Source organism: Mycolicibacterium helvum (assembly GCF_010731895.1).
Classification (GTDB): Bacteria; Actinomycetota; Actinomycetes; order Mycobacteriales; family Mycobacteriaceae; genus Mycobacterium; species Mycobacterium helvum.
Genome location: NZ_AP022596.1, coordinates 3553385 through 3611055 on the forward strand (window position 1 = coordinate 3553385; position 57671 = coordinate 3611055).

Consider the following 57671-nt stretch of genomic DNA (forward strand, 5'->3'; position numbering starts at 1 on the left):
AACAGACGCACGACTCGCTGCGGCGCTATCTCCTTGAGGAAACCTACGAGCTGTTCGACGCGGTGCGTGGCGGCAACCTCAACGAGCTGCGCGACGAGCTCGGAGATGTGTTGCTGCAGGTGCTCTTTCACGCTCGAATCGCTGAGGAAGCATCGCAGCACGCATTCACCATCGATGATGTCGCCGACGCGCTGGTGCGCAAGCTCGGCAATCGGGTGCCCGCGGTGCTGGCCGGCGAATCGATCTCACTGGAGGACCAGCTGGCCCAGTGGGAGGAGCGCAAGGCGGCTGAAAAGATGGGCGACGGCGGCCGCCTTTCCTGCGTCGATGATGTGCCCACCGGTCAGCCGGCGCTGGCGTTGGCGCAGAAGGTGATTGCCCGAGTCCTGACCGCGGGAGTGCCGGCAGCGTTCATCCCGGCGTCGATCGTGACAGTGACGGTGGCGGCCGATAAGGACGCCGAAAACGAGCTGCGTACCGAGGTTCTGGAGTTTATGGACACTGTGCGCGCGGTCGAACGCGCGATCGCGGCGAACCGCCGCGATGCCGATGTGCCCAGCCAGCTCGACGTCGCTGCGCCGCTGGGTGTGGTCAGTGCCGACGAGTGGCGTCAGCACTGGCCGGCGCCGGTCGGCGAGCCGCTGGAAGATCTGCTGGTGCCTGAGGTGGTCTCCGGTGACGACGATCTGCTCGATGATGTCGAGATGGTCCTCGTCGATGGGGGAGACGAGGAATTCGAGGTGCCCGAGATCGCCGTCGAGGATCTCGACCTGGCCGAGCCGGACGAGCACGAGCAACTCGACGTGCCAGAGGCAGATCAGCCGAGCAGCGTCGAACCCCAGTAGTCGCCGTCGCGCAGCCCCGGTGGGATGGCGAAGATCGCGCTGCCGTTGTGGGTGATGTACTCGTTGAGCGCATCGCGGCGGGCCAGTTCCATCTGCATCGGGATGAACTGGGTCACCGGATTCCGTACGAATGCGATGAAGAACAGCCCGGCGTCCAGGTGCCCGAATCCGTCGGAGCCGTCGGTGAAGTTGTAGCCGCGGCGTAGGATCCGGATCCCGTTGAGGTGCTGATGCGATGCCAGCCGCACGTGGGCGTTGACGTCGATCAACGGGGTGTTCTTGTTGTCGACGAGATCGAGGTTGAGCTCCTCGAACTCCTGAGTCAGCCCGTTGGGTGCGCCGCTGCCCTTCTGCCGGCCGATGACCCGCTCCTGCTCGAGAAGCGTTGTGCGGTCCCAAGACTCGATGCGCATCCGGATGCGTCGGCTGATCATGTAGCTGCCGCCGGTCATCCAGTCCGGCCCGTCGCCTTTCTCCACCCATACCTGCTGGTTGAGGGTGTCGGTTTCGTCGGACTTGATGTTGTTGGTTCCGTCTTTGAACCCGAACAGGTTTCGCGGGGTGGCCTGCTCGCGGGTGGTCGACGAGGTGCGGCCGAACCCCAGCTGGGAGTAGCGCACAGCCACCGTGCCGAAGCCGACCCGGGCCAGGTTGCGGATGGCGTGCACCGCCACCTGGGGGTCGTTGGCGCACGCCTGCACGACGATATCGCCGCCGCAGCGGGCCGGGTCCATCGTCTCGTTGGGGAACTTCGGCAGGTTCTCCAGCAGCTGCGGCTTGAGGCCGGCGATTCCGAAACGGTCCTTACCGTCCTTGAGGAAGAACGTCGGGCCGAACCCGATGGTCAGCGTCAGCTGAGACGGCGGCAGGCCCAGCGCCTCGCCGGTATCCGCCGGCGGCGCATAGGGATTGAGCCCGATGGCACCGTCGCGCACGGCTTCTTCACCGGCGGTCATTCGCTCGGCCATGCCAGTCCACTCTTTGAGCATGGCGACGATGTCGGCCTTGGAGTCGGTGGTGACGTCGAACGTGGCGAAGTGCATCCGATCCTGGGCGGGGGTCACGATCCCGGCCTGGTGTTCGCCGCGGAACGGCACCGGCTTGTCCAGCCCACCGGTATGCGAGTCGGCCGCCGACGCCCGCCCGGCCAGCGCCCCGGCGCCGGCCGCGCCGACCACCGCGGCCGTCACACCAGCGGCGCCGAAGAGCTTGCGTCGAGATAAGCCGGGCGATGCGGGCTGAGCCGGCTGGGTCAGCTGCGGATCGCCGTCGGCGTTACTGGGGAGCGATGACACCCTGCACCTGGCTGACGTTCTTGCTGAGGGCATCGATCGCGCGCGAAAGTTCCTGGCGCTGGGGTTCGGTCACCGTGTTGTACAGCACGAACCCATCACCGCTGCGGTACTTGGCCAGCAGTGCCTCGACGTCGGCGAAGCCCTTGTCGACCTGCTTGCCCAGCTCGGCGTTGCGGCTGTCGAGGATCGGGCGAACCGACGCGACCGCGGTCTGCGAACCGTCCACGTTGGCCTGGAAGTCCCACAGGTCGGTGTGGCTGAAGATGTCTTCTTCGCCGCTGATCTTGCTTGCGGCGATCTCGTCGAGCAGACCCTGTGCGCCGCCGGCGATCTGGGTGGAGTCGATGGTCCAACCCGGTGCCTTGACGCCGTCGTTGAGCTCCTTGACGTCAGCCATCAGCTGGTCGGCCAGCGCGTTGGCGTCGGGCTGCAGGCCGGTGACCCACAGCTGCTTCTCCAGCGCGTGGAAACCGGTCCACTTCTGGCCGGGTTCCAGGTCGGCCTCACGAAGGTCGATGCGCGGGTCGAGGTCGTCGGGGAACGACTCGGCCACCGGCTCGATGCGCTCGTAGTAGGTGCGTGCGATCGGGTACTGCGCCTTGGCCGCCGCGACGTCGCCCTTCTTCACGGCGTCGACAAACAGCTGAGTGGCCGGGATCAGGGCGTCGGTCTGGCTGTTGACGTAGCGCTTGTAGCTCTCGGCGGCTTCCTTGAACTCGCCCTTCTCATCGACCGCGACGGCGTTGCCGGTCACGGTGAAGTCGGCGCGAATGCCGTCGCCGATCATGCCCGGTTTGCACGCGGTCTGATACTTGCCCGGCTCGCCGAGCTGTACGACCAGCTTGCGCTGCAGTCCGGGGGAGATGTTCTCGACCTCACCCATGACCCGCTCGCCCTCGCCGTACACGTAGAACTCGGTGACTTTGGTCCCGTTGTTGGTGATCACGAAGGTGCTCGGTCCGGTCCCGGCCTGCGTGCCGGACAGCTTGCACTCGGTGTCGGAGGCGTTGACCGTGATCTCGGAGGGTGCTTTGGTGCTCGAGTCCGCGGACTTGGTCTCTTTGGCCGTGCAGGCTGCCATGGAGACTCCGGCCAGGATCGCCGCGGCAGCGGCAGTACCGGTCTTGATGCCGTGGGTGAGCGTCACTGAGGGGACCTTTCAGAGAGGGGGGAGTCCTCCGAACCTTCGGAGGCTTGGTGATCTTTGGTGGAAACGTCGACGTGGGCTTGTTGCGGCTTCGGGCGGGTGGGCCGCAGGAACAGGGCGAGCACGACGACGATGTAGGTCAGCCAGCAGATGAGCTGCAGCACCGTCGGGGTCGGGGTGACGTTGAAGACGCCCTGGATGATCTCGCCGTACCAGGCCGACCAATTGAATCCCGCGCTGATGTCGAAGGCCTTGGAGCCGAGGCCGGGCAGCCAGCCCACGGTCTGCATCGCGCCGATACCGTAGGACAGGACACCCGCGGCGACCACGATCAAAAAGACGCCGGTGTACTTGAAAAATTTGGCCAGGTTGATCCGCACCGCGCCGGCGTACATGCCCCAGGCGATCGCGCCGGCGGCCAGCACGCCGATCAGCAGGCCCAGCAGCGGCCAGGCGGTCTCCGCCTCGGCGTAGCCGACCATGAACAGCGCCGTCTCGAAGCCCTCCCGGCCCACGGCCAGGAACGCCAGCATGAATACCGCGAGTGCGCCGGTCTCGAGCGCCTTCGACATCCCGGCCCGCAGTTCACCGGACATGCTGGCGGAGGCCTTGCGCATCCACAGCACCATCGAGGTGACGATCGCGACGGCCACCAGCGACGCCACTCCGGCGATGGCCTCGGCGGCGAGGTCCTTCACGGTGTAGGTGCCGTATTGGATCGTGAGGAAGACGCCGACCGTCATCAGAACGGCCGCGCCGACGCCGAGCCACACCCATTTGAGGGCGTCGCGGCGGTCGGATTTCACCAGGAACGCGACGAGGACCATGACGATGATCCCGGCTTCCAGGCCTTCCCGCAGGCCGATCAGCCCGCTACCGAACAGCTGAGCGGTGATGTTGGGGGCGGCCGCACTGAGTGTTGTGTGGATACCGGTCGCAACAGCCGCCACGTCAGTCATTCGGCGAGTCCTAACTAACTTGGATAATCCCAGGTAAGCAAGGCTTACCAAAGCAAGGGTGGGCTCACCTTAACAGACGGGAGGTAACGAAGTTATCGCCTCGTTGGCATCGTCGGTGGGGACCAATGACCCAGAACGCATGGGACGATGAGAAGGTTGATTGGGTTCGAGGAGTGCTGTGTCGTCAACGCGTTGGCTGCGGATTGTCGCCGTCGTTGCGGCGGCTGCCATGCTGATGGCCTCGAGCTGCTCATGGCAGCTCGGCACCCCGATTCCAGACGGTGTACCGCCGCCGCCGGGTGATCCGGTGCCCGCGGTCGATACTCATGCCAAGGGCCGGCCCGCTGACCAGCTGTATGACTGGGCGGCGCAACGGGCGCCTGCGCTCGGCATCCCGATAACCGCGCTGGAGGCCTACGCCTACGCCGCGCGGGTGGCCGAGGTTGAGAACCCGGACTGTCATCTGGCCTGGACGACGCTGGCTGGGATCGGCATGGTCGAGAGCCATCACGGCACCTACCGGGACGCCGTCATCGCGCCCAACGGCGACGTCACCCCGCCGATCCGCGGCGTGCACCTCGACGGCACCAACGGCAACCTGGAGATTATCGACAGCGAACAGTCGCGCGACGGTGATGAGCCGGTCTACGCCCGGGCGATGGGGCCCATGCAGTTCATCCCAGAAACGTGGCGGCTCTACGGCGTCGACGCCAACAACGACGGGGTGATCAGCCCGGACAACATCGACGACGCCGCGCTGTCTGCGGCCGGGTATCTGTGCTTCCGCGGCAAGGACCTGGCCTCGCCGCGGGGCTGGATGAACGCGCTGCACGCCTACAACCACTCCGATCAGTACGCCCGCACCGTCCGGGACTGGGCGACGGCGTATGCCCAAGGTCATGCGCTCTGACTCCGGCGCCAGGAGCGCTTCTGGACTCCTGACCATCTAGGCTATGAGCGGTCATCGGATGGTCAGCCCATTGCCCGACGAGCACGTTCGTCGCACACCACGACGGTAAGGAGAAAGCCAAGTGCCCATCATCGAGCAGGTTGCGGCCCGCGAGATTCTCGACTCCCGCGGCAACCCGACCGTCGAGGTCGAGGTGGCCCTGATTGACGGCACCTTCGCTCGCGCGGCCGTCCCGTCCGGCGCATCGACCGGCGAGCATGAAGCGGTCGAGCTGCGCGACGGCGCCGCCCGCTACGGCGGCAAGGGTGTGGAGAAGGCCGTCGAGGCGGTGCTCGACGAGATTGCCCCGGCGGTCATCGGGCTGTCCGCCGACGATCAACGGCTGATCGATCAGGCGCTGCTCGATCTGGACGGCACCCCCGACAAGTCACGGCTGGGCGCCAACGCGATCCTCGGCGTCTCCCTGGCGGTGGCCAAGGCCGCCGCGGATTCCGCCGGGTTGCCGCTGTTCCGCTACCTGGGTGGCCCGAACGCCCACATCCTGCCGGTGCCGATGATGAACATCATCAACGGTGGCGCGCACGCCGACACCGGTGTCGACGTCCAGGAGTTCATGATTGCCCCGATCGGCGCGCCGAGCTTCAAGGAGGCGCTGCGCTGGGGTGCCGAGGTGTACCACTCGCTGAAGTCGGTGCTCAAGAAGCAGGGCCTGTCCACCGGGTTGGGCGACGAGGGCGGTTTCGCCCCTGACCTGCCTGGCACCAAGGCCGCCTTGGATCTGATCGGCACCGCCATCGAGGGCGCCGGCCTCACGCTTGGCACCGATGTGGCGCTGGCGCTCGATGTCGCAGCCACCGAGTTCTACACGCAGGGAACGGGTTACGCCTTCGAAAAGGAGACCCGCACCGCTGCGCAGATGGCGGAGTTCTACGCCGGTCTGCTGGACTCCTACGCGCTGGTGTCTATCGAGGATCCGCTGTCCGAGGATGACTGGGACGGCTGGGTCGAGCTGACCACCGCGATCGGCGACCGGGTACAACTGGTCGGCGACGACTTGTTCGTCACCAACCCCGAACGGCTCGAGGAAGGTATCGAGCGGGGTGCGGCCAACGCACTTCTGGTGAAGGTCAACCAGATTGGCACGCTGACCGAAACACTCGACGCTGTCGCGCTCGCGCACAACAGCGGCTACCGCACGATGATGAGCCATCGCAGCGGCGAGACCGAGGACACCACCATCGCCGATCTGGCGGTGGCGGTCGGCAGCGGTCAGATCAAGACCGGGGCGCCGGCCCGCAGCGAGCGGGTGGCCAAGTACAACCAGTTGCTGCGCATCGAGGAGGCGCTCGGCGACGCCGCGCGCTACGCGGGCGACCTGGCTTTCCCACGGTTCGTAGCCGGCGAATAGTCCCCGAGGGATCCGAAAGAGACTGTGGCGGAAAGCAAGCGGCCCGACCCGAAGCGACGCTCCCCGGCCTCCCGGCCGGGCGCGTCGGGCCGGGTCCGCTCGCGCGCTTCGCCTGCGGCGAAACGTGAACCACGTCCCACTGAGGCCAAAGCCGCACCGGAACTGGTCGGGCACAGCGTCACCGAACCGATCCGGCGCGCGATCGCGGCCTCGGTTGAGCAACAGAGTGAGCAGCGACTGGGCTTCACCGCGCGCCGCGCGGCGATCTTGGCGGCGCTGGTCTGTGTGCTGACGCTCACCATCGCGGGACCGGTGCGCACCTATTTCGCCCAGCGCACCGAGATGATGCAACTGGCCGCGTCGGAGGCGGCCCTACGCAAGCAGATCTCAGATTTGGAGTCGCAGAAGGCCAAGCTCGGCGATCCGGTGTATATCGCCGCCCAAGCCCGTGAACGGCTGGGCTTCGTGATGCCCGGTGACATTCCCTACCAGGTGCAGTTGCCGCAGGGGGCCGCCGTCGCCCCCGATACCGGCCCACAGGCTGCGCCCGTGCGTAACACCGACCCGTGGTACACGTCGTTGTGGCACACCATCGCTGACACTCCGCACGGACCGCCGTCGGCCCCGGCAAGCGATCCGGCCGACTCGACGTCGCCGCCACCGCCAGAGCCCGTTTCACCACCGTCGGCGCCCGGTGGTTGATCCCGCCGATCTCGACGCGGTGGCCCGGCAGTTGGGGCGGGAACCGCGTGGGGTACTCCAGATCGCATATCGCTGCCCTAACGGCGAGCCGGCGGTGGTCAAGACCGCACCCCGGTTGCCCGACGGCACCCCGTTTCCGACGCTGTACTACCTGACTCATCCGGTGCTGACCGCCGCGGCAAGCCGGTTGGAGTCCGACGGGCTGATGCGGCAGATGACCGAACGGCTGCAACAGGATTCGGACCTGGCCGCTGCCTACCGCCTGGCGCACGAGTCCTATTTGGCTGAGCGGGATGCGATCGAGTCGCTGGGCACGACGTTCACCGGCGGCGGCATGCCTGACCGGATCAAGTGCTTGCACGTGCTGATCGCCCATTCACTCGCAAAAGGCCGCGGCGTCAACCCGTTTGGCGACGAGGCGCTGGCGGTGCTGGCGGCCGAGCCGGGGATGGCGGGCATCCTGGACAAGGGGGAGTGGACATCAACATAGAGACCAACCGGGTCGCCGCCATCGACTGCGGCACCAACTCGATCCGGCTGCTGATCGCCGACATGGCTGCGGGGCGACTGTGCGATGTCCACCGGGAGATGCGCATCGTGCGGCTGGGTCAAGGTGTCGATGCCACCGGCCAATTCGCCCCCGACGCACTGGCCCGCACCCAGTCGGCGCTGACCGACTATGCCGCGCTGCTGAAGCGCTTTGACGTCGGCAAGGTGCGCATGGTGGCGACGTCGGCGACCCGCGATGCGGCCAACCGCGACGTGTTCTTCGCGATGACCGCCGAAGTGCTGGGCTCGGCGGTCCCCGGCGCGGTTGCCGAGGTGATCAGCGGCCAGGAGGAAGCCGAGCTGTCGTTCAACGGTGCGGTGGGTGAACTCGACGGTGCCGCGGCGCCATTCGTCGTGGTTGATCTCGGTGGCGGCTCGACGGAGGTGGTGATCGGCGACGGCAGCGGGGTGCACGCCAGCTTCTCGGCCGACATCGGCTGCGTGCGGCTGACCGAGCGCTGCCTGCACTCCGACCCGCCGACGGCCGCCGAGGTGGCCGCCGCTCGTGAGGTGGTGCGGGAACGCCTCGGCGAGGCGCTGCGCGTAGTGCCGGTGGAGCAGGCCACGACCTGGGTGGGCGTCGCGGGAACCTTCACCACGCTGGCCGCGCTGGCCCAGCACATGACCACCTATGACCCCGACGCGATCCATCTATCCCGGGTCGGCTTCGGAGACCTGCTGGCCGTGTGCGAACAGGTCATCGGGATGACCCGCAAGCAGCGCGCCGCCCTCGGGCCCATGCACGAGGGCCGCGTCGACGTCATCGGCGGGGGCTCGATCGTGGTCGAAGAACTGGCGTATGCGCTGGGGCAGCGGGCCGGCATCGACGAGCTGGTGGTCAGCGAGCACGACATTCTCGACGGGATCGCGCTCTCGATCGCCTGAGCGTCACTCCTCCGGCGGGATCAGCGGCTCTCCGTCGGCGCCCGTGGGAATCCGGCTGCCGGCCAGCGTGATGCCCAGCAGTGTCATCACCACGCCGATCGAGAAGTGCAACCAGAGATCGGCGTTGTTGAGCGGCAGGATGTTTCGCGGACCTGACAGGTCGATGATGAGGCCGTAGATCCACAGTCCGAGGTAGATCAGTCCACCGCCGACCAGGTAGGTGCGGGCCCTGGCAAAGGTGCGGGCGAGCAGCAGGCCGGTCACACCGAACGCCAGATACATCAGGTTGTGCACGACGGACACTTCGAAGACACCGAACAGTGCTGCCTGGGACTCGGGCCCTAACCAGTGCAGCTGATCCAGGTGGGTGGTCACGCCAGGGATGAAGCCGGCGATCCCGACGATCAGGAACGCCGCGGCCACGAGGACGGCGGCTCCCTGTACTGCCAGCAGGCCGACTTGAGGTCGGCGGAGCTTGCCGGAATGGGCGGTTGCCATGCGGTCTGGCATACCCGTCAATTCCAGCGGCCAATCGTTCAGTTGATGGTGGTCTCGTAGCTGACGGATCGGTCGACGCCGCTGCGGACGTCGCCGGGGCCGTGTTCGACCCCGGTGTGGTTGCGGTGCGCGGCGGTATGGAGTTGGTACGGGACGCTGGTCACCATCACGTCAGGTTCGAACAACAGTCGCGCCTTGAGCCGCAGTGAGCTCTGGTTGTGCAGCAAGTTTTCCCACCACCGCCCCACCACAGTTTCCGGAATATAGACACACACAACATCGCGAGGCCCCTGACGTGCCCGCTTCACGTATTGCAGCACCGGCCGGGTTATCTCGCGGTAGGGCGACTCCACCACCTTCAGGGGTACATCGATGTCCAAGCTTTCCCACTCGCGGTGCAGTGCCCGGGTGTCGGCTTCATTGATGTTCACGGTCACGGCGGTCAACGTGTGAGGCCGCGTCGCGCGCGCGTAGAGGACCGCGCGCTGGGTGGCTTTGTTCCACCCGGAAACCAGCACGACGGCGTGCACCCGGCTCGGGAGCGTTTCCTCGTCGTCGGGAGCGATCCGCAATTCGTTTCGTACCGAGGCGTAGTGATGGTGGATAGCCTGCATCAGCACACACAGGATGGGGATCGCGATCACCACAAGGTAAGCGCCGTGGGTGAACTTCGTGATCATGACCACCACGAGGACGAGGCCGGTCAGCAGGGCGCCGAAGGCATTGACGGCCCTGCCGCTATATATCTTTCGGCGGTCGGCCGGTGTGATGGCATGCCGTAGTTCAGAGTTCCAGTAGCGCACCATGCCGGCTTGGCAGAGCGTGAACGACGTGAAGACACCCATGATGTACAGCTGGATGAGTCGCGTCACCGAACCGTCGAATGCGTAGATCAGCCCGCCGGCCACGACGGCGAGCAGGACGATGCCGTTGGAATAGGCCAGCCGGTCACCCCGATTCTGCAGTTGTCGGGGGAGATAGCGATCCTGGGCGAGAATCGATGCCAGCAACGGAAATCCGTTGTAAGCGGTGTTCGCCGCGAGCACGAGGATCAGCGCGGTGGCGGCTTGGATGTAGAAGAACATGATGCTGTTGTTACCGAAGACGGCGGCCGCCAGCTGCGCGATGACGGTTCGCTGCGGTTCGGTTTCACAGTTGCCGTGGAAGCCGATCAGGTCACACGTGTTCTCCACAACGCGGGTTTTGGCGACCAGAGCCAGCACGGTCACACCCGCGAACATGGTGATGGCCAGCAACCCCATCGCCGTCATGGTGCGGGCTGCGTTGAGCGCCTTGGGTTTACGGAATGCGGGAACACCGTTTGAGATGGCCTCGACACCGGTCAATGCGGTGCAGCCCGAGGAGAATGCCCGGAGCACGAGCAAGATCAGCGCTACGGTCGTGAGTCCGACTTGTTCTGCCCGTATGCCGTAGTTGGCGCTTTCCGAGACTGGCGGATGCCCGAGTACAGCACGCAGCAGACCAAGCCCGACCATGAGGTAGACACCCGCGATGAAGGCGTAGGTAGGAATGGCGAAGGTCCGCCCCGACTCTCGTACACCGCGCAGGTTCATCGCGGTCAGCACGAGGACGAAACCGAGATTGATGGCCACCCGGTAGGCATTGAGACCCGGAAACGCCGAGATGATGTTGTCGACGCCGGCGGCCACCGAGACCGCAACGGTCATCACGTAGTCCACCAATAGTGCCGAGGCGACCACCAGCCCGGCCAGCGGGCCGAGATTCTTCGACACGACTTCGTAGGACCCACCCCCACTGGGGTAGGCGCGGACCACCTGGCGGTAGGAGAGCACCACGACGGCAAGCAGGACCACCACGGCGGCGCCCACGTATGGCGTCAGATGGATGAAGGCAAGCCCGCCAAGAGTAAGGATGAGCAGGATTTCCTGCGTGGCGTATGCCACCGACGACAACGGGTCGCTGGCGAAGACGGGCAGCGCGATCCGCTTCGACAGCAGGGTATGCCCCAGGCTGTCGCTGCGAAACGGCCGGCCAAGGACTAAGCGTTTCATCAGCGACGTCGGCGAAGGCACGAGAAGCGAGCCTAGTTTCGGCAGGCTCGTGGGGCAGAGTGCAGCCCGTAGGGATTTCGTAAAGATTGACCGTGGTGCTGTGTGTATTCCGCAAATGCAGCTGTGTTGCGGCTCGCATTTACCCTACGTTGGCGCCCTATGTCTGATTGTGGTCTGGACCGCTGGGGCAGCCGAGAGCACCTGCGCGAGCTCGTCAGTCGGCCCTATCTCGTGGACGTGCTCGACGTGCTGACGGCCGGGCCGATGACCATCGCCCAGATGCAATCTGCGCTTCCCGGAGCGCGACGGGCTGTTGTCCAGGTGCTTCGCGATCTTGTGGTCACCGGGTTGATTGTCGGCGGCACTCCCGGTAGCCGCGACGGGATGGGTTCCTACGACGAGCGATACCAGTGCACGGCCCGCGGTCGATCCGTCGTGGCGCTGCTGTCGAGGTTTTCGATTTGGACTGCGTTGTACGACGAGTAGCGCCGACCGGAACTAAAGCTTGACCTTGCAGCCGCTGCCGATGTTGTGACAGTGATGACCGCCGTCGCAGGCATTACAGCGACATGTACAGCCACCGGTGTGCTTGGGCTCGTTCATGACAGATCATCTCCTTCGCCCGGATGGTTTTCACGATAGTTCGCGGCCGGGGCGAGCGTGGGCGTTTTCTCACGCTCAGTGAGCACTGTGAATATCACTGCTCGAAGCGGTAACCCATGCCCGCCTCTGTCAGCAGGTGGCGTGGATGAGACGGGTCGTCTTCGAGCTTGCGACGCAACTGCGCCAGGTAAACCCGCAAATAATGGGTTTCCTTGGCGTAGGCCGGGCCCCACACCTCTTTGAGCAACTCCTCGCGACCCACCAGTTTGCCGCGGTTCCGGACGAGCATTTCGAGCATGCCCCATTCGGTGGGAGTCAGGTGCACTTCGGCGCCGTTCTTGATCACCTTCTTGGCAGCCAGATCGACTGTGAAAGCGTCGGTTTCGATCACCGGCTCGTCGGTCTCCGAGGCCGCCGCGGCGCGGCGCACCGCCGCGCGTAATCGGGCCAGGAACTCGTCCATCCCGAACGGCTTGGTCACGTAGTCGTCGGCGCCTGCGTCCAGCGCATCGACCTTTTCGGCGGAGTCGGTGCGAGCCGACAACACGATCACCGGCGCGCTGAGCCAGCCGCGCAGCCCGCCGAGCACCTCGATGCCGTCCATATCGGGCAGCCCAAGGTCGAGGACGATCACGTCGGGCCGGTGCTCGGCGGCGGCCTTCAATGCCCCAGCGCCGGTGGCCGCGGTGATCACCTCGTAGCCGCGCACGCTCAGATTGATGCGCAACGCCCGCAGGATCTGCGGCTCGTCATCGATCACCAATACCTTGACCTTGTTCACTCACCGGCCCCCGGGAGGCGCTGCGAGGTCAACGATCACGGTCAAGCCGCCGCCAGGGGTATCGGTGGCCGAGATGGTTCCGCCCATCGCCTCGACGAAGCCGCGGGCCACCGAAAGACCCAGTCCGACACCGTATTTGTTGTTACGGTCGCCAAGGCGCTGGAACGGCTCGAACAGCTGATCCTCGGTGCCGCGCGGCACACCGGGGCCTTCGTCGACCACGTTGATCAGCATCCGATCGCCGACCCGGCCCGCGTTCACCCGCACGATGGACTCCGATGCGTAGCGAAGTGCGTTGTCGATCAGGTTGGCCAGCACCCTCTCCAGCAGGCCGGCGTCGGCCATCGCCACCGCGTCGCCGACGTCGACCTTGATACGGCCCAGCCCCTTGGCGCCAAACCCGGTCGACCCGCGGCTGATGCTCAGCAGCGCGCGTTGGACTACCTCTTCGAGATACACCCGCTTCAGCTCGGGCCGCACCACCCCGGCGGCCAGCCTCGACGAGTCGAGCAGGTTGTCCACCAGCGCGGTCAGCTGGTCGACCGATTCCTCGACGGTGGCCAGCAGTTCGGCGGTGTCCTCCTCGGAGAACCCGATGTCCTCGGAACGCAGGCTCGACACCGCTGCCTTGGCTGCGGCCAGCGGTGTGCGCAGGTCATGGCTGACCGCCGAGAGCAGGGAGCGGCGCAGTTCGTCGGCCTTCTCGATGGCGTCGGCCTTACTGGCCTCTGCCGCCAGTTCCCGCTGGCGGACCAGCCCGGCTGCCTGTTTGGCGACGGCGGTGAGTACCCGCCGGTCGCGAGCGGGCAGGCTGCGACCCGCCATCAGCATCCAGAACTCGTCGTCGCCCACCTCGATGGCGGTGTCGGCGGAATCCACTGTCACACAGGGATCTTTGCCCACACACGCGACGATCCGCTCATCGTGTCCGCGTACCCGCAGCACGCTGACAGCGCGCTGCGAATAAGTCTCCCGGACCCGTTCCAGCAGTGTGTCCAGGTCGGCGCCGCGCAGCACTGAGCCGGCGAACAGGGTCAGCAGCTCGGCTTCCTGGGAGGCGTGCCTGGCCTCGCGTTGCCGGCTGGTCGCCCGGTCGACCAGCACGGCGACGGCGACCGCCAGCATCAGCAGCACGAGCTCGGTGATCGCCGCGTCGGGTTCGGCGATGGTGAAGGTGTAGCGCGGCTCGGTCAGGAAGTAGTTGAGCAGCAGGCCGGACAGCATCGCCGACAGGACCGCAGGTGCGACCCCACCGAGCAGCGCCACCACCAGCACGCCGACGACGAACAGTGCGCTCTCGCCGCCGATGGTGAGGTACCTGTCGAGGAACAACGCGGTCAGCGCGCAGATGACGGATGGCACGATGACGGCGGCCACCCAGGAGATCATCCGGCGCTCGCGTGGGGGCGCCGAGCGCATCGAGAACCCGCGTTTGGACTCCTCATGGGTGACCATGTGGACGTCGATCTTGCCCGAGTTCTGCACGATCGCCGCCCCGATGCCCTCGTCGAAGACGCGGGCCCACCGCGATCGGCGTGACGTGCCGATCACCAACTGGGTGGCATTCATCTCACGCGCGAAGTCGAGCAGTGCGCTGGGCACTTCGTCGCCGACGACGGTGTGTACCGTGGCGCCGAAGCTGGTCGCGAGCTCGCGCACCTTGCCCATCTGTGGTGCCGACACCCCCGAGAGGCCGTCACCGCGGACCACATGCACGACCATCAGCTCCGCGCTGGATTTCGACGCGATCCGGGATGCTCTGCGCACCAACGTCTCCGACTCGGGCCCGCCGGTGACCGCGACGACGACGCGTTCGCGGGCCTCCCAGGTCGCAGTGATCTTGTTGTCGGCCCGGTACTTCGCCAAGGCCGCGTCGACCTGATCGGCCAGCCACAGCAGCGCAAGCTCGCGCAGGGCGGTCAGATTGCCGCGGCGGAAGTAGTTCGACAGCGCGGCGTCAACCTTCTCCGGGGCGTATACATTCCCATGAGAAAGCCTGCGCCGCAGGGCTTCCGGTGTGATGTCCACCAACTCGATCTGGGCCGCGGCTCGGACGATTTCGTCGGGCACCGTCTCCTGCTGCTCGATGCCGGTGATCTGCGCGACGACGTCGTTGAGGCTCTCCAGGTGCTGGACGTTGACCGTGGAGATCACGGTGATACCCGCGTCGAGCAGCTCTTCGACGTCCTGCCAGCGTTTCGGGTTCTTGCTGCCCGGGGTGTTGGTGTGCGCCAGTTCGTCGACCAGGACCACTTGCGGCTTGCGGGCCAGCACAGCGGGCACATCGAGTTCAGGGAACCGGCTGCCGCGGTAGTCGATGTAACGCGGCGGAACGATCTCGATATCCTCGAGCAGCTCGGCGGTCTTCTTGCGGCCGTGGGTCTCGACTACCGCCGCCACCAAGTCGGTGCCGCGTTCGATCCGCCGGTGTGCCTCGCCGAGCATCGCGAACGTCTTGCCTACGCCGGGGGCGGCACCCAAGTAGATGCGCAGCTCGCCTCGTTTCGGCTTGTGGCCTGTCGGGGCGGGCTGCGCATCACTCTCGGATGAGGTGTCCGGCGGCGGTTCGCCGCCGGACGTCACGCGTGGGGGGTGAACGGTGTCCACACGTCCATCATTCACTGCTCATCAACTTTTGTTGGGGTACTTCTGGTCCAGCGCAATGTTGAGCTCGAGCACGTTGACCCGCGGTTCGCCCAGGAAGCCCAGCGTGCGGCCGTCGGTGTGGTCGGCGACCAGCTGCCGGACGTCGTTGGCGCTGACGCCGCGCGTCTTGGCGACGCGGGCGATCTGCAGATCGGCGTAGGCCGGCGAGATGTGCGGGTCCAGACCGCTGCCGCTGGCGGTCACCGCGTCTGCGGGCACCGCCGGGTCGAGCGCAGCACCCTCGATCGGCACGATCTGACCGATCGAGTAGTCCTCGCCGAACTTCGCGCACTCCACCCGGACGCTCTCGTAGGTGTCGAGGAACGGCCGCTGCGTGGTGGTGCAGGGTTCGTTGACGCTCACCACCTTGGTTGGGCTGACCACGTTGCCCCGCGGGTCGCGCGGGCCGATGACCGAGAGCACCGCGCCTACGCCATCGCCGGTGCAGAACGGGCGCTTGCCGTCCACGCCCTCCAGCTCGCCGGCGGCCTTGCTGCGCGAGCACACCAGGGTCAGCAGGCTGGCCTTGTAACCGTTGCTGTCGGCGGGCAGCGACGGGTCGCCGGGGGTGTCGACGATGCTCTCCGGGCCCAGGTTCGACGCGCTGGTGTTCAGCGGGTCGTACCCGGCGCCCGCTGCTGAGGGCCGGCTCTGGAAGTACTGCGGCAGTGCGTTGCCCTTGTCGTCGGTGAACAGCTGCCCGATCAGGCTGGAGCCCACCGGCTTTCCGTTCACGTCGATGATCGAGCCGTCGGCGTTGTCTTTCAGGCCGGGGATCTGCGCCACCAGCCAGATGAAGAGCGGGTACCCGATACCGACGATAACGGTGAGCACCAGCAGCGCGCGCAGCGCTGCCCAGTGTTGGCGAATGAGGTTGGAAAGAAACATGTCACATCCCTGGCAAGAATTGGATGACGAGATCGATGAGCTTGATCCCGATGAACGGAGCGATGATCCCGCCGAGACCGTAGATGTAGAGGTTGCGGCTCAGCAGCTTCGATGCGCTGCTCGGGGTGTAGCGAACGCCCCTGAGTGACAGGGGAATCAGCGCGATGATGACCAGCGCGTTGAAGATGACCGCTGACAGGATCGCTGACTGCGGGCTGTGCAGCCGCATGATGTTCAGTAGATCCAGGCCGGGGAACAGTGCCACGAACATCGCCGGAATGATCGCGAAGTATTTCGCGATGTCGTTGGCAATCGAGAACGTGGTCAGCGCACCGCGGGTGATCAGCAACTGCTTGCCGATCTCGACGATCTCGATGAGCTTGGTCGGGTCGGAGTCGAGGTCGACCATGTTGCCGGCTTCTTTGGCTGCCGAGGTACCGGTATTCATCGCCACGCCCACGTCGGCCTGAGCCAGAGCGGGCGCGTCGTTGGTGCCGTCACCGGTCATCGCTACCAGCTTGCCGCCCTCCTGCTCCCGCTTGATCAGCGCGAGCTTGTCTTCGGGGGTGGCCTCGGCGAGGAAGTCGTCAACTCCGGCCTCGTCGGCAATCGCCTTGGCAGTCAGCGGGTTGTCGCCGGTGATCATCACCGTGCGGATGCCCATCTTGCGCATCTCGTCGAAGCGCTCCCGCATACCCTGCTTGACGACGTCCTTCAGGTGGATGACGCCCAGCACTTCGGCGTTGCCATCGACAACCTGGCCGACCACCAGCGGTGTGCCGCCGCCGGCGGAGATCCCGTCAACGATGACGCCGAGATCCGTTGGCACGGTGCCGCCCTCATTACGGACCCAGTCGGCGACCGAGCTGGCCGCGCCCTTGCGCAGCAGGTGCCCGTTCTCCAAGTTGACACCGGACATCCTGGTGGCGGCGGAGAACTCCACCCAGTGGGCGTTGACCAACTCGCCGGGCGTCCTGGCACGCAAACCGAAGTTCGACTTGGCGAACACCACGATGGAACGTCCCTCGGGTGTTTCGTCGGCCAGGCTGGACAGTTGCGCGGCGTCCGCGAGCTGCTCGGGGGACACCCCAGTCAGCGGGACGAAGTCCGACGCCTGCCGGTTGCCCAGTGTGATGGTGCCGGTCTTGTCCAGCAGGAGGGTGTTGACGTCACCGGCGGCCTCGACGGCGCGGCCCGACATGGCCAGCACGTTGCGCTGCACCAGTCGGTCCATGCCGGCGATGCCGATGGCCGACAGCAGCGCACCGATCGTCGTCGGGATCAGGCAGACCAGCAGCGAGACCATGACGATCCCGCTCACACCATCACCGGTGAGCGCCAACGAGTCCGGTACCCCTGGGTTGTTGGCCTTGGAGAAGATCGCCAGCGGCTGCAGCGTCGCGACGGCGAAGATGAAGATGATCGTCAGCGCGGCGAGCAGGATGTTGAGCGCGATCTCGTTCGGGGTCTTCTGCCGGTTGGCGCCTTCGACAAGAGCGATCATCCGATCGATGAAGCTCTCGCCGGGCTTCTGGGTGATCTTCACGACGATCCGGTCCGACAACACCGTGGTGCCACCGGTGACCGCCGAGCGATCACCACCGGACTCGCGGATGACCGGGGCTGACTCGCCGGTGATGGCCGACTCATCAACGGAGGCAATGCCTTCCAGCACGTCGCCGTCGCCGGGAATCACCTGGCCGGCCTCGACCACCACCATGTCACCCTGGCGCAACAGCGGTGCGGCGACTTCTTCCTCCCTGCCGGGAACGCCGGGTTCCCAGCCGGTCAGCCGACGGGCCATGGTGTCGGCCTTGGTCTTTCGCAGCGATTCGGCCTGCGCCTTGCCGCGGCCTTCGGCCACGGCCTCGGCAAGGTTGGCGAACACCACCGTCAACCACAGCCAGAAGACCGTCAGCCAGGCGAACCAGCTCGGGTTCAGAATGGCCAGGATGGTGCTCCAGACGGCACCGATCTCCACGATGAACATGACCGGGTTGCGCCACAGCGTGCGTGGGTCGAGTTTGACCAGCGCGTCCGGCAGGGCCTTCCACAGCATCTTGGGGTCGAGCAGGCCGCCCTGGACCTGTTTCTTGCCGCTGCTGGGTTGGTGTTTCGACTCTGCGGCAGAGTCGATGGTTGTGGTTGCCATGGGTTAGTGAATTCCTTCAGCGAGGGGCCCGAGCGCGAGCATGGGCAGGAAGGTGAGGGCCACCAGGATGACTGTCACGCCGGCGACCATGCCGACGAACTGGGGGCGATGGGTGGGCAAGGTGCCGATCGATTCGGGGGTGTGGCCCTGTTTGGCCAGCGCACCCGCGAGGGCGAGAACCAGAATGATGGGCAGGAATCGGCCGAAAACCATGGCTAGCCCGAGCGCGGTGTTGTACCAGTCGGTGTTGACCGAGATACCTGCGAACGCCGAACCGTTGTTGTTGGCAGCCGAGGTGAACGCATACAAGACTTCCGACAGCCCGTGCGGTCCGGTGTTGAGCATGCCGGCTCGCTGGCCCGGCATCGCCATCGCGATCGCCGTCCCCATCAGGACGAGAAGTGGCGTGACGAGGAAATAGCTTGCGGCGAGCTTGATTTCACGAGGGGTGATCTTCTTGCCGAGGTACTCCGGGGTTCGGCCGACCATCAGGCCGGCGACGAACACCGTGATGACGGCGAGGATCAGCATGCCGTATAGGCCGGACCCGGTGCCGCCGGGCGCGACCTCACCGAGCTGCATGTTGAACAGCGTCATCATTCCGCCCAGGCTGGTGTAGGAGTCGTGGAACGAGTCGACCGCGCCAGTGGAGGTCAGGGTGGTCGCATCGGCGAACACCGCCGAGTTGGCAACTCCGAACCGCTGCTCGATACCTTCGAACGCCGAACCGATCGCGGTGGGCACCGTGCCGTGGTGCTGTAGCTGGGTCCACATCATGAATGTCACGCTGAGGGTGGCGAGCACACCCATCACCGCGGCGATCGCTAAGCCTTGTCTCTTGCTGTCGACCATGCGCCCGAATGTGCGCGGCAGCGAGAAGCTGATCACCAGCAGCAGGAAGATCTCCACCCAGTTCGTCCACGTGGTGGGGTTCTCGAACGGGTGCGCCGAGTTGGCGTTGTAGAAACCGCCGCCGTTGGTGCCCAGTTCCTTGATCGCTTCCTGGCTGGCCACCGGGCCACCGGTGATGGTCTGCTGGGTGCCGGCCAGGGTGTTGACGACCTGGTCGTGCAGGTGGAAGTTCTGGATCGCCCCGCCGGCGATCAGCACGATCGCGGCGACGACCGAGATCGGCAGCAGGATGCGCAGCGTTCCCCGCACCAGATCGACCCAGAAGTTACCGAGCTCGCTGGTGTGGCGGCGGGCGAACCCGCGCACCAAGGCGATGGCCACCGCCATACCGACCGCCGCGGACACGAAGTTCTGCACGGCAAGACCGGCCATCTGGACCAGGTGGCCCTGGGTGGATTCACCCGAGTAGGCCTGCCAGTTCGTGTTGGTGATGAAGCTGACCGCGGTGTTCCAGGCCAGCGCGGGGGTCATCGGGGTGGCCGGGTCGTTGAGGTGTAGCGGCAGCTTGCCCTGCACCAGCTGGAAGACGAACAGGACCAGGATGCTGATCGCCGAGAAGGCCAGCACGCTGCGTGCGTAGGCGCCCCAGGTCTGCTCCGAGCGGGGGTCGGCCCCGATCAGGCGGTAGATGAACCGTTCGACGCGGTTGTTCTTCTCCGACGAGTAAACCCGGTACATGTAGTCGCCCAACGGCACGTGCACAGCTGCCAGGGCAGCGATCAAGAGGACGAGGAACACGATCCCCGCCGATGTTGTAGTCACTAAAACCTCTCCGGAAACAGCAGTGCGGCGGCAAGGAACAGCGCCAGCAACACGGACAGGATCAGTCCGACGATGTTCTCGTAGCTCACAGCCGCTCGACCAGCTTCTGCACCAGGCCGAGCAGGGCGAAGATCGCCACCGTCAGCACGATGTATATGACGACACCCATGTCTCTCCGTTCACGACAAATCGATGAGGTCCTTGCCATTGCGGCCCGGGCAGCACTGCCGGACCCTCGGCATCGAGGACCATGACGAAAGCTAGATCGCACATCCGAACGTCCCGCGCTCGTTGACGGTTTCTTAACGGCCGACCATCGCGCCTTAACGGAGATCCACCGCCTCCCCTCTGTGCCGGCGCTCGGTCGAGGCGATGGAGCAAATTGTCGGCGCGTCGTGCGGTCGCGGTCAATGGACCAAAGTCACCTGTAAAGCTCACGTCAAGACCTGTCAGTGGCATGTATGGATCGCGTAACTGTGGCCGCCACCGGGAAATCTCTTCCCTAAGTTGGGCCCAGTCAGTACATCGATGAAGGGGTTTGTCATTTTCGGCGGTCCAACCCACTGGGGAACACCGGCTCTACTGCAGGTCATTGTCGCCGTCCTGCTCGTTGTCGCATTACATGTCCCACTCGGTGACTACATGGCCCGGATGTATTCGGACACCGGCCACTGGCGCGTCGAGCAGGTGATCTATCGGCTCATCGGCGCCCAGCCCGACGACCAGCAGCGCTGGACGAGATACGGGTATTCGGTGCTGGCCTTCTCCGCGGTGAGCGTGCTGTTTCTCTATGGGCTGCTGCTGGTGCAAACGCTGCTGCCCGAGCCGTGGGGCCACACGGGGATGACGCCGTCGTTGGCGTTCAACACCGCAATCTCCTTCGTCACCAACACCAGTTGGCAGAGCTATGCCGGCGAGGCCACGCTGGGGCACGTGGGGTTGGTCGCGGGGCTCGGTGTGCAGGCGTTCGCCAGCTGCGCGGTCGGCATGTGTGTTGCCGTCGCGTTGATTCGGGGTCTTGCGCAGTACCAGAACGAGCAGCTCGGCAACTTCTGGACGGACTTGGTGCGGTCGGTTGTGCGAATCCTGCTGCCGCTGTCCGTCGTTATCACGCTGGTGTTGCTGGCCCTGGGCGTGGTCAATAACTTCACTGGTGCGCAGGAGGTTTCAACCCTGGCCGGCGGCAACCAAACCATTCTCGGCGGCCCGGTGGCCACCTGGGAGTCGATCAAGCTGATGTCCGGCGACGGTGGTGGCGCCTTCAACGTCAACAGTGCGCACCCGTTCGAGAACCCGACACCGTTGACGAACGCGGTGGAGATCGTTGCGATGCTGCTGATCCCGGTCGCGTTCCTGCGGATGTTTGGTGTGATGATCGGCGACCGCAAGCAGGGCTGGGCGCTGTTCACTGCCGCCGCAGTGCTTTTCGTGATCGCAACGGTGGCGATCATCGCGGCGACGGCGGTGACGCACGGTACCGTCGTACACGCTGTCGGAAGTCCGGTAGAAGGCACCGAAACCCGGTTCGGCGTACCGGGGAGCGTGTTGTTCGGGCAAGTCGCTACCGGCAGCGCCGATGGCGCGGCGAATTCCTCCTACGACAGCTTCGTCAGTTTCGGCGGCGCGGTGCTGATGCTGAACATGATGCTCGGTGAGGTGGCACCCGGTGGTGCAGGCAGCGGCCTCTACGGCTTGGTGATGATGGTGCTGCTCGCCGTTTTCATCGGCGGTCTGATGGTCGGCAGGACGCCCGAGTACCTCAGACAGCCGCTGCGCGCCCGGCACATGAAGCTCGTCAGCCTCTACATACTGGCACTGCCCGCGGCGGTCCTGATCGCAACCGCAGTGGCGATGGCCCTGCCCGGTCAACGGGCGTCGATGCTCAACGCCGGCCCGCACGGGCTGTCGGAAGTGCTCTACGCATTCACCAGTTCGGCCGCCAACAACGGCAGCGCGTTCGCCGGAATCAGCGCCAACACAACCTGGTACAACACCGCACTCGCGCTCGCGATGATGGTGGGGCGGTTTTTGCCGATCATCGCCGCGCTCGCGATTGCGGGCACGTTCGCCGCCCAGAAGCCCGGTGTCATCACGGCCGGCACGCTGAGGACCCACTCGCCGACGTTCATCGTGCTGATCATTGGCGCCACGCTGCTCGTCGTCGGGCTGGAGTACCTGCCGGCGATGGCGCTCGGTCCACTGGCCGACGGATTGGGCTGAACAAGTCTTCTTAGCGCACGCGATCGCCGCAGCGCGCCGCCGGATCGGTGGGCCGGCAGCGCGTTCGTGTACGCCCGAAACTTGAATAAGACCGAATGGGCGAGCAGCTCCATACATCCGGCGCATCTGGGCTGGGCGGTGACCGTCACCGGCCCGGACCAACTCTGTATCCAGCTCCGCACGGACGACGGGCCCAGCGGCGAAGACGACTAGATAGCTTGTCCGTACGGCCAAGTGTGGACCACGGTCCGATCCGGAGCGTAAGTCAGAAGGACTAGTTGGGTCTCCTTGCTGGCCAACGTCTTTCCTGATCGCCACCTTTGTGGTAGTCCATCGCCACATGCGGAGGTCCTCATCCCGTTGATCGCCACCCATCGCGCGGCACGCCGCATGCCTCAGCGCCCAGGTGACGCGATAGGTCAACGGGGCGTCAATGTTTGTGCGGGGACCGTCAAGAGATCGCAAGGATCGATGAAATTTCTTCTGGACCGGGCCATCGTGAACCATGTCGCCACTGGCAGCAGGCCAGGGCGTTGTCGAAGAAGGTTTCGGTGACACTGTCGACCAGCTTTCGGTCAATCGTTCGGGGACGTCAGATTCCGTCGGCCGAGCAAATGGAGATACGCCGCCTGATCGGCTATCGGGAGTCCTTCGCGCCTGCAGAGGTGTCCTTTCCGGCATCACTGCTGGCCGATGCCGGCGTTGCCCGATGGCTCCGCGACCACCGCCAGGCGATCGACGTTCGAACAATGCCGGAGTTGTACTCAGCGATCTCGGTGGGCATCCATCCGGCCTTCATGACCGTTCACGATGACCGGTTGGCGGCTGTCGACATACGGCGCCTGACCAGGGTGGGAGTGGGTCGGATTGTGTTGAGCTGTGCTGAGCACATTGCGTCGCTGGGCGCAGGCGTCGCTGGGCGCACTCAGAACGTACTGCTGCGTATGACTGACATGGCGGCGACGGGCCGCGATCGTCGCCAATTCACCTTTGACTCGCGCGACGCTGATTGCGCGGTGGAAGCGATCGTCACCCGTCGATCGCTCAATCTGGTCGGATTGCAGTGCGAGATCGGCACGGCTGTGGACGACTTCGTCAGCTATCCGGCCGCTATCGGCAACATGATCGCGCAGATGGAACACATCCGTCGTCAACACGGCGTCGTCCTCACCCGACTCGGCCTGGGCGGGGGCAATATCACCGCAACCGGCGAGGGGGCGGTCATCCGCCATGACCTCGCTGAGGAGATCGACGGATCCGTCGACGACGCGTGCGCCACCCTGCGGTTCCCACGGCCGGCCGTTGTCATCTCTGCCGGCTCGCAGAGCATCGGGCAGCGTGCAGCATGACCGCCTATGTTCCGGACAACATCTGGTCGTTGCCGACCGCCGCCGGGCAGTTGGCGGCGCCGCGTAGCCAGGCAGCGACCGATCGGCACGATCCTCGCCTTGACGAGATCGTGGCGTTGCGCCGCTGCGCACTGTATCGCAAGGCGTTTCGTTGTGCGGCGGTCAGCTATCCAGCCGACGTGCTGCGCCTCGATGCGCCGGCCGAGTGGATCAGACGCCACGGCGTGGCCGTGGATGTCGACGACATCGACGGACTCGGCCTGGCTCTGTCGGCGGGAGTCGTGCCGCAGCGGATTATCATGCATGCCTCGGATCCGGCGGTGGTCGCCATGGTGCGCGCCGCCGAGGCGGGCGCCGGGCGTTTTGTGGTCAATTCCCACGCCCAGGTGGGCATCCTCGCCGGCCCAGCAGCACACCGGCAGCGCGTGCTGGTCGACGTGAGTGCTGACGACACCGATGCGCTGGTTGCCGCCGTCGTCGCCGGTGTCGACCTGGACATGATCGGCGTGCATCGCCGACTGCGCGGCGGGGACGACGGCTGGGCGGCGGTGCGGTCGATGATCGCGACGATGCGCGGTATCTCCCAGCGGTACAAGGTTATTCCGGCCCGTCTCAGCCTGGGTGACGTGGATGCCGCCGACTGGGGTTGCACATCGACGGATCTAGCGGCAATCGCCGCGGCCGTCGACGAGGCGGTCGAGGACGGTTGCATCGCTGGCCGATTCCCCAGTCCCGCGGTGAACATCTCGCCGTCCTGCGGGACGCTGATGCCCGCGTACATCGGTCAGCGCCACGTGTAGCGGGTGCGGGGCGGACCGCTGTCGCCGAGGCGGTTGACGAGCTGTTGACCAGCGCCAGCCCGAGGCCCCGGTAGCCGGAATCGCGCATACTCTCAAGCCCGCCGGGAGCGCGTAGCCAGCGCCTGTCGTCGTTCCGATGGCGTCAACCCGCCCCAAATGCCATAGGGCTCATGCGCGTTCAATGCATAGCGACGGCAAGCTTCGAGCACCGGACACGACCAGCATATCTGCTTGGCGCGTTGCTCGCGTCTGCGCAGCTGTGCGCCTCTTTCGTTAGCGCTGGTCGAGAATGCGCGCGCCCGAAAGCGCTTGGAAAAGCTGAGCACTCGACTTCTCTGCCCCGTGCTGGACTGAAACCGAAGGAACGATGCGATGTCGAAACGAGCCGATAAGAAGCGCGCCCGGCGGGACAAGAAAGCCAACCACGGGAAGCGGCCGGCGGTCGGAAGACGGCGAAGGCGATGAGATCGGTGCATCGTCGTCGTGCTCTGCTTCCGTCGCGCTGGACGCCGTCGTTGATAATGATGGTCCGTTCCCTACAGGCATCCCTGCGATTGAGGTAGCGGACGATCAGTAGGACAGTGGCTGTCGGTGCGATCACGGTGAGGACTGGAAGCAGTTCAGACACAATAGAATCCACCCTTCAAATCGATGGCTGGTGATCCAGGGGTTCGGGACGTCCGGGTCCGAGCCGGTCATAGACCTGCCGCCAGACCGCTTCGTGATCGAGGTCCGACAACTCTCCGCACGCGCGGAGGGCATCAGCTTCGCTGAGCATGTGCACCAGCGATTCGAGTTCGTCGCACGTGGCCCCAGACCGCGGATCGGGGCGACGGTCAACGACAGACACTGACAGTGTGCGAACCTGCGACCGCAGCCCCCGGACCGGAGCCAGTGCGCCGGCGCCACTGGCGGCGTATACCGCTGTCGCGATTCCGATCGCCGTCCAGTTCGAGACGATGCTGCTGAGATAGATCTCCGACGCCACCCACAGGAGAACCCCCCACGTCGGCCACGCCCGCCACAGCCGCAGCCAGAGCCGTTGAGCCCGACTGATACCCAGGGGGAAGACCACCAGACGATATCGGCTGACGCCGTACCGAGAGGTCCTGTGCCGGCTCGTCGGGATGTCAAACGAGCCCCACACGCGGTCGCCGTCGAGTAGTCGCGTCCAGCGAGCATGCCCACCATGCCTGCCGACCCGCGACGATCCGTGCGCCGTCCCCGGCTCCTGCTCGGGTCCTGCGTCAGGCTGGGCCCCACTAGGGCCGTCGTTCATACGTCGATATCTACGCCCCTACACAGATCGGCGGTATGCCCTGAACGCTATCCATACGCTGCTCTGCCCAATAGTTATGTGAACTTTTCGTTGTGTGCGCCGGTGTTGGAACGGTGGGAGCAGCGACCTTGGCGCAACTCAGATCCCCTGCGGAGGTTGCCGCGCGATTCGTGGTACGACCAACGTGAGGTCCGTCGCATTTACGATTTCTTGATGTCTGGCCCGCCCCTCGATCACCGACGGTAAGTGTTAGATCGAGAAGTGGCATCGTCTGGCTGGACCGTGAGCTGACATCGGGTGCCGAGTCAAGGTTATCTGCAGTCGGATTGGCGCCGGGAGGCGTTCCGTACCAACCTCTGGGTCGTACCCGCGACCGAGGCTGTTGCGGTTTTGGTCCTGTTCGTCGGCACGTACGCAGTCGACCGTGCCGCCTATCGCGGCGACGTGCACCTGCCGTCCTGGGTACTGAGTGGGACGGCGGACTCGGCCAGGCAGGTTCTTACTGCGGTTGCTGCAGCGGTCATCACCGTCGTCGGCATCGTGTTCTCGATCACGATCGTGGCCCTGACGCTGGCATCGACGCAGTTTGGGCCTCGGATGTTGCGCAACTTCATCCGCGATCGCGGAACGCAAGTCACGCTCGGCACGTTCGTGGCGACATTCTTCTACACGATCCTCACGCTGGTTTCCGTCGGAAGCGGGTCGACCGGCGAGTTCGTTCCGCACCTGTCGGTCACGGTCGCGCTGGTCCTGACGCTGGCCGATCTCGCCGTGCTCATCTACTTCCTCAATCACATCGCGTCGATGATCCAACTGCCACAGGTGATTGCGGGGATCGCTCGTGACCTGGCTCGTGAGATCGACGTTGCGGGCGGCAACGACACGTCGTTCGGCGTCGGCGCGGCGCGAGGCCCGTCGAGGGCGGAATTGCTCGCCAGAATCGCCGCGTCGGGAGCAGTGATACGGACCCCGACTAGTGGATACCTACAGGTCATCAGGCATGACACGTTGCTGAAGATCGCGTCATCTGCTGACGCGGTCGTCCATTTGCCCTACCGCCCTGGACATTTCCTGGTGCGTGGTCAGATTCTGGCGAGTGTCTGGCCCGCCGACGCGGCCGAGTACGTTGAAAAAAATCTTCAGCGCGGGCATGTCACGGGGCCGTATCGCACTCTTACCCAAGATATTTCGTTTGGCTTCGACCAACTCGTCGAGATCGCTCTGCGGGCACTCTCGCCCGCGGTCAACGACACGTTCACCGCGATGACATGCATCGACTGGCTCGGCGACTGTCTGTGCCGCATCTCGAGAACCTGGCATCCGGAACCGGTTCGCCGCGACGACAGCGGGCTTATCCGTGTCATCGCCAACCAAGCCCACTTCGACCGACTCGTCGAGCGAGCATTCGAGAAGATCCGCCAGGCCGCTGACGGGATGCCAGCAGTGATGATCCGGCAGCTCGACGCGGTGACAAAGGTCGTCGAGCAAACCCCGGATCCCGAACGTCGGCAGATTCTGCGCGACCAGGCCGACATGATCCAACGCGCGAATTTACGAACCGTTCACGAATTCGCCGATCGGGCCGATGTCACCGCTCGATACGACGCCGTGGTGGCAATGCTGGACGGGGATCCGCAACCAAAATGAATGCGACCGTCAGCCCACAAAAACCCTTGTCACTGAGCACGTTCGGTGTAGCGCGCCTCGACCTGATCCTTGAGCGGACCCCACCACCAGTCGTTCTCGCGATACCATTCGATGGTGGTGGCCAGCCCCTCGGCCAGATCGGTGTGCTTGGGCGCCCAGTCCAGTTCGGCACGCAGCGCACTCGAGTCGATGGCATAGCGCAAGTCATGGCCGACCCGGTCGACGACATGGTCGAAGTCGTCGGCCTCGCGGCCCATCAACTGCAGAATCAGGCGCAGCACGGACAGGTTGTCGCGCTCACCATCGGCACCGATGAGGTACGTCGCGCCGCATACTCCACCTTCTAAGATGCGCCACACGGCGCTGTTGTGATCCTCGACATGGATCCAGTCGCGCACATTGGCGCCGGCGCCGTAGAGCTTGGGCCGGCGGCCGGTCAGGATATTGGTGATCTGGCGCGGGATGAATTTCTCGATGTGCTGGTAGGGCCCGTAGTTGTTGGAGCAGTTCGAGATCGTTGCGCGCAGCCCGTAGGACCGCACCCAGGCCCGAACGAGAAGGTCGGATGACGCCTTGGACGCGGAGTAGGGGCTTGACGGGTTGAACGGGGTGTCCGCGTTGAAGCGCTGTCCGCCGTCGAGGGGCAGGTCGCCATACACCTCGTCGGTGGAGATGTGATGCAGCCGGACGCCGTGCCGGCGAACAGCTTCCAGCACGACGAACGTGCCGACGATATTGCTGTGTATGAACACCGTGGGGCCGGCCAGCGCATTGTCCACGTGGGTTTCGGCGGCGAAATGCACGACGGCGTCGGACTCGGCGACGAGCTGGTCGACCAGCGGCTCGTCGGTCACGTCACCTTCGATCAGCCGGATGTGCTCCTCGACGGGACGCAACGATTCGCGGCTCCCGGCATAGGTCAGTGCGTCCAGCACCGTCACTGAAACCCCAGGCCGTTCGCGCACGGTGCTGTGGACGAAGTTGGCGCCGATGAATCCGGCGCCGCCCGTCACCAACAGCCGCATGGTGCCACCCTAACGGGCACCCCGCGTGATCACCCGGCCGCGGTCAACCCCAATGGCCCAGCGAGCTCGGTGAGTGTGGGCAGCAGCTTGTCCGGGCCGCCCAGCACCTGGATGGCGACGTGGTCGGCACCGGCATCGAGGTGTTCGTTCAGCCGCGCAGCGACCGCGTCGGGGGTGCCGTAGGCGATCACCGCGTCGATCAGCTTGTCGCTACCCGGCTGCTCGACGTCGGCGTCGCTGAAGCCCAGCCGCTTCCAGTTGTTGACGTAATTGCTCAACCCCAGATAGAAGCCGACGCTGTCGCGGCCGAGCGTGCGGGCTTCATCAGCGTCGGTGGTCAGCACCACCTTGTGTTCGGGGGCCAGGAACACCGATGCGCCCACCAGGTCGCGGGCTTTGGCGGTGTGCTCGGGGGTAGTCAGGTACGGATGTGCGCCGGCGCTGCGATGAGCGGCGAGCTGCAGCACCTTGGGGCCCAGGGCGGCGATCACCCGGCGGCTGGTCGGCACACACCGATCATCGAGCTTGTCGAGATAGCTCACCAGTGCGTCGTAAGGCTTTTGATACTCCTGGGTGTGCTCGGGGTGGCCGACGCCAACGCCGAGCAAAAACCTTCCGGGATAAGCCTTTTCGATGCGTTCATAGGACGCCGCGACCTCCTCGGGTGGCGCGTTCCAGATATTGATGATTCCGGTGGCGACCGTCAGGTTCTCGGTGCGTTCGAGGATCGGCTCGACGAACGCGAGTTCGGCGGCCGGCGATGCGCCCACCCACACCGCGCCGTAGCCCAGGCGTTCGATTTCTTTCGCCTGCTCCGGCGACACCGGGCCGCCGGTCCACACTCCGTAACGACCTAGGTCGGGTTTGAGCAGCGACGGATTGGTCACGGGTCCCTCTCGTTATGGTTGTTCGAGTCCCTACGGTTGTTTGAGGCCGAGGGGTCCGGCTAGCGCGGCCAGCGCATCCACCAGCCTGTCAGAAGACGTCAATACCTGGACGGGGACGTGGTCGGCCCCAGCGTCGAGGTGTTCGGTGAGCCGGGCGGCGATGGCCTCGGGCGTGCCGTAGGCCACGACGGCGTCGACCAACCGGTCACTGCCGGGCTTGGCCACGTCTTCGTCGGTGAAGCCCAACCGTTTCCAGCTGTTGAGGTAGTTCTGCAGGTTGAGGTAGATGTCCAGCGCACCCCTGCCAACCTTCCGCGCCTTATCGGCGTCGGTGGTGAGGACCGCCTTGTGCTCGGGTGCCAGGAACGCCTCGGGTCCCAGCAGTCGGCGCGCTTCGGCGGTGTGCTCGGGTGTGGTCAGGTACGGGTGCGCGCCTGCGCTGCGCGCCGCGGATAACTTGAGCACTTGCGGTCCGAGTGCGGCGATCACCCGGCGGTTCTTGGGCACTCCGTACTCGTCGAGCTTGTCGAGGTAGCCCCGCAGCGCGTCGATCGGCTTCTGGTATTCCTGGGTGGCTTCGGGATGGCCGACGCCGATGCCGAGTAGGAACCGGCCGGGGTAGGCCGCCTCGATGCGGTGGAATGACTCGGCTACCGGGCCGGGTGCTGCGGTCCAGATGTTGACGATGCCGGTGGCCACCTTCAGTGTGGTGGTGTTCGCCAGAATCGGCTCCACCCAATCCAATTCGGCCGGTGGCGAACCGCCTACCCAGACCGCGCCGTAGCCGAGCGCCTCGATTTCTTTGGCTTGCTGCGGAGTGACTCCGCGTCCGAACGAGCCGAAGCGGCCCAGGTCTGGTTTGGCGTCCGTCATCGGTCTTCCTTTTTCGGGTCAACCCAGCCCGAGTGGGCTGGCGAGTTCGGCGCAGGCTTCGAGGTGTGCGTTGAGCCGGGCCGCATGGTCTCAGGGGTGCCGTACACGATCAGCGAGTCCACGAACCTGCCGAGATCGGGTGTGGCGCTCATGGCGGCTACAACCCGGCGCCGGCGGTCAGCTATTCCGCGACGGCAGAAAGTTCACCCGGAGATGGCGCAACCGGTCCAGGCGCTGTCAGCGGCAACAGAATGGTGAAACGGGTGTTGCCGGGTTCGGATTCGACCCGGATATCGCCCTGGTGCTTCTCGACGATGATGCGGCGCGCGAGATCCAGGCCGAGGCCGTCGCCCTCGCCGAACGGCTTCGTGGTGAAAAACGCGGTGAAGATCCGGTCGATGATCTCGTCGGGGATGCCGGGGCCGTCGTCACCAATCTCGACCCGGATCATGTCCTCACCCTGGCGTGCGGTCCGGATTGTCAGCGTGCCGCGACCCTTCATCGCCTGGATGGCGTTGTTGATGATGACATCCCACACCTCGTTCAAACCGCCTGGGTAGCAGCCAATTTCGGGGAGTGCCTTGTCCCAGTCCTTGACCAGCTTGATGGGTTTGTCCGGGCCTACCTTGTCGCCGAAGAGCGTCTTGAGCGTGCTGTGCAGCAACTCGTGGACATTGGCGACCTGGTATTCGGCCCGGTCCATCTGGGAGTACTTCTTGGCCCCGGCGAGCAGACCGGAGATACGTTCGCTGGCGTCGGCGATCTCGTTCATCCGCAACTCGGTGTCGATGGTGTACTTCAGCCAGCCGATGGCGCTCTGCAATGTCGCCGAGCAGTCGACCGAATCGATGGAGGCCTCAACGCGTTCCAGCCAATCGACATCCAGGCCGGCCTCCACGAATGTCGGCGCGTAATCCCACGCACCGGCGATGCCGTGGTTTTCCAGCCAATCGCCGACCTGGTCCTCGCGATCGGAGGTCTCCAGCGCGGTCAGTTCCTGTGCCTTGGATTTGGCGACCATTTCGGCGACTTCGTCCTGAATGCGCACCAGCATGCGCAGCGCCTCAGGGGTGAACTTGCCGTCGGCCAGCATCGACAGCTTGTAGCGCATCTTGCCGACCCCCTCGCGCAGATCGGCGACTGCTCTGGCGGTGGCAGCGGCGGGGTTGTTGAGCTGGTAGGTCAGCCCCGCGGTGATCGTGCCGAGCGCCAGCAGCTTTTGGCGCTGTCCGATGATCTGGCTCTGTCGCCGGCCGCCGACCATGTGGCCCTCGAGCAGGTGCACGGCCATGGGGAATTCGGTTTGCATGAATTTCGCGAACGCGCTGGCATCGAGCACGAAGAACCGCGACGGCCGCGTGACGCGCACCGACGCCTGGTAGAGCTGTTCCTCGTCGGGGATGTAGGCCGACCAGGCTCCGCAATACACGCCCCGCTGCGAGGTGCGATTGGTCTCGACGTCGACCCCGCCGGAGCGTTTGGACATCACCAACTCACCGTCGAGCAGAACGTAGAAGCAGGTGGCCGGCTCGCCCTCCACGACGACGGGGCCGGTCTCGAAGACGCGGATATGCCCGTTCGCGCACAGCGTCTGCAACTGTTCGTCGGTCAGCGCCTCGAACAGGAACAGGGTCCGCAGTTCGTCGGGTAGGCATTTCTCGCCCATCGTCTTCTCCTTGCTGGTTACGCCTCGGCCAGGTAGCGGTGCACCAACATCACCGCCATCGACCCTTCGCCGACAGCGGCCGCCACCCTTTTGGCGGACTCGGCGCGCACGTCTCCTGCAACAAACACACCCGGCACACTTGTTTCCAGGTGGTGCGGCGGCCGGTCCAGACCCCATCCGGCCACGTTGAACAGGTCGGGTCCGGCCAGGACGAAACCGTGGTCGTCGACGGCGACGACCTCTTTGAGCCAGTCGGTGCGGGGCTCGGCGCCGATGAAGCAGCACATCCGGGTGGATTCGACGGTTTCTCGCTGCCCGGTCTGCCGGTCCTCCAGCACCAGGCCGGTCAGGTGATCATCGTCGCCGAGGGTGTCCACCACCTCGGTGCAGGTCCGGACGGAGATGTTGGGATTCTTCTCGATCTGCTGGATCAGGTAGTGCGACATCGACGCTTCCAGCGAGGGGCCGCGCACCAGCATGGTGACCGAGTTGGCTTCGCGGGACATGTACATCGCGGCTTGCCCGGCCGAGTTGGCCCCGCCGACGATGTAGACGTCCTCGCCTTTGCACTCTGAGGCATCCGACACCGAGGCGCCGTAGTAGACGCCCCGTCCGACGTAGTTGCAGGCGGGGTCGTCGGGGTTGTCCCAGCATCCGGTGACCTGCAGCTGGCGGTAGGAGACACCGGTGGCCAGGATGACCGCCCGCGCGGCGATGCTGCCGCCGTCCTCGAAGGTGATGGTGCGAGCGGTTCCTGCCTCGCCGGCCTCCAGCCGGACTGCCTTGCGGGTGGTGATGACCTCGGCGCCGAACCGCTCTGCCTGCCGGCGCGCCGACGTCGTCAGCTCGGCCCCGGAGACGCCGGTGGGGAAGCCGAGGTAGTTCTCGATCCGCGAGCTGCGCCCGGCCTGGCCGCCGGTCGTCGTCTCCTCGATCAGGACCGTCTTGAGCCCTTCGGACGCGCCGTACACCCCGGCGGCCAATCCGGCCGGCCCGCCGCCGATCACCGCGAGGTCGTACATCTCGAGCAATGGGTTGGTCGATAACCCCAGCATTTCGGCGAGCGCGGCGTTGGTCGGGTCGACCAGGATCTCGCCCTTCTCGGTGATGACGACCGGCAGCTCCAACCCGTCCAGGCTGGCGGCGTCGAGCAGTTGCTTGCCCTTGGGCTCGTCGGCGTTGAACGCCCGGAACGTGTGCTGGTTGCGGGCCAGGAACTGGCGGACCTCCCAGGACCGTTCGCTCCACCGGTGTCCGATCACCTTGGTGTGCGGGATGGCCCGGTCGCCGGTGGCGTGCCAGGCCTCCAGCAGGGCGTCGATCACCGGGTAGAGCTTTTCCTCCGGCGGATCCCACGGTTTGAGCAGGTAGTGGTCCAGATCGACGACGTTGATGGCGTCGATCGCGGCGTGGGTGTCGGCATAGGCCGTCAGCAGGACGCGCCGCGCCATCGGGTAGACGTCCATCGCTTCTTCGAGGAACTGGATGCCGCTCATCTGAGGCATCCGGTAGTCGGCGACGAACACTGCGACGGTCTCGCCGCGCAGCTTGAGTTCGTTGATCGTTTCCAGCGCGTCCGGCCCGGATTCTGCCCGGACGATCCGGTATCGCTCGCCGTAGTGGCGGCGAAGGTCGCGAGCAACAGCGCGCGACACGGCCGGGTCGTCGTCAACGGTGAGAATGACGGGTTTGCGGGGCTGGGGAGCGGGTCCAGTCATCACTGTCCAGTATGCGCCGTATGTCCAGTGCTTATTAGGTGACGCTTGCCCGGTTCGCCTCGGTACTAAGGTGAGGTCAGCACGGCTGCGCGACGGTTTTGGAGTAGCGCGCCGAAGCGGGTATCGTTGATCGGCGGTGCGGTATCCGTGCCGACTCTTGCGTGCCCTGTCCTGGAACTTCTGGAATTTCCTGCTTCCGGCTCACGTTTTGCAGTCGGGGCGAAGGCTGCCCGACTGTGAGCTCCTGTCATGCGACCGGTGCGAACAGAACCAACAATGCAGGATCTGAGAGGTTATGGCCAAGAAAGACGGTGCCATCGAGGTCGAGGGCCGCGTGGTCGAGCCCCTGCCCAATGCGATGTTTCGCATTGAGCTGGAGAACGGACACAAGGTGCTCGCTCACATCAGCGGCAAGATGCGGCAGCACTACATCCGCATCCTTCCCGAGGACCGGGTGGTAGTGGAGTTGTCTCCCTATGACCTGACTCGGGGTCGCATTGTGTACCGGTACAAGTAAGCCCGACCGCGACAGCACAACTGACAACGACGAGAACTAGAAGGATCGAACAGCCGTGAAGGTGAACCCGAGCGTCAAGCCGATCTGCGACAAGTGCAGGGTGATCCGCCGGCATGGGCGGGTCATGGTGATCTGCTCTGATCCGCGCCACAAGCAGCGGCAGGGCTAATAACCCCACCGCTTGCATCGGCGAGCATCACAACACAACTAAATGATGACCTCCCAGTACCACTGAATAGATTCGCTGTTCAGCCACGCCCGGAACGGAGGCCGGGCCCCGACACAGTCGGGAACGGACTGGGAACAGACCTCCGCATAGAAGAAGGAATCAAAGCCCTGTGGCACGTCTAGTGGGCGTGGATCTCCCGCGCGATAAGCGCATGGAGATCGCGCTGACCTACATCTACGGCATCGGCCGTACCCGTTCTCAGGAAATCCTTGACGCGACCGGTATCGACCGGGACCTGCGCAGCAAGGACCTGACCGACGATCAGCTCACGCAGTTGCGTGACTACATCGAAGCCACCCTCAAGGTGGAAGGTGACCTGCGTCGTGAGGTGCAGGCCGACATTCGTCGCAAGATTGAAATCGGCTGCTACCAGGGCCTGCGGCACCGCCGCGGCCTGCCGGTGCGTGGCCAGCGGACCAAGACCAATGCGCGTACCCGCAAGGGCCCGAAGCGCACCATCGCCGGCAAGAAGAAGGCCAGGTAACCCCGGATGGCACAAGCAAAGAAGGGCGGCGCTGCACCCAAGAAGGGGCAGAAGACCCGTCGCCGGGAAAAGAAGAACGTCCCGCACGGTGCTGCGCACATCAAGAGCACGTTCAACAACACGATCGTCTCCATCACCGATCCGCAGGGCAATGTCATCGCCTGGGCGTCGTCGGGTCACGTCGGCTTCAAGGGCTCGCGTAAGTCGACCCCGTTCGCCGCGCAGCTGGCCGCCGAGAACGCCGCCCGCAAGGCTCAGGAGCACGGCGTCAAGAAGGTCGACGTGTTCGTCAAAGGCCCGGGTTCGGGCCGTGAGACCGCCATCCGCTCGCTTCAGGCCGCTGGCCTCGAGGTCGGCGCGATTTCCGATGTCACACCGCAGCCGCACAACGGCTGCCGTCCGCCCAAGCGGCGCCGGGTCTAGGGAGGACTAGAAAATGGCTCGTTATACCGGACCCGCAACCCGCAAGTCGCGCCGTCTCGGCGTCGACCTGGTCGGCGGAGATCAGTCGTTCGAGAAGCGCCCCTACCCGCCCGGCCAGCATGGCCGCGCGCGGATCAAGGAGAGCGAATACCGCCAGCAGCTGCAGGAGAAGCAGAAGGCCCGCTTCACCTACGGCGTACTGGAGAAGCAGTTCCGCAAGTACTACGAAGAGGCGAACCGCTCGTCGGGCAAGACCGGTGAGAACCTGCTGGTGATCCTGGAGACCCGTCTGGACAACGTCGTGTACCGCGCCGGCCTGGCGCGTACCCGCCGGATGGCTCGCCAGCTCGTCAGCCACGGACACTTCACCGTCAACGGTGTCAAGGTGAACATCCCGAGCTACCGGGTGTCGCAGTACGACATCATCGACATCAAGGACAAGTCGCTGAACACCTTCCCGTTCGAGCTGTCGCGGCAGACGGCCGGGGATCGCCCGATCCCGTCCTGGCTGCAGGTCGTCGGTGAGCGCCAGCGGATCCTCGTGCACCAGCTGCCCACTCGTGAGCAGATCCAGGTCCCGCTCGCCGAGCAGCTCATCGTCGAGTTCTACTCGAAGTAAGAAAGACGTCCGCGGGGCAACCGTCCCGCGGATCACTTAACGGCATCAAATAGCGGGTGCCGAGAAGGAGATACGAAATACCATGCTGATTTCTCAGCGACCCACACTGAGCGAAGAGGTCATCGCCGAAAATCGCTCCCAGTTCGTCATCGAGCCGCTGGAGCCGGGATTCGGTTACACCCTTGGCAATTCGCTGCGGCGCACGTTGCTGTCGTCGATTCCTGGCGCAGCCGTGACGAGCATCCGCATCGACGGTGTGCTGCACGAGTTCACCACGGTGCCCGGCGTGAAGGAAGATGTCACCGACATCATCCTGAACCTCAAGAGCCTGGTCGTCTCCTCCGAGGAGGACGAGCCGGTCACCATGTACCTGCGCAAGCAGGGCCCGGGTGAGGTGACCGCCGGTGACATCGTTCCGCCTGCCGGCGTGACGGTGCACAACCCCGACATGCACATCGCGACCCTGAACGACAAGGGCAAGCTCGAGGTCGAGCTTGTTGTCGAGCGTGGCCGCGGCTATGTGCCGGCTGTGCAGAACAAGGCCTCGGGTGCCGAAATCGGCCGTATCCCGGTCGATTCCATCTACTCGCCGGTGCTGAAGGTCACCTACAAGGTGGAGGCCACCCGCGTCGAGCAGCGCACCGACTTCGACAAGCTGATCCTGGACGTCGAGACCAAGAACTCGATCAGCCCGCGTGACGCCCTGGCGTCGGCCGGCAAGACGCTGGTCGAATTGTTCGGTCTGGCACGGGAACTCAACGTCGAGGCCGAAGGCATCGAGATCGGCCCGTCGCCGGCCGAGGCCGATCACATCGCGGCGTTCGCGCTGCCGATCGACGATCTGGATCTCACGGTCCGCTCGTACAACTGCCTCAAGCGCGAGGGCGTGCACACCGTCGGCGAGCTGGTCGCCCGCACGGAGTCCGATCTGCTGGACATCCGTAACTTCGGCCAGAAGTCGATCGACGAGGTCAAGATCAAGCTGCACCAGCTCGGTCTGTCGCTCAAGGACAGCCCGGCCAGCTTCGACCCCTCCGAGGTTGCCGGCTACGACGTCGCCACCGGCACGTGGAACAGCGATGCCAGCTACGACCTCGACGCCGACCAGGACTTCACCGAAACCGAAGAGCTCTAAGCCCAACATCTCGAAAGAGAACCGTCCCGGTCCTACCTGATACGGGGGCCGGCCCCATTTAGGAGATAGTCGCAATGCCCAAGCCCACTAAGGGTGCCCGCCTCGGCGGTTCGTCCTCGCACCAGAAGGCGATTCTGGCCAACCTGGCTACGTCGCTTTTCGAACACGGCCGGATCAAGACGACCGAGCCGAAGGCGCGGGCGTTGCGGCCGTACGCCGAGAAGCTCATCACCCATGCCAAGAAGGGCGAACTGCACAATCGGCGTGAGGTGATGAAGAAGATCCGCGACAAGGACATCGTGCATGCCTTGTTCGCCGAGATCGGGCCGTTCTTCGCCGATCGCAACGGTGGCTACACCCGCATCATCAAGGTCGAGGCGCGCAAGGGCGACAACGCCCCGATGGCGGTCATCGAGCTGGTGCGCGAGAAGACCGTGACCTCCGAGGCCAACCGGGCTCGCAAGAGCTCGGCGGCCAAGGTCGCTGCGCCCGCGCCTGCCGCGGCCGAAGAGGCTCCGGTCGAGGAGATCCCGGCTGAAGAGTCGGTCGCCGAGGTCCAAGGGGCGGAGGCCGTCGAAGAGGACACTGCCATCGCCGACGCTCAGACCGCTGAGGCTGCCGACGAGGTCGCGCAGGAATCCGCCGAGGATTCGGACGCTGACAAGTCCTGAGGCTGTGAAAACGAACCTGCCCGTCACCGAGTCCGGTGGCGGGCAGGTTCGTCTTCGCCTCGACATTGCCTACGACGGCACCGAGTTCACCGGCTGGGCTGCGCAGGAGGGGTTCCGCACCGTTGCCGGTGTTCTCGAGGAGTCCCTGTCAACGGTGTTCCGGACCCAACTGCGGGTGTTCGGGGCCGGACGAACCGATACCGGTGTGCACGCGAGCGGTCAGGTCGCCCACCTCGACGTGCCCGCCGATGCGCTGACCCACGCCTACCCGCGGCAACCCCGGCCGGACGAGCCTGAGTTCCGGCCGCTGGTTCGCCGATTGGCCCGGTTCCTGCCCGAGGATGTGCGGGTTCGTGAGATCGTCCGCGCGCCGGCCGGATTCGATGCCCGTTTCTCAGCGCTGCGCCGGCACTACGCCTACCGGCTTTCGCTGGCACCCTATGGTGTCGAGCCGCAGCTCGCGCGCTACGTGACGCCATGGAACAAGCCGTTGGATATCGAGGCCATGGCGACGGCATCGCGCCATCTGTTGGGTTTGAATGACTTTGCCGCATTCTGCCGGCACCGGCCCGGTGCGACGACCATCCGCGACCTCCAGCGCCTGGACTGGGTGCGGGAAACGGCGGGCAGGAGCGAAGCGACTCGGGGGGCTACCGGTGATCTGGTGACCGCCTACGTCAGCGCCGATGCGTTCTGTTGGTCGATGGTGCGCTCATTGGTCGGCGCGCTCCTGGCTGTGGGGGAGGGGCGTCGCGAACCATCTTGGTGCGCAACGTTGTTGAGCGCAGAGTCACGCTCAAGCGATTTCGCTGCCGCGCCGGCCCGCGGCCTGACGCTGACCGGGGTGGACTATCCGGCCGACGACCAGCTGGCCGCGCGCATCGGGGTCACTCGCGACCTGCGGACATTACCGAAACCTTAGAGCTTTCCGGCCACGAAATCAGCGGCCTGATTGATCATCCCGGCCTTCTGGTAGGCGGCCGCGAGGTGATCGGGCCAGTTGGCCTCCCAGGTATCCGGGTCGGCCGGGTTGCAGATCGGATCGGCACCGTGGCACAACTCGATCGTCCGGTCCTGATACGCGGGGCTGAAATTCGTGATCGGACCCAGCCACTGGGTCCCGTTGCCGAACAGGGCGACTGCGGCAATATGACTGTCGGCGTCGGCGGGCATGGGATTCTTGAAGCCCATGATCGGGATGGGAACCGCCAGCACCATATCGGTGGCTGCTGCGCCCAGCGAGTAACCACCAAGGACCAAGCGGGTATTCGGGCAGTTGTTCATGTTGTAGGCAATGCGATTGCTGATGTCGTTGGCGCCGATGTCGACCTGATTGTCGGCGGGATAGTTCACGGCGTAGACGCCGATGTTCTTGTGCACCCGCGATCGCAGCGCGCTGACGAACGCTTGGCCGATGACCCCAGTGCCGGGGGATTCGAGGCGGCCGCGCGCGAAGATCACCTCGACATCAGGACATGGTGCGGCGCCGGCCGTCGGCACTGTATCTGGCAGTGCGGAGGGGGCCATCAACATCGCAAGTGCCGCAACCAATGTGGCGGCCGCACCGGTGGCCGTCGCTCGGATACGCATCATTTAGAGCCGGTCCGCCGTGAATTGGGCGGCCTGATCCACCAGGCCGGAACCGATGTAGGCGTCCTGCAGGTGTGAGGACCAGTTCCCGACAAGGGTATTGGGATCGATGCCGTTGCAGATCGGGTCGTCCACGTTGCATTGGTCGATGGTCTTGCCGCCGTAGAGCGGGTTGTTGGACGCTGACACCGGGCCGAAGATGCTGCGGGTGCCGTTGCCGAACAACACCACGGCCGCGACATGGTCGGCGACTCCCGGGGGCAGCGGGTTGTTGAAGCCGAACTGGGCTTGAGTCGCCCCCACGACGACGTCGACGACTGCGGCGCCCAGCGAGTACCCACCCGGCACCAGCCGGGTGTTCGGGCAGTTGGCTGCCATGTACTGCATGTGCTTACTCATGTCGTTGGCGCCCGGCACAATGTCCCAGTCGGCGATGTAGTTGACCCCGTATACCCCAACGCTCTTCGGAGTTTTGGCGCGTAACGCGTCGACGAATGCTTCCCCGATGCGGCCGATACCCGGCGGTTCGAAGCGGCCGCGGGCGAAGATGACCTCGGCGTCGGGACAATCCGCGGCCGTGGCTACAGCAGTCGGCAATAGCGAAGCAGCAACGGACATTATCGCTGCAGCACTGCTCAGCACCGCTGTGACGCGCATGCCAGCCATCGTAGCCGAGGCTCCAGGACTGCTGGCAGCAAATAAAATCGCGGGGCTACAGCAGGCCGGCGAGGAACCCGGCAGCTTGCGCAGGCGCGGGTCCGCTCTCGTAATCGGTGTGCGCGAACGGATTGCGGCCGCGCGAGCAGATCGGATCACCGTCGTTGCACAGGTCGATGCCCTTACCGGCGAAGGAACCGCCGGCCGAGGTGATCGGAATACCGAACTTGGTGGACGGGTTGCCGAAAACCGCCAGCCCGGCGACCTTGTTGGCCAGGCCGCCCGGTAGTGGCGGTGCCGAGCCGATGTCGCCCACCTTGTTGCCCAACGGTGGTATCCCCACCAGCATGTCGACCACCGCGGCGCCCTGTGAGTAGCCACCGAGCACGAAGCGCGTCGACGGGCACGCGGCGGCGGTGGCCGCGATGTGATTGCTCGCATCATTGGCACCGTCGGCGGCGCCGAGGAAGTCGTAGCTGGCCGGGTAGTCCACCGCGTAGCTGCTGACCGTGCGGCTGCCGAGCTGGGCCTGGAGGTTGTCGGCGAGCGCCTGTCCGACGCGGCCGATGCCGGCCGGCTCGCTGGTACCGCGGGCGAACACGACCTCGACATCGGGGCATGGTCCGGCATGCGCAGCCGGAGCGACGGTGGTCGGTGTCAGCAGCGCCAGCGCCGCGGTGACGACAGCAGTCGAGGCAACCCCGAAGACCCGGGCAGGTGTCATGGTCGGCCTGGCCATGGTGATTGAAACCCCCTTGGTCGCTCGCACTGGGCTAATAGTCACCCGTGGCTAATAGTCACACAATGGGCTGGGAGCCCCAAACCGCAGCGACTACAGCAGGCCGGCCACGAACGCGGCGGCCTGGTTGGCCGAGCCGTCGTTGCCGTAGGCCCGGTGCGCTGGCACATCGTTGCCACTGGTGCAGATCGGATCACCCGGGTTGCACAAATCGATCGCCCTGGCGCCGTAGACCGGACTGCTGGTCAGCGGCAGGCCGACCTTGGCGGTGGGGTTGCCGAAGACCGCCAGGCCCGCGACGTGGTCGGACACCTCGGGCGGGAGCGGGTTGTTGAAGCCGATGGCCGGGAACGGGACCGAGGTGATGATGTCGATGATCGCCGCACCCTGCGAGTAGCCGCCGAGCACCAGCCTGGTGTTGGGGCAGTCGTTCACCACGCCCTGGATGAACGCGCTGGCGTCGTTCGCGCCGTCGGCGGCGGCCAGGAAGTCGTAGCTGGCCGGATAGTTCACCGCGTAGACACCCATCGAGCGGTTGCCGATCTTGGGCCGCAGGGCGTTGACGAATGCTTGCCCGACCCGGCCGATGCCTGGTGGTTCGTCGGTGCCGCGGGCGAATACCACCTGGACGTCATTGCAGGCGGCCGCCGCGGTCGGCAGCGCGACCGGGCTGACCAACGTAGCCATGCCGGCTAGGACGGTGGCCGCGACGGCCAGCAGAACACGCTTCGACGCAAAGGTGGAAGTCACATCTGGATGCTACCGATGAGAGGCCTGTTTCATTCCCGACGTTTGCTCCGCGTGGCGCGCGCTAGGCCCGGGCCGGGCTGGCGGTTTCCTCGATCGGCCCGGCGTCTGGCCACGTCGCGGCCGTTACCGCGGCGCTGCGATCACCCTGGCGGGCCAGCGCCAGGCCAAGTAGAACCACTACGCCGCCGACAGCCTGAGTGCCGGTGACCGCTTCGCCGAGCAGTATCCACGCCGAGATCACCGCGAAGAGCACTTCACCGAGGCCGACCAGGGACGCGAAGCTGGGCCGCAGCCGCGCCACACCGCTGATGCCCAGCGTGTAGGCGATCGCGGTGGCCACCACGGCCAGCATGAGCACCGGAACCCACCACGGGACGATCAGTCCGGCGACGTCGGCGTTGTTGGCGGTGAAGGTCAGCGGCATCACGCCGGTCAGGCCCAGCAGCCCGACGGCGACCGCACCGACCACCAGGCCGCCGGTGGCCAGGGTGATCGAGTTCAGGCCACTGCCGTCGGCGCTCACCTCGTCGGACATCATGAAGTAGCAGGCCGCGCAGATCGCCGCCGCCAGACCCCAGGCGATCCCCGCGGCATTGATGTGGGCGCCGCCGGTGAAGACATTGAGCACCAACATGATTCCGGCCACCGCGATTGCCACGCCCGCCAAGGTCATGGCGCGGGGGCGGCGCCGGGTGGTTCCCCAGATCCAGCCCACGACCAGGATCGGGGCGGTGTATTCGAGCAACAGTGCTACGCCGACCGACAGGTGCGAGACGGCGTTGTAGTAGCAGAGCTGCGCGCCGGCGATCGGAACAAGCCCGTAGGCGACCACGGTGCGGGCGTGTGCGCGGGCTTCCCGGATCCAGTCGGGTTTGACGATGGTGGCGAAGACCGCCATGACCAGTGCGCCGCCGGCCAGCCGGGCGGTGACAGCGGCGGTCGGGGACCAGCCCGCCTCCATCAGCGACTTGGCGAAGGGGCCGGACATGCCGAACGTGAACGCCGATCCGATGGCGAACAGCAGACCAAGACGAAAGTGGTCTTGGCCACGAACCGTCATCGACATCAGGCACCTCGTGTGTAATGAGTAAAATGATTGTTGGTCGTGACAGTATGTCCCAAGGGGGTCATGAGTCAAATGCTTTTCGTTCATGACACGGAGCTCACTTTGCGGGCTGCGTGTGCACTGGTTAACAGCGATCGCGTCGACGGCGAACAGCTGGCCGATCAGCCTGCCCTGGACGCCTACCTGAACAGCTACGGCTGGACCGGCCGGCGCGATCACGACGACGCCGAGGTGGCGGCGGTACATACGCTGCGCGGGCGGCTGGGTAGGATCTGGGCCGCCGCCGACGATGAGAACCGCGCTGTCGGGCAGATCAACGCGCTGCTGTCCGACACTCGCGCGTCGCCGTGGCTGACCCGCCACCCCGAGATGCCCGAGTGGCATCTGCACCTGGCCTCCATCCACGATCCGCTGGCCCAGCGAATGGGCGCCGAGATGGCGATGTCGCTGGCCGACCTGGTGCGCGCCGGCGAACTGCGCAGGCTGAAGATCTGCGCGGCCCCGGACTGCGGTGCGGTGCTCATCGATCTGTCGCGCAATCGGTCGCGCATGTTTTGCGATACCGGGAATTGCGGTAATCGCCAGCACGTCGCCGCTTATCGGGAACGCCGCTCCAAAGAGGGGTAGCGTCAGTCGTCATGCGCGCACGGGGGCGTGACATCGACATCGTGGTCTTCGGAGCCACTGGCTACGTAGGCAAACTCACTGCGGGGTATCTCGCCAGATCCCGCTCGGGACTTCGGATCGCGCTCGCGGGCCGGTCGAAAAGCCGCCTTGAGGCCGTCCGGAGTGGGCTTGGGGGCCGGGCCAAGAATTGGCCGCTGATCGTGGCTGATGTGGATAAGCCAGGCTCTGTGAAGGCGATGGCATCCCGAAGCCGGTTGGTGCTCAACGCGGTTGGCCCCTACACCCGGTACGGACTGCCGGTCGTCGCGGCCTGCGCAGACGCCGGAACTGACTATATCGATCTCACCGGCGAGGTTCCGTTCGTCCGGCGAAGTATCGATCAGAGTCATCGTCGGGCGAAGGACAGCGGGGCGCGCATTGTGCACTCGTGCGGATTCGACTCGATCCCTTCGGATCTCACCGTGTACGCGCTGAGTCAACGGACCGCCGTCGACGGGGCCGGTGAACTCGCCGAGACGACGCTGGTGCTGCGGGACTACTCCGGCGGCTACGCCGGCGGTTCGGTGGCGACGATGGTCGACCTCATGCGCCTGACATCCTCGGATCCCCAGGTGCGCCACATGCTCGACGATCCTTACAGTCTGAGCCCCGATCGTGACGCCGAACCGGATCTGGGACCACAGATCGATCTTCCGTTGCTGCCGGGCCACGAGGTCGCCCCCGAACTGGCGGGGTTGTGGACCAGTGGGTATGTGATGGCGCTGTACAACACGCGCTGTGTGCGCCGTTCCAACGCGCTGATGAAATGGGCCTACGGGCGCAGCTTCCGCTACAGCGAAACACTGATCATGGGTTCCTTCCCCGGTGCGGCGCTGGCGGGTGCGATGTTCAACGCCGGTATCGCCACCGCATCGCGCTTTGGCGGCCACTACCTGCGAATGCTCCCAACAGGTTTGGTCGACCGGATGACACCCGCGGCGGGGACGGGTAATGACATGGGCTCGCGTGGGCACTACCGGGTCGAGACGTATGCGACTACGACAACGGGGCGAAGGTATCGGGCCACGATCGCGCAACCCGCCGACCCCGGCTACTCGGCCACCGCAGTGCTGGCCGGGGAGAGCGCGCTCGCCCTCGTCGTGGACCGGGATCGCCTGCCCGACCGGCACGGGGTTCTGACACCGGCCTCCGCGATGGGTGATGTACTGCTCGACCGACTACCTGCCGCCGGGGTCAACTTCGAGACCGTCGGCCTGCCTTGAGCGGTCACGGCATGTAGAAACCGCGGATGTGGTGGTAGCGGCCGTATCCGAGCAGGGCGTTGGCGGCCTGTAGCCCAGAGACCACAGCGGCTTCGATGCAACCGGCATTGATGCCGCAGTCGGTCCAGTCGCCGGCGAGCACGAGGTTGTCGTAGCCACTCTCATCGGGGCGCAGCCGGTACTTGTCCGACCCCGGGACTGAGAGCACGTAGCGGTCGGACGGGTCGATGTTGACGCTGACGTGCTGGGTTTCCAGTGCGGCCGCACCCTTTCGGTCACCCGCACCGGATAGCAGGCCCCAGCTGAACCCGCCTTCGGTCACCGCTTTCGGCAGATACATCCCGACATGGCGGTTCAGGTAGTCAACGGCGTTGGCCAGCACGCGCTTTCGGTGGGTGGTGACGTACGCGGCGGGGTCGTCGGTGGTTGGCCAGTGGGCATCGAGCGCCCCGCAGAAGTACGCCACGGTCTGTGGTTCCTCCGACGGCGGCCACTGCTCGGCCCACAACGTCTGGCCCATCGACGCCCAAGTGTCAAACGGTGACACGTAGCCACTGGTGGTCACTCCGGGGCGGTGCCAGCCCAGCGCGGCTTCGGTCGGCCGCAGCCAGAGTTGGAATGACTGGGTGGCCACCGTGCGGACGTTGGTAGTCATCTCGTGCCACTCCGGGCGGTCGGCGATGAGTTCTCCTGCCACCAGTTCGACCATGCCCAACGATGTCGCCAGCACCACGTGGTCGAAGTCGGCGCCGCGGCGCAGAATGCGGGTCTCGACGTCCACCCGCTCGCCGAAGTGCGACTCCAGATCCGCTAAATCTGTTGTGGCCTTGAGTTTTTCGTAGCTGGGGAGGGCAGGGAACACGGGCAGTCCGTCGGCTAAGATCAGCGGCTCGTAGGTGTCGAGCCCGTCGGCGAGTTCGACCTGCCGACCCAGGGTGATCGCGTCGATACGGTGCCGGTGAGCGTCGAGGTGCAGCGCGTCGAGGCGGTGGAAGAACTCGAATCGGACTCCGCGCCGGCGCAGCGCCTGATAGATCGGTGCGATGATAACGTCGCCCATGCCCGCGGTCATCTTCCAGAAGAACGCGCCCTTGTACTGGAAGAGCGCGATTCCGGTGAGTAAGACAGCCACCCCGGCGGCGAAGGTCGGGCGGGTGAAATCGCCCTCTTCGTAGCCGAACACCATGTCGTACATGCCACGAATCAGCGGGAAGTCGAGGACATCGGGGTCCGCTCCATGACGCAGTAGCCAGGCGCTGTATTCCTCGTCGTTGATGGCACGGAAGCCGGCGGGGTCGGTGATCAGCTGATCGGCGATCAAGCCGCGCGTAGTGGCCGCCAGCAGTGACATCAACAGCCACATGCGCTTGTGCTCGGGCCGGCGCTCGTAGTCGAGTGCTTCCCGCACCGCGTCGAGCGCCTCGGTCAGGAACCCCGCGGCCGAACCCTCGGCGGTGCGGGGTTCGATCAGGGCGGCCAGCGTGGCCAGCGCCGCCCGCCGAACCGCGGCGATCCAATCGGCCGACTCCGGCTCCGGGCTGACCGACAGGGTGAGATCCTTACCGCTTGCCGCGCTGAGTGATTCGGCGAAGTCCATCAACAATCGCAGGGCGCGAGCGGCGAAATCGAGCACGGTCAGTTCGCGTCCCGTTGCACCCGGTTCGCCGGGCAGCTCGGGGGTGCGGCTGAACTTGCCGGACCAGATCAGCCAGTCGTCACCGAAGCGGTCGGCCATCCCGAGTTCTTCAGCGGGGATCAGCGCCTGATCCCAGGTTCGGACCGGGCAGCCTGGATCGGTGTTCTCCCGGTCCAGCTCGGCGTAGCACTCGCGCAGCAGCGCGAAAGCGTTCTCGTAGGAGCCCAGCCAGATGTGGAGACCGTGTTCCTCGATCCGGTTGTGCTCGCCGCGGCTGGAGGCACCCTTGCCGCCGAGGCGCCAGCCTCGCTGGTACACAGTGATCGACTCGAAGCGATCTTGCCATTGGCCGTCACTGAGCCGCCACGCAGCACTGAGCCCGGCCATGCCCCCGCCCAGAATGGCGATCCGGCCGCGTCGGCGTATCACTCCAGTAACGCGCGGGCGCGCGCCAGTTCGGGCCAGTCCTGGTCGGCGCCGATTCGGCTCAGCGCCTCCTGCAGGGCAGGGTGCGCCGATTCGCCGATGAGTTCACAAGCATCGGCGGCGCAGCGCAATTCGAATACCGCAGCACCCTGATCGCGAGCCACCTCGATGGCCTTCTGCAGGCCGGCGCACCGCGCATCGGGATCGTCGAAAGTGTGGGCCAGGACCCGGAGTAGTTCGGCATCGTAGAAATGTGCGCCGGTGGCTCGGGTCGTCTCGAGGGCAAGCTCTGCGTGTTGGCGGGCCAGTTGCCGATCACCGATAGCGGTGAGCAACCGAGCAAGAACACTTTCATAGGATATGACGAACGTATTCAGCTCTGCTGCACGCCAGCTCTCGACGATCAGGGTCAGGCTGTCGATATGGGGTTGCAACACAGCGGGATCGGTTTCTCCCGCGGCCAGTGCGATTCGAGCGGCGAGTGTAGCTCGGTTCGACATCGATACCATCGTCCACTCACCCAAGCCGTATTTCTGCGCGTGGTCGCCTATTTCGTCGATGATAGCGGCGGCAAGATCCAGTTGGCCCGCTTCGATGCGTGTCGAGGCCTCTCGTGCCCGCGTGTAGCAGGTTGTGGTCGCGTTGTGCGGGAATCGCAATGTGCTGCACCTGCCCGCTATCCGGGCGAAGGTCGGTTCAGCTGCGTCGAGATCACCCTGAAGGAACTGGATGAAGCCCAATTCGGCGTACATGCCGGCGATGGGGTCGTTTGGGGCGTACCACATTTCCGCCATCTCGGGCGCGCCCGTTCGATCGAGCAGCTCTGCGGCGGCCTCCAGTGCAGAACGGGAAGCAGTGAACTGCCCGCGGAACATGGCAAGTGCCCCTGCCACTGCGTTATAGGCCGCCGTGGACCAGTCGGACTTCCCTTCCAGCGCGCGGAGAGCCTCGACGAGCTCCGTTGCTTTATCCAGGCGGCCGCGGGCGGTGAAGTAGTTCAACAGTGCGCTCAGCGCGCCGGAGAGCTCAAGGCCTGGTTCGTTGCCGATCAGTTCCAGACATTGTTCGAATTCGACGACGGCTTCGGCGCTGGTCTGTCCGCTGGCCGCTGAGGCGAGGAAGCCCCGCTCCAACCGAATGGTCACCTCGTGCCGATCGCGGTCGCGACCGGCCGGAATGTTGGCAATACTCTCCAGCGCCTTGGTGAGGTGGTTACGGGCTTCGTTGAGCGCACCCCGTTGGCGGGCTTCTGAGGACGCCCGCTGATAGGCGGTAGCGGCTTCGTCGAATCGCTCCGCCCGCTCGAAATGGTGCGCCACCAGCGGCCATTCGGGTGTTCCGCCCGTTGTGGGGTCGGCCAGGACGTCGGCGATGCGGTGATGTGACCGGCGCCGGACGCTGGGGGGTGACAGTTCGGCGGCCACCTCGCGGAGCAGCTCGTGCTGGAAGGCCCATTGACGCTTGCCCACGGGCCGAAGCACCCGGGCTCGGTTGAGATCGTCCAGGAGTGCATCGATCTTGCGCCAGCCGACCCCGGTCACCGACGACAGCAGGTCACGGTCGAAGCGGCTGCCGATGAGTGCGGCGGCTTCGACGACCAGCAGTGAGTCGGTAGTCGAACGCAACCGTGCAACCAATGTCTCGTACAGGGTGTCGGGCACCTGGGCCTGATCGTCGAGATCCTCGGATCGGAGCTTGAGTTTGGCCACCACTTCTTCGATGAACAGCGGCACGCCATCGCAACGCTCCTGCACCGCTCGCCTGGCATCGAGTCCCATGTCGGGATGGAGCGCCCGAATCAGTGCCTCGGACTCCTGGGCCGCAAGCGGTTTCAGGTCCAGCTCTTCGACGAACCCCCGCAGTGGGGGCACGCTTCGCCCGGTAACCACGACCAGTAGCCGGTTGTCTGCCACCCGCAGGAGGGAATTGATGATGCTGATGGTGTCTTCGTCGTACCAGTGGATGTCCTCGGCCACGATCAGGGCCGGACCGGCCCGGACACACGCCAGTAGGTAGTCCTTGACGGCTGCGGTGATCTGGTCGAACCGTGCGCCGGCGTTGACGGTCGCGGGCTGATATCCCGCGTCTGGGGTGATGCCGAGTACCGGCGCCAGCAGCGGCACCGTCGTCGCGGGGTCCAGCGACCGGTTCTGGACCTCGGCTTCTAACCGGCGCAAGCGGTCGGGCGGATCCGAGTCGCGTTGTATCTGGCAGTGCCGCTCGATCAGGCGTCGGACCGGGCGTAACCCGATGTCGGTGTGGAACGGGGACCCGAACAGCTCGAGGACGGTGGCATCCGATTCGCGTGCCATGTCGATGACGGCGCTGGCCAGTCGGCTCTTGCCGATGCCGCCCTCGCCGCGCAGGAGTACACCGCGGGTGGTCAACGTACCGGCGCTGGCTTGATCCCACATCTCCCGCAGCGCAGCAAGTTCACGCTCCCGCCCGACTATCGGGCCGTAGGTCTTACCGTCGAGATCCCGCTCGGCGGTCACCCGATAGTGGGCGAGCGGACTGTCCATACCTTTGACCCGTTGCGGCGGGCATTCGGCCATCTCGAAGTTGGCGCGCACCAGCTCTTCGATGGCGGTCGACACCGAGACGGTGCCCGGTTGGGCCAGGCTGCAGATCCGGGCGGCCAGGTTGGCGCCGAGGCCGTAGACGTCGTCTTGGTCGATGTCCAGGAACACCACACCGCGGTGAATGCCGACGCGGACGTCGATGTCGAACCCGAAGCGGCGCTCGGCGCGGGCACTGAGATCAGCGACTTCGCGGACGATGTCGAGCCCGGCCAGCACGGACCGATGGGTGTCGTCCTCGTGTGCCTTCGGATGCCCGAACACCGCGAGGAGCCCGTCGCCCTTGATCGAACCGATGTGACCCTCGTAGTGCGCGACGATATTGCCGACCACGTCGCGGTAGCGTCCGACGACGGTGCGATACACCTCGGGCTCGATGCGCATGGACAGTGCGGTGGAGTCGACGAGATCTGCGAATAGCACAGTGAGCCGCCGTATTTCACCGCTGCCCACCGGTGTGGCGAGCAGCTCCTCGGCGTCCGGGTTGGTGCGGTCGACAGCCAGCACCTGACCAGCGAGCTCGTCGGCGGTGGCACGGTCGCCCTCGTTGATCGCCCGGACTGCGCGTTCGAGAAGATCGTCGATGGCCGGACTGGCAGTCACGCGAGCCTACAAACCGACGGTGACCGTCACCGTTTCGGATTCGCGGCCGGCGCCGTCTGCCCGGCGAAGGCGCAGGGTGCCGGTGTAATTGGCACCGGTGAACTGGTCGTCGGTCAGGATCAGCTGAACCGACGTCGCGTTGGCGACGAGTACCGGCGGATCGAAGCTTATTGCCTGCAGGGGAATTCGGATATCCGGGTGGCCGACTCGCTGGAAGGGCTTTGTGATCGACACTGACCGTTGATAGGCGCGTTGCGGAACGTCGACGGGGTCGGGTGGTATCGGCTTCGTCGAGGTGGGTTGCAGGCACCACGACGGGCCGGCGAGTGCCACCTGGACGGCGCCGGCATATGTCCGCATATTCAGATCGAGCAGGTTGTGAATCAGGCGGACCCACCCGTCGATTCCCCACTTGCCCGCGTCGTCGCGCCTGGCCGCGTCTTGAGCGATGTCATTGATTTGGTCGAAGTACCCCCGGACGACGCCGGCCGGACGCTGGAGGTCATGTCGCGGTGCACTCATGTGCTTCCCCCTGGCTTTCCCGGGGTCCGTGGAGTTGTCATGGCTTGGAGGTATTTCCACGGTGTACTGACGAGCTCGCTACTGACACGTGTGGTGTAGTCGGCCAGGTCGGTCATGGTGAGGCTGCCGGACAGCCACTTCTGCGTGACGTCGAAGTAGTCATTGGTCAGATCCTGCGCGCACTCGGTCCACGCATCGACCGCTGCTGGCACGAAATGGGTCATCGCCGTCGCCGCCGGTGCCACTGTGGTGTCGGGATCCTTGCCAGCCTCGTCTTCATTCCTCGGGTAGTAGAACGGCTTGCGGCCGGGGCGCTTCTTGGCCGCTGCGCCGATCAAGAAGTCGACCGATGCCGTTCCGTATCCGCCGATGCATACGAGTTTTCCCTGTGCGAACGGGGAAAGTCCGCGAATATGCACGACCTTTCTGGTCGTAACATGAACGCCGCGCTTCTTGGGGTCGCCCGACGTCGACTTCATGTTGATGAACCCCCGGTCGACCAGTACCTTCCCGTCCCCGGTGGAGAAGTCTGACTTGTCGAGGTCGTAATCAACTGATGCTTCGAGCTTGCCGGCCCGATAAGGGTAGAACTTCAGCGGTGTGGTGATTTCCTCACCGAGCATTCTGATGGTCTCGAGAACCCGCCGCCAGCCGTCGGGCAGGAAGTCCGGCTCCTGGCCTTCCATCCGCACGAAGAGCGCCGGGTAGTCATCAGCCCAGTTGAACGGGTTGACGATATCCATCAGATCTTGGAGAGAGACCTCATCAGAGTCGAATTCGGTATCGACGACCACCGATTCCAGGCCATCCACCCGTACCACCGCGGTCTTGCATACCGGTGCCTTGAGCGGTTTGTCGGTCCGGATATCGGCTTCGGCCTTCGCGCGCACGGCCTCGTTGAAATCCCCGGCCCGGGTGAAGCTGCTCGAGACGTGTTGCACAAAGGACTCGCGTACCGCTTCGCCGGTATCCCGGCGAGCCTTGAGCGCGGTTCCCGTCGGTGCAATCGCGGCAAGGGAATGGTTGAGTGCCGGACCAAGTGTGCCGTCGGGTTTCTCGAGGTCGGGCAGCGAGCAGCTGGGCGCGACCTTCTTCAGCCGTGCCGAGGTTGATATGCCGTACAACAGCCGAGCCTTCTGGGGCGCGCTCAGTCGCTGGTTTCGCCCGTCGGCGGCGGCGATCCGTTTCAGGGCCTCGGTGAGATTCGGCTCCTTGCCGGCGTCGCCGGGGAAGTACCGCCTGACCAATTCGTCGTACCAGCCGGCGTTGCCGGCCGATCCGGGAAGCAATTTGTCAGCAGCCGCCAACAGTTGAGGATCGTCTTGTGCGTTGACGATGGCCTGATCGATCGCACCGAACACTTCAAGGATGTCGCGAACTGAATCCGCGCGAGTTGATTCCGCTGATGCCATTGGCCGCCCCCAACCCTGTTCTCGCAGCTAGCATAACGTGATTGCGCGTCAATAAGCGAGACAATTCTGACGGGGGCACAGTGGACGGTGGCAACAACGGTGATATCCACGATGTGCCGTGGGCGTCGATCTTCGATCCGACGGCCAACGTCCGGGCGCTGACTGCCGTTCAGGCAGAAGGCTTTCGGGCTGCCAGCGAACTCGTCGATCGTTTCGTTCGGATGGTCGCGACCCGCCCCGACGGCAGCGCGGCAACAGTGCGGCAAGCCTCCCCGCTATCTAACGAGCAACGCGCAGATCTCTTGGGTGCCACCGACGTAGAACCGCTGATCAGGTCATGGTGGGCGATGGCGGGGCAGTTCCTGATGGGCGGGGCGCCGCAAACTTCGCCGCCCACTGCAGCGATCTCACCCACGTTGGATTTCACCGGCTCCGCGGCGTCGGGCAGGTTGGAGTTCGAAACAGAGGCTGGCCTTGCAGCAACTGCTGAGGTGTGGCTCCATAACTCCGCTGATGGTGATATGGGTCGGATTCGCCTGCGGTGCAGCGAGTTGATGGCCGCCGACGGATCGGTCATCGAGGCCGCGGCATGTCGGATACATCCCAAGGCCGTTGCAGTGCCCGGACGCTCCAGTCGCGGTGTCGGCATCACGGTCAAGGTCGCCAAGAAGACCAAGCCCGGCCTGTATCGCGGCACCTTCTTGGTCGAAGACCGCCCGGATTTGTGGCTGCCGGTGGCATTGACCGTCCGTCCTGCGTCATGACAAGCGTCGCGGACCGCTCGGACCTGACCGAAGCCGTGGAGACCAAGCTTCGTGAAGTCGGCAGGGCGGTGCGGCGCGCGATGCTCGATGCGATGCCCGACGGTGAACCGGTGCAGTGGTTGTACGGCCCGATGCGGGAATACCCGTCGCGGGTGGGCAAGGCGCTACGCCCGGCGCTGTGCTTATCGGCCGGCCGCGCCTTTGGGGCGGCCCAAGAGGATCTGATCGGCATTGCTGTCGCAATCGAGTTGCTGCACAACGCATTTCTGGTGCACGACGACATCGCTGACGGAAGCGAGATGCGCCGCGGACGACCCACCCTGACCGCGCGGCACGGGATGGCCGCCGCACTCAACGCCGGCGACGGCCTGGCTATCGTCGCCAGCCAGGTGTTGCGCCGGGCGACCCGCCGGCTTGACCGGGACATCGCCGATCTGGTGCTCGAGGAGTTCGACATCATGGCGATGCGGACCCTGGAGGGCCAAGCCACCGAGCTCGGTTGGCAACTCGACTGCGTGGAGGATCTGCGGCCGGCGGACTATCTCGATCTGATCATGCACAAAACCTGTTGGTATACAACGATTTATCCGTTACGGGTCGGCGCGATCGTGGGGTCGAACGGTGCGGCGGATCTGTCGCAGATGATCCGGTTCGGCTTCCATTTCGGTGCGGCCTTCCAGATCCGCGATGATCTGCTGAATCTAGTGGGCGACGAGCGCGACTACGGCAAGGAGATCCTGGGCGACATCTTCGAGGGCAAGCGCACGCTGACCCTGGTGCACCTGATGGCCAGCGCCCGCGGTGCTGACCGTGATGTGGTCCGCGACTATCTGCGCCGCAGCCGCGCCGAGCGTTCCGAGGACTTGGTTCGCACCATCCGCAGGTTGATGGACGACTATGGCAGCATCGATTTCACCAGCGAATACGCCGAGGGCATTCTGCTGGTTGCCGAGGAGTATTTCGAGCAGGCTTTCTGCGACGCCCACCAGGGGCCCGACTTGGACTTCCTGCGCTCGCTGGTCCCATACGTATGGGAACGTTCGCGGTAGCCGTCAACGCGAAGAGCTACGGCTGTTGATGAACGGAATCGATGCCACGGCAACTGGTCTAGCGTCACGAGATGGCCGGCCGCCCTTCGCTTCGAGCTCAGTTGAGTGCGCAGCGTTTCCTGCTGCGCCGCCTGGAATATGCGGTGCTGGGCCGGCCGATGCCGCAGCGCCACGACCCCCTTCGCACCCAGAAGCTTTCGCTGCTGGCCGGCTGCGCGGTCGCGGCCGGGATGTTGGTGCTCGACGCGATCCTGGGGTTTTCCCGACCTGACGGAATTGCCAGCGGCGCGGCCCTGGTGATGTCGCGACAGTCGGGCGCCTTATTCGTCCGCGTCGATGACCAGCTGCGGCCGGTGGCGAACCTGACATCGGCCCGCCTGATCCTGGGGGCGCCGGCGACACCGCAGGTCATCGACGAAGGCGCCCTGGCGAACGTGGCCGACGGACCGATGTTGGGCATCCCCGGGGCGCCGCGCACGCTGGGGAAGGTGATCGCGTCCCCGGACTTGCGCTGGGCGGCCTGCAACGATTCCGGTGGACGGACCACGGTGGCAGTCGGAGATGACGCGGCCTCGGTCGCCTTGGACCCGCGTGCGGCCGTCGTCGTCACCGTGGCACGCGGCGATGGGTCGGTCTTTCTGCTCTATGACGGCAAGCGCGCGATGATCGACCCTGGTGACCCCGCCACCGCACGTGCGTTGCACTTGGACGACGATGCTGTCGTCCGAAAGGTCTCTCCGACGGTTCTCAATGCGATTCCCGAGGTCCCGGCGATCGGCCCGCCACACATTGCAGCGATGGGGCAACCATCACCGATCACCGGCTTGCGGGTCGGTACCGTCCTGCGGGTCATCAGAACGGACGTGCCCGAGTACTACGTTGTGCTTGCCGGCGGGCTTCAGCGGATCGGTCGGCTGACCGTCGATCTGCTCCGGTTCGCCGACCCTGCTGCCGCCAGTGATATTGGCGAAGTGCCACCCGAGCTGGTCGCACGAAGCCCGCTCGTCGACGCCCTGCCGGTGGCCACCTATCCCGATGAAGCACCCCTGCTACGCAACACCGACGAAAATCTCTGTGCGACATGGCAGTCCGGTCGCAGCGGGATCACCATCGGTCCGTCATCGGCAGCCGATCGTGAACCAGTCGCCCTGGCCGGATCCGACGGTGACGGGCCCGGCATCGACTTCGTGCGGATGACCCCTGGGCACAGCCTGGACGTCACTGATCCGAGCTCGGGCGCGCGCTTTCTCATCACGGACGCGGGAGTGCGCTTCCCCGTGCATGATTCGGCATTGGCCGCACTGGGGTTGGTTGAGACGTCGACAGTCGCACCGTGGGTAATCGTGGGTGCGCTGCCCGGCGGTCCCGATCTCACGCGCGATGCTGCGTTAGTCCGCCGGGACGTCCTGGGGCCGCCGCCGTAGCCGGACCGAGGCCGCCGCGAGCAGACCGGCCAGACACAGCGCTGCACCGGTCGCCGCCACTGCATAGGGACGGTGCGGTGGCAGCTCGGTTGGTACGGGCGCGTCCGGCGGACGGGACGCGGGCGGTGATGTTGACGCCACCTGGTCACTCAACGCGGCCAGCGGATCGACGACACCGTTGCCGACCGCGGCGTTCCATCCGCCGGCAGGGTGGTGGGCGGTGCTCTCGATGCGGGTCATCACCTGCCGCGCCGACAGCCGGGGGAATCGCGCCCTCACCAGGGCCACCACGCCGCTGACCAGCGGAGCGGCGTAGCTGGTCCCCGATATCGGCGCCTGGCCTGTCGGTGTGGGCATTGTGCCGATCACACCGTCGCCGTCGGGATCGAGGGAGATGACGTGTTCGCCAGGTGCAGCTGTGTCGACCCACGGACCGTTGAGGCTGAACTGCGATGGCGTGCCATTCGAGTTCACCGAGGCGACGGTCAGGACGTAGTCCTCATACCACGCCGGGCTGGCGATCACGGTGGGTTGTGCGGCGGTGTTTTGACCGGGGCACTGACCGTCCCCGCCGACATTGCCGGCTGCGGCCACCACGACCGCGTCCTTGGTGTCGACCGCGTACGACAGCGCGGCACCGAGTGCCCGGTCATCGAGCATCGACTCGGCGCAGGCCACCGACGAGATGTTGATCACCGATGCGCCCATATCGGCAGCGGTGCGGACAGCCATGGCCAGGGTGGCGACGTCGCCGAACCCACGGCTTGATGGGTCGGCGAGTGGTCCGAACTTGTTGCTGGACTGCCGGATCGCAATCAACACGGCGTCGGGGGCGATACCACTGAATCCCGTCGGATCGGTCCGATCGGGTGCGGCCGCGATGATCCCGGCGACGACAGTTCCGTGCCCGTCGCAGTCTTGCCTGCCGTCGCCGCTCGAGACATAGTCGCCGCCGGCGATGACGCGGGACAACCGACGGTGTGCTGCGATCCCGGTGTCGATCACCGCGACCCGCTGTCCCGCGCCGCGGGTGAGCCGCCAGATCGCGGGCATATCGAAACCCGCTAACTGGGTTGCCGATACGTCGGCACCGTCAATGGGCAACGGCACTGCGCAGGCCTCGCGCTGTTCGGTCGGCTGGGACGGTGCAGGAGGTGCCGGCGGCGGCAGAAGTGAGTTGTCGATTGCCGGTGGGATGACTGCGAACGCCGGGGGTGCGCAGTGCGGCAGGGCGAGCAGCACGACCGCGGTCATCGTCGCGCTCAGCCGCGGGCCGCGGCCGGTCATGACGGCCCGATCCCGGGCAGCGCCGCGAACATCCCAGCCGCAGCCGCCGCGGAGGGGACGACCGCCGCGCTGACCGACACGTCGAGCACGGCGATCGCACGCAGTACTGCCGGTGATAATCGGCGCTGCCTGGATTGCCCGAACCACACCACCGCGATCCCAGCGGACAGCAGAGCACCGCAGAGCCAGGGTGCGCACACCGGAGCCTTGACTGCGCACAGGGCGATCAGCGATGTCGCCGCAACGCCGGACGACATCATCAGCGGGATAACACGATACGGATCGACCTGCCGATAACACCTCAACAACAATGCCGACCCGATGACCGCGATGAAGCTCGTTGCGACCGCAGGCCGGTCCGCAGTCGCTGCGGTGACGACAGCGCCAAGGGCCGCCGCTGCAGCCCCCGTCACGGTGAGCGCGCTCAGCCGATGATGAGCGGTCCTCGTTGTGCGATCGATATCGGTATCGGACAGGCCCGCCGTCGACAACCCGTGGATCGACAGCCGCGCAGACACCGTCAGCATCGCTAGCGACGCCGTCGCCAGGATCGGGCCGTCGGCTGTGGTTGGCCACCAGCCGGCCACCGCACCCACTGTCGCTGCCGCGGCCGCCATCGCTACCGCCGCCAGCGGAAGAAAAACCAAAGGCGCACAGTCCAACAGCCGCCAAGCGACCAGCGAGGTGGCGGCGCTTGCCGACATTGCCAGCAGGAAGCCGGGAGGACCGGGCTGGCCCGGAACGGCCAAGGCGGCGGTCAGGCCGGCGAATGTGGTTGCCAGCACGCCGAGCGTTGTGGCCAGAGTCGGGTCCCGACGCACCACCACCGCACCGGTCAAGGCCAGTGAGGCCGCCGCAGCGCTGATAGCGGCATGGCGAGCGGCATTCGGGTCCAGCATCGCGCGTCCGAGCAGGGTCAGAAGCACTGCTGTCGCCCAGCCCAGCACAATCCATCCCGCTCTGCGGTTGGCTGCTGGCCACGGCGGCGGCGTCAAGCCTGCCACCGCGTCGACGACGGCGGTAGTCAGGTCGAACCTGATCACCGGGGCGCGACGATCCGCCGCCGCGGTCAGGATCAGTAGCTCGCCGTCGGGAATCGAACATTGGGCGAGCGTCGCCGCCATATCGAGCGCCTCCCCGGACGCCCTGGTCAGGCGCGGTTCGGCGTTGACGAAGTCGTCCTTGCCGATGAGGTCCACGACGGCGGGTATCAGCTCCGTGATCGGAACATGGGCAGGCAGCGTGAAGTCCGCCTCGTGATCAGCGGTGCGGATCGACACCTGGCACATCTCGTCGGTTGCAGCCATGACAGCGGACGCTAGCCAGCGTCCGGAACGGCCGAACTCCGTTGTCCACAGGTGAATTGCCCGGCGGTGCTGGCGGTGTCTACCGTCCCTGCATGAATCGGCCCGCCCGGGTGGCTCCGCAGTTTCCGATCAACGATCTGGTGATCGACACGCTGCCGTGCCCACCCTCGACCGGCGGGGTATCCCGATTTGTGCCCCTGCTGGGTCTCGGCGCGCTGATGGGCATCGGTGCATTGGTGTGGGGGTCGGGCATGGTCGCGCGCGGCCCGTCCGCGCTGGTCTTTCCGGCCATGATGCTTGTGTCGGCAGTGGGGATGGCGATGCACGCCGGCGCCCGGCGGGCCGGAGGCAGCCTCGACCGACAGCGAAAGCGGTATCTGGCCGGCCTCGGTCGCCTCAGCGAGCAGCTGTGCGAGGCCGCGCAATGCCAGCGAGCGTCGCTGCTGTGGACACA

Annotated in this window: 55 protein-coding genes and 1 pseudogene (2 of these 56 running past the window's edge); 26 read left to right on the forward strand and 30 right to left on the reverse strand. The window is 65.5% G+C overall.

What is annotated here, in order from left to right; genetic code table 11:
• A pseudogene (locus tag G6N38_RS16750) lies at window positions 1–638 on the forward strand (nucleoside triphosphate pyrophosphohydrolase) (its annotated part extends 325 nt beyond the left edge of the window); the annotation flags it as partial.
• A 179-nt stretch (window positions 639–817) separates the two neighbouring features.
• On the opposite strand, the gene efeB reads toward G6N38_RS16750, so the two are convergent.
• The 3 genes from efeB to efeU form a co-directional block, all read right to left on the reverse strand.
• The gene (gene efeB / locus G6N38_RS16755) at window positions 818–2140 is read right to left on the reverse strand and encodes an iron uptake transporter deferrochelatase/peroxidase subunit (RefSeq protein ID WP_246227260.1); all 1323 of its coding nucleotides are present in this window, start codon (window positions 2138–2140) and stop codon (window positions 818–820) included.
• The gene (efeO, locus tag G6N38_RS16760) at window positions 2121–3221 is read right to left on the reverse strand and encodes an iron uptake system protein EfeO (protein ID WP_246228032.1); all 1101 of its coding nucleotides are present in this window, start codon (window positions 3219–3221) and stop codon (window positions 2121–2123) included. Before efeO ends, efeB begins: the two co-directional genes overlap by 20 nt.
• A 62-nt stretch (window positions 3222–3283) precedes the next feature.
• Window positions 3284–4246 (reverse strand): iron uptake transporter permease EfeU, encoded by a 963-nt coding sequence (efeU, locus tag G6N38_RS16765; RefSeq protein WP_163749238.1) that lies wholly within the window; start codon window positions 4244–4246, stop codon window positions 3284–3286.
• Window positions 4247–4424: 178 nt separating this feature from the next.
• On the opposite strand from efeU, the gene G6N38_RS16770 reads away from it, so the two are divergent.
• The 5 genes from G6N38_RS16770 (at window position 4425) to G6N38_RS16790 (ending at window position 8700) form a co-directional block, all read left to right on the forward strand.
• A complete protein-coding gene (locus tag G6N38_RS16770) occupies window positions 4425–5156 on the forward strand; it encodes a lytic transglycosylase domain-containing protein (RefSeq protein ID WP_163749239.1) in 732 nt (243 codons plus the stop codon).
• A 121-nt stretch (window positions 5157–5277) separates the two neighbouring features.
• A complete protein-coding gene (gene eno, locus G6N38_RS16775) occupies window positions 5278–6564 on the forward strand; it encodes a phosphopyruvate hydratase (protein WP_163749240.1) in 1287 nt (428 codons plus the stop codon).
• Between the two features lie 24 nt (window positions 6565–6588).
• A complete protein-coding gene (locus G6N38_RS16780; RefSeq protein WP_163749241.1) occupies window positions 6589–7266 on the forward strand; it encodes an FtsB family cell division protein in 678 nt (225 codons plus the stop codon).
• A complete protein-coding gene (locus tag G6N38_RS16785; RefSeq protein ID WP_163749242.1) occupies window positions 7259–7756 on the forward strand; it encodes a DUF501 domain-containing protein in 498 nt (165 codons plus the stop codon). Before G6N38_RS16780 ends, G6N38_RS16785 begins: the two co-directional genes overlap by 8 nt.
• 62 nt (window positions 7757–7818) lie before the next feature.
• The gene (locus G6N38_RS16790) at window positions 7819–8700 is read left to right on the forward strand and encodes a Ppx/GppA phosphatase family protein (protein WP_163752062.1); all 882 of its coding nucleotides are present in this window, start codon (window positions 7819–7821) and stop codon (window positions 8698–8700) included.
• Between the two features lie 3 nt (window positions 8701–8703).
• Here G6N38_RS16790 and G6N38_RS16795 read toward each other — a convergent pair whose 3' ends face one another.
• Both G6N38_RS16795 and G6N38_RS16800 read right to left on the reverse strand, forming a co-directional pair.
• Window positions 8704–9198 carry a DUF4383 domain-containing protein gene (locus G6N38_RS16795; protein ID WP_246227262.1) on the reverse strand — a complete coding sequence of 165 codons (495 nt, stop codon included), beginning with the start codon at window positions 9196–9198 and terminating at the stop codon, window positions 8704–8706.
• Window positions 9199–9236: 38 nt separating this feature from the next.
• Complete coding sequence (locus G6N38_RS16800) at window positions 9237–11231, reverse strand: APC family permease (protein ID WP_163752063.1); 1995 nt, start codon at window positions 11229–11231, stop codon at window positions 9237–9239.
• 159 nt (window positions 11232–11390) lie between these two features.
• Here G6N38_RS16800 and G6N38_RS16805 point away from each other — a divergent pair, with 159 nt between their 5' ends.
• Window positions 11391–11717: a hypothetical protein gene (locus tag G6N38_RS16805; protein ID WP_163749244.1), complete on the forward strand. Its 327-nt coding sequence runs from the start codon at window positions 11391–11393 to the stop codon at window positions 11715–11717.
• Window positions 11718–11928: 211 nt separating this feature from the next.
• Here G6N38_RS16805 and G6N38_RS16810 read toward each other — a convergent pair whose 3' ends face one another.
• From G6N38_RS16810 to G6N38_RS31015, 7 genes are all read right to left on the reverse strand, one after another.
• Window positions 11929–12615 carry a response regulator gene (locus G6N38_RS16810; protein ID WP_163749245.1) on the reverse strand — a complete coding sequence of 229 codons (687 nt, stop codon included), beginning with the start codon at window positions 12613–12615 and terminating at the stop codon, window positions 11929–11931.
• Window positions 12616–15108, reverse strand: coding sequence for a DUF4118 domain-containing protein (locus tag G6N38_RS16815; RefSeq protein ID WP_163752064.1), 2493 nt, complete (start codon window positions 15106–15108; stop codon window positions 12616–12618).
• A 135-nt stretch (window positions 15109–15243) separates the two neighbouring features.
• On the reverse strand, window positions 15244–16149 hold the full coding sequence (locus tag G6N38_RS16820) for a potassium-transporting ATPase subunit C (protein ID WP_163749246.1): 906 nt from the start codon (window positions 16147–16149) through the stop codon (window positions 15244–15246).
• A 1-nt stretch (window position 16150) separates the two neighbouring features.
• The gene (gene kdpB / locus G6N38_RS16825; protein ID WP_163749247.1) at window positions 16151–18301 is read right to left on the reverse strand and encodes a potassium-transporting ATPase subunit KdpB; all 2151 of its coding nucleotides are present in this window, start codon (window positions 18299–18301) and stop codon (window positions 16151–16153) included.
• Window positions 18302–18304: 3 nt separating this feature from the next.
• The gene (gene kdpA, locus G6N38_RS16830) at window positions 18305–19975 is read right to left on the reverse strand and encodes a potassium-transporting ATPase subunit KdpA (protein ID WP_163749248.1); all 1671 of its coding nucleotides are present in this window, start codon (window positions 19973–19975) and stop codon (window positions 18305–18307) included.
• Entirely contained in the window at window positions 19975–20064 is a 90-nt protein-coding gene (gene kdpF, locus G6N38_RS30735; protein ID WP_163749249.1) for a K(+)-transporting ATPase subunit F, read from the reverse strand. The genes kdpA (G6N38_RS16830) and kdpF overlap by 1 nt, the downstream gene beginning before the upstream one ends.
• Entirely contained in the window at window positions 20061–20183 is a 123-nt protein-coding gene (locus G6N38_RS31015; protein ID WP_281357799.1) for a hypothetical protein, read from the reverse strand. Before G6N38_RS31015 ends, kdpF begins: the two co-directional genes overlap by 4 nt.
• Window positions 20184–20503: 320 nt before the next feature.
• Between G6N38_RS31015 and kdpA (G6N38_RS16845) the strand changes: the two genes are divergently transcribed.
• The 3 genes from kdpA (G6N38_RS16845) (at window position 20504) to G6N38_RS16855 (ending at window position 24344) form a co-directional block, all read left to right on the forward strand.
• Complete coding sequence (gene kdpA, locus G6N38_RS16845; RefSeq protein ID WP_163749250.1) at window positions 20504–22195, forward strand: potassium-transporting ATPase subunit KdpA; 1692 nt, start codon at window positions 20504–20506, stop codon at window positions 22193–22195.
• A gap of 551 nt (window positions 22196–22746) precedes the next feature.
• Window positions 22747–23544, forward strand: coding sequence for a type III PLP-dependent enzyme domain-containing protein (locus G6N38_RS16850; protein ID WP_163749251.1), 798 nt, complete (start codon window positions 22747–22749; stop codon window positions 23542–23544).
• Window positions 23541–24344 (forward strand): type III PLP-dependent enzyme domain-containing protein, encoded by an 804-nt coding sequence (locus tag G6N38_RS16855; RefSeq protein WP_163749252.1) that lies wholly within the window; start codon window positions 23541–23543, stop codon window positions 24342–24344. The genes G6N38_RS16850 and G6N38_RS16855 overlap by 4 nt, the downstream gene beginning before the upstream one ends.
• A 92-nt stretch (window positions 24345–24436) precedes the next feature.
• On the opposite strand, the gene G6N38_RS30740 is transcribed toward G6N38_RS16855, so the two are convergent.
• Window positions 24437–24670, reverse strand: a complete 234-nt coding sequence (locus G6N38_RS30740) for a WhiB family transcriptional regulator (RefSeq protein ID WP_407662754.1) — start codon at window positions 24668–24670, stop codon at window positions 24437–24439.
• A gap of 46 nt (window positions 24671–24716) precedes the next feature.
• On the opposite strand from G6N38_RS30740, the gene G6N38_RS31235 reads away from it, so the two are divergent.
• Window positions 24717–24809 carry a 50S ribosomal protein bL37 gene (locus G6N38_RS31235; RefSeq protein WP_407662755.1) on the forward strand — a complete coding sequence of 31 codons (93 nt, stop codon included), beginning with the start codon at window positions 24717–24719 and terminating at the stop codon, window positions 24807–24809.
• Window positions 24810–24987: 178 nt separating this feature from the next.
• On the opposite strand, the gene G6N38_RS16865 is transcribed toward G6N38_RS31235, so the two are convergent.
• The gene (locus G6N38_RS16865; protein WP_163749254.1) at window positions 24988–25623 is read right to left on the reverse strand and encodes a DUF6611 family protein; all 636 of its coding nucleotides are present in this window, start codon (window positions 25621–25623) and stop codon (window positions 24988–24990) included.
• A gap of 297 nt (window positions 25624–25920) precedes the next feature.
• Between G6N38_RS16865 and G6N38_RS16870 the strand changes: the two genes are divergently transcribed.
• Window positions 25921–27270, forward strand: a complete 1350-nt coding sequence (locus tag G6N38_RS16870) for a DUF2254 domain-containing protein (RefSeq protein ID WP_163749255.1) — start codon at window positions 25921–25923, stop codon at window positions 27268–27270.
• 29 nt (window positions 27271–27299) lie between these two features.
• Here the strand turns inward: G6N38_RS16870 and rfbB are convergent, their stop codons facing one another.
• From rfbB to G6N38_RS16895, 5 genes are all read right to left on the reverse strand, one after another.
• Window positions 27300–28295, reverse strand: coding sequence for a dTDP-glucose 4,6-dehydratase (rfbB, locus tag G6N38_RS16875; RefSeq protein WP_163749256.1), 996 nt, complete (start codon window positions 28293–28295; stop codon window positions 27300–27302).
• 29 nt (window positions 28296–28324) lie between these two features.
• Window positions 28325–29182, reverse strand: a complete 858-nt coding sequence (locus tag G6N38_RS16880) for an LLM class F420-dependent oxidoreductase (protein ID WP_163749257.1) — start codon at window positions 29180–29182, stop codon at window positions 28325–28327.
• Window positions 29183–29212: 30 nt separating this feature from the next.
• A complete protein-coding gene (locus tag G6N38_RS16885) occupies window positions 29213–30055 on the reverse strand; it encodes an LLM class F420-dependent oxidoreductase (protein WP_163749258.1) in 843 nt (280 codons plus the stop codon).
• Window positions 30056–30236: 181 nt separating this feature from the next.
• Window positions 30237–31721, reverse strand: coding sequence for an ATP-binding protein (locus tag G6N38_RS16890; protein ID WP_163749259.1), 1485 nt, complete (start codon window positions 31719–31721; stop codon window positions 30237–30239).
• A 17-nt stretch (window positions 31722–31738) separates the two neighbouring features.
• Complete coding sequence (locus G6N38_RS16895; RefSeq protein ID WP_163749260.1) at window positions 31739–33439, reverse strand: NAD(P)/FAD-dependent oxidoreductase; 1701 nt, start codon at window positions 33437–33439, stop codon at window positions 31739–31741.
• A 295-nt stretch (window positions 33440–33734) separates the two neighbouring features.
• Between G6N38_RS16895 and infA the strand changes: the two genes are divergently transcribed.
• The 8 genes from infA to truA all read left to right on the forward strand — a co-directional run bounded on the left by infA (window position 33735) and on the right by truA (window position 38439).
• A complete protein-coding gene (gene infA, locus G6N38_RS16900) occupies window positions 33735–33956 on the forward strand; it encodes a translation initiation factor IF-1 (protein WP_005140011.1) in 222 nt (73 codons plus the stop codon).
• Window positions 33957–34011: 55 nt separating this feature from the next.
• The gene (gene rpmJ / locus G6N38_RS16905; RefSeq protein ID WP_003879483.1) at window positions 34012–34125 is read left to right on the forward strand and encodes a 50S ribosomal protein L36; all 114 of its coding nucleotides are present in this window, start codon (window positions 34012–34014) and stop codon (window positions 34123–34125) included.
• Window positions 34126–34294: 169 nt separating this feature from the next.
• A complete protein-coding gene (rpsM, locus tag G6N38_RS16910; protein ID WP_163749261.1) occupies window positions 34295–34669 on the forward strand; it encodes a 30S ribosomal protein S13 in 375 nt (124 codons plus the stop codon).
• A gap of 6 nt (window positions 34670–34675) precedes the next feature.
• Window positions 34676–35092 carry a 30S ribosomal protein S11 gene (gene rpsK, locus G6N38_RS16915; protein WP_005140014.1) on the forward strand — a complete coding sequence of 139 codons (417 nt, stop codon included), beginning with the start codon at window positions 34676–34678 and terminating at the stop codon, window positions 35090–35092.
• 13 nt (window positions 35093–35105) lie between these two features.
• Entirely contained in the window at window positions 35106–35711 is a 606-nt protein-coding gene (rpsD, locus tag G6N38_RS16920; protein ID WP_163749262.1) for a 30S ribosomal protein S4, read from the forward strand.
• A gap of 82 nt (window positions 35712–35793) precedes the next feature.
• Entirely contained in the window at window positions 35794–36846 is a 1053-nt protein-coding gene (locus G6N38_RS16925) for a DNA-directed RNA polymerase subunit alpha (RefSeq protein ID WP_163749263.1), read from the forward strand.
• Between the two features lie 74 nt (window positions 36847–36920).
• Window positions 36921–37517, forward strand: a complete 597-nt coding sequence (gene rplQ / locus G6N38_RS16930; RefSeq protein WP_163749264.1) for a 50S ribosomal protein L17 — start codon at window positions 36921–36923, stop codon at window positions 37515–37517.
• 16 nt (window positions 37518–37533) lie between these two features.
• Window positions 37534–38439, forward strand: coding sequence for a tRNA pseudouridine(38-40) synthase TruA (gene truA / locus G6N38_RS16935; RefSeq protein WP_163752065.1), 906 nt, complete (start codon window positions 37534–37536; stop codon window positions 38437–38439).
• On the opposite strand, the gene G6N38_RS16940 is transcribed toward truA, so the two are convergent.
• The 5 genes from G6N38_RS16940 to G6N38_RS16960 all read right to left on the reverse strand — a co-directional run bounded on the left by G6N38_RS16940 (window position 38436) and on the right by G6N38_RS16960 (window position 42319).
• Window positions 38436–39110, reverse strand: coding sequence for a cutinase family protein (locus tag G6N38_RS16940; RefSeq protein WP_163749265.1), 675 nt, complete (start codon window positions 39108–39110; stop codon window positions 38436–38438). The genes truA and G6N38_RS16940 overlap by 4 nt on opposite strands.
• Window positions 39111–39764, reverse strand: a complete 654-nt coding sequence (locus tag G6N38_RS16945) for a cutinase family protein (RefSeq protein ID WP_163749266.1) — start codon at window positions 39762–39764, stop codon at window positions 39111–39113.
• Window positions 39765–39819: 55 nt separating this feature from the next.
• Window positions 39820–40503, reverse strand: a complete 684-nt coding sequence (locus G6N38_RS16950) for a cutinase family protein (RefSeq protein ID WP_179968401.1) — start codon at window positions 40501–40503, stop codon at window positions 39820–39822.
• Window positions 40504–40596: 93 nt separating this feature from the next.
• Complete coding sequence (locus G6N38_RS16955; RefSeq protein ID WP_163752067.1) at window positions 40597–41190, reverse strand: cutinase family protein; 594 nt, start codon at window positions 41188–41190, stop codon at window positions 40597–40599.
• A 124-nt stretch (window positions 41191–41314) separates the two neighbouring features.
• Window positions 41315–42319, reverse strand: coding sequence for an EamA family transporter (locus tag G6N38_RS16960; RefSeq protein WP_179968402.1), 1005 nt, complete (start codon window positions 42317–42319; stop codon window positions 41315–41317).
• Window positions 42320–42391: 72 nt separating this feature from the next.
• On the opposite strand from G6N38_RS16960, the gene G6N38_RS16965 reads away from it, so the two are divergent.
• Complete coding sequence (locus G6N38_RS16965; protein WP_163752068.1) at window positions 42392–42946, forward strand: CGNR zinc finger domain-containing protein; 555 nt, start codon at window positions 42392–42394, stop codon at window positions 42944–42946.
• An 11-nt stretch (window positions 42947–42957) separates the two neighbouring features.
• Window positions 42958–44208, forward strand: coding sequence for a saccharopine dehydrogenase family protein (locus tag G6N38_RS16970; RefSeq protein ID WP_163749268.1), 1251 nt, complete (start codon window positions 42958–42960; stop codon window positions 44206–44208).
• Window positions 44209–44212: 4 nt separating this feature from the next.
• Here the strand turns inward: G6N38_RS16970 and G6N38_RS16975 are convergent, their stop codons facing one another.
• The 4 genes from G6N38_RS16975 to G6N38_RS16990 are packed head-to-tail and all read right to left on the reverse strand — an operon-like array spanning window position 44213 to window position 51386.
• The gene (locus G6N38_RS16975) at window positions 44213–46231 is read right to left on the reverse strand and encodes an FAD-dependent oxidoreductase (RefSeq protein ID WP_163749269.1); all 2019 of its coding nucleotides are present in this window, start codon (window positions 46229–46231) and stop codon (window positions 44213–44215) included.
• A 38-nt stretch (window positions 46232–46269) separates the two neighbouring features.
• Complete coding sequence (locus tag G6N38_RS16980) at window positions 46270–49452, reverse strand: ATP-binding protein (RefSeq protein ID WP_163749270.1); 3183 nt, start codon at window positions 49450–49452, stop codon at window positions 46270–46272.
• Between the two features lie 6 nt (window positions 49453–49458).
• Window positions 49459–49974, reverse strand: a complete 516-nt coding sequence (locus G6N38_RS16985; protein WP_163749271.1) for a hypothetical protein — start codon at window positions 49972–49974, stop codon at window positions 49459–49461.
• Window positions 49971–51386: a hypothetical protein gene (locus tag G6N38_RS16990; protein ID WP_163749272.1), complete on the reverse strand. Its 1416-nt coding sequence runs from the start codon at window positions 51384–51386 to the stop codon at window positions 49971–49973. Before G6N38_RS16990 ends, G6N38_RS16985 begins: the two co-directional genes overlap by 4 nt.
• 41 nt (window positions 51387–51427) lie before the next feature.
• Between G6N38_RS16990 and G6N38_RS16995 the strand changes: the two genes are divergently transcribed.
• From G6N38_RS16995 to eccB, 3 genes are all read left to right on the forward strand, one after another.
• Window positions 51428–52150, forward strand: coding sequence for a hypothetical protein (locus G6N38_RS16995; protein ID WP_246227264.1), 723 nt, complete (start codon window positions 51428–51430; stop codon window positions 52148–52150).
• On the forward strand, window positions 52147–53199 hold the full coding sequence (locus G6N38_RS17000; protein WP_163749273.1) for a polyprenyl synthetase family protein: 1053 nt from the start codon (window positions 52147–52149) through the stop codon (window positions 53197–53199). Before G6N38_RS16995 ends, G6N38_RS17000 begins: the two co-directional genes overlap by 4 nt.
• A 71-nt stretch (window positions 53200–53270) precedes the next feature.
• Window positions 53271–54623, forward strand: a complete 1353-nt coding sequence (gene eccB / locus G6N38_RS17005; protein WP_163749274.1) for a type VII secretion protein EccB — start codon at window positions 53271–53273, stop codon at window positions 54621–54623.
• Here eccB and mycP read toward each other — a convergent pair.
• Both mycP and eccD read right to left on the reverse strand, forming a co-directional pair.
• The gene (gene mycP, locus G6N38_RS17010; RefSeq protein ID WP_163749275.1) at window positions 54588–55910 is read right to left on the reverse strand and encodes a type VII secretion-associated serine protease mycosin; all 1323 of its coding nucleotides are present in this window, start codon (window positions 55908–55910) and stop codon (window positions 54588–54590) included. The genes eccB and mycP overlap by 36 nt on opposite strands.
• A complete protein-coding gene (gene eccD, locus G6N38_RS17015) occupies window positions 55907–57217 on the reverse strand; it encodes a type VII secretion integral membrane protein EccD (protein WP_163749276.1) in 1311 nt (436 codons plus the stop codon). Before eccD ends, mycP begins: the two co-directional genes overlap by 4 nt.
• 92 nt (window positions 57218–57309) lie before the next feature.
• Here eccD and eccCb point away from each other — a divergent pair, with 92 nt between their 5' ends.
• A protein-coding gene (gene eccCb / locus G6N38_RS17020; RefSeq protein WP_163749277.1) for a type VII secretion protein EccCb crosses the window boundary here: on the forward strand, window positions 57310–57671 show its 5' portion. It continues 3190 nt past the right edge of the window; the window shows 362 of its 3552 coding nt (coding positions 1–362); its start codon is at window positions 57310–57312; its stop codon lies beyond the right edge, outside the window.

Coding starts and splice junctions, on each gene's coding strand:
- G6N38_RS17000 (WP_163749273.1), top strand. CDS start 52,147: ATGACAAGCGTCGCGGACCGCTCGGACCTGACCGAAGCCGTGGAGACC.
- efeU (WP_163749238.1), bottom strand. CDS start 4,246: ATGACTGACGTGGCGGCTGTTGCGACCGGTATCCACACAACACTCAGT.
- eccB (WP_163749274.1), top strand. CDS start 53,271: ATGGCCGGCCGCCCTTCGCTTCGAGCTCAGTTGAGTGCGCAGCGTTTC.
- efeO (WP_246228032.1), bottom strand. CDS start 3,221: ATGGCAGCCTGCACGGCCAAAGAGACCAAGTCCGCGGACTCGAGCACC.
- G6N38_RS16885 (WP_163749258.1), bottom strand. CDS start 30,055: ATGACGGACGCCAAACCAGACCTGGGCCGCTTCGGCTCGTTCGGACGC.
- G6N38_RS16970 (WP_163749268.1), top strand. CDS start 42,958: ATGCGCGCACGGGGGCGTGACATCGACATCGTGGTCTTCGGAGCCACT.
- rpsK (WP_005140014.1), top strand. CDS start 34,676: ATGGCACAAGCAAAGAAGGGCGGCGCTGCACCCAAGAAGGGGCAGAAG.
- G6N38_RS16855 (WP_163749252.1), top strand. CDS start 23,541: ATGACCGCCTATGTTCCGGACAACATCTGGTCGTTGCCGACCGCCGCC.
- G6N38_RS16940 (WP_163749265.1), bottom strand. CDS start 39,110: ATGATGCGTATCCGAGCGACGGCCACCGGTGCGGCCGCCACATTGGTT.
- G6N38_RS16990 (WP_163749272.1), bottom strand. CDS start 51,386: ATGGCATCAGCGGAATCAACTCGCGCGGATTCAGTTCGCGACATCCTT.
- infA (WP_005140011.1), top strand. CDS start 33,735: ATGGCCAAGAAAGACGGTGCCATCGAGGTCGAGGGCCGCGTGGTCGAG.
- G6N38_RS16820 (WP_163749246.1), bottom strand. CDS start 16,149: ATGTTTCTTTCCAACCTCATTCGCCAACACTGGGCAGCGCTGCGCGCG.
- G6N38_RS16960 (WP_179968402.1), bottom strand. CDS start 42,319: ATGTCGATGACGGTTCGTGGCCAAGACCACTTTCGTCTTGGTCTGCTG.
- G6N38_RS16800 (WP_163752063.1), bottom strand. CDS start 11,231: ATGAAACGCTTAGTCCTTGGCCGGCCGTTTCGCAGCGACAGCCTGGGG.
- G6N38_RS16955 (WP_163752067.1), bottom strand. CDS start 41,190: ATGGCTACGTTGGTCAGCCCGGTCGCGCTGCCGACCGCGGCGGCCGCC.
- mycP (WP_163749275.1), bottom strand. CDS start 55,910: ATGACCGGCCGCGGCCCGCGGCTGAGCGCGACGATGACCGCGGTCGTG.
- G6N38_RS16975 (WP_163749269.1), bottom strand. CDS start 46,231: ATGGCCGGGCTCAGTGCTGCGTGGCGGCTCAGTGACGGCCAATGGCAA.
- kdpA (WP_163749250.1), top strand. CDS start 20,504: ATGAAGGGGTTTGTCATTTTCGGCGGTCCAACCCACTGGGGAACACCG.
- G6N38_RS16950 (WP_179968401.1), bottom strand. CDS start 40,503: ATGGCCAGGCCGACCATGACACCTGCCCGGGTCTTCGGGGTTGCCTCG.
- rplQ (WP_163749264.1), top strand. CDS start 36,921: ATGCCCAAGCCCACTAAGGGTGCCCGCCTCGGCGGTTCGTCCTCGCAC.
- kdpB (WP_163749247.1), bottom strand. CDS start 18,301: ATGGCAACCACAACCATCGACTCTGCCGCAGAGTCGAAACACCAACCC.
- G6N38_RS16895 (WP_163749260.1), bottom strand. CDS start 33,439: ATGACTGGACCCGCTCCCCAGCCCCGCAAACCCGTCATTCTCACCGTT.
- G6N38_RS16805 (WP_163749244.1), top strand. CDS start 11,391: ATGTCTGATTGTGGTCTGGACCGCTGGGGCAGCCGAGAGCACCTGCGC.
- G6N38_RS16965 (WP_163752068.1), top strand. CDS start 42,392: ATGCTTTTCGTTCATGACACGGAGCTCACTTTGCGGGCTGCGTGTGCA.
- G6N38_RS31015 (WP_281357799.1), bottom strand. CDS start 20,183: ATGGCAAGGACCTCATCGATTTGTCGTGAACGGAGAGACATGGGTGTC.
- G6N38_RS16865 (WP_163749254.1), bottom strand. CDS start 25,623: ATGAACGACGGCCCTAGTGGGGCCCAGCCTGACGCAGGACCCGAGCAG.
- G6N38_RS16790 (WP_163752062.1), top strand. CDS start 7,819: ATGGCTGCGGGGCGACTGTGCGATGTCCACCGGGAGATGCGCATCGTG.
- rpsD (WP_163749262.1), top strand. CDS start 35,106: ATGGCTCGTTATACCGGACCCGCAACCCGCAAGTCGCGCCGTCTCGGC.
- G6N38_RS16945 (WP_163749266.1), bottom strand. CDS start 39,764: ATGCGCGTCACAGCGGTGCTGAGCAGTGCTGCAGCGATAATGTCCGTT.
- G6N38_RS16795 (WP_246227262.1), bottom strand. CDS start 9,198: ATGGCAACCGCCCATTCCGGCAAGCTCCGCCGACCTCAAGTCGGCCTG.
- G6N38_RS16890 (WP_163749259.1), bottom strand. CDS start 31,721: ATGGGCGAGAAATGCCTACCCGACGAACTGCGGACCCTGTTCCTGTTC.
- G6N38_RS16925 (WP_163749263.1), top strand. CDS start 35,794: ATGCTGATTTCTCAGCGACCCACACTGAGCGAAGAGGTCATCGCCGAA.
- rfbB (WP_163749256.1), bottom strand. CDS start 28,295: ATGCGGCTGTTGGTGACGGGCGGCGCCGGATTCATCGGCGCCAACTTC.
- eccD (WP_163749276.1), bottom strand. CDS start 57,217: ATGGCTGCAACCGACGAGATGTGCCAGGTGTCGATCCGCACCGCTGAT.
- G6N38_RS31235 (WP_407662755.1), top strand. CDS start 24,717: ATGTCGAAACGAGCCGATAAGAAGCGCGCCCGGCGGGACAAGAAAGCC.
- G6N38_RS16985 (WP_163749271.1), bottom strand. CDS start 49,974: ATGAGTGCACCGCGACATGACCTCCAGCGTCCGGCCGGCGTCGTCCGG.